Below are 54,875 nucleotides of genomic sequence, written 5' to 3' on the forward strand. Positions count from 1 at the left end.
TCGGGAAGTAGCGGAAGACGGTCGACGGCGACACCTCGGCCCGCTCGGCGATCTGGTCGATCGTGGTGGCGTCGTACCCCTGCTCCCGGACCAGTGAGTACGTCGCCGCGCGGATCGCCTCCCGGGTCTTGATCTTCTTGCGTTCCCGCAGGCTGAGGCGGGGCCGGTCGGCGGGGGAGGTGCTGGGGGTGCGTGCGGCCGTCATGCCGGTCATTGTCAGGCATCCGCGACGGGGGCGGCCACGGCCGGGGCCTCCTCCCGCCCGGTGCGCCGTACGACGGGTGTGTTCGGCGCAACCATGAAATGGGAGTAGCTCTTAAAATATGGGAACTATCAATGGAGGGCTTGCCTCAGATGCTTTCAGGCGTACGAAAACGGCCACGGCTGGTGAGCCGTGGCCGGAGAGGGAGGGCTGAGGGTGTCTACGCGTGCTGGTACGCCACCAGCGAGATGCCGACGTAGTGGACGACGAACGCCGCGAGGGTGAAGGAGTGGAAGACCTCGTGGAAGCCGAACCAGCGCGGGGACGGGTTCGGGCGCTTGATGCCGTAGATCACGCCGCCCGCGCTGTAGAGCAGACCGCCGACGACCACCAGGACCAGGACCGCGATGCCGCCGGTGCGCAGGAAGTCGGGCAGGAAGAACACGGCCGCCCAGCCCATCGCGATGTAGCAGGGCGTGTACAGCCAGCGCGGGGCACCCACCCAGAAGACGCGGAAGACTATGCCGGCCGCGGCGGCGGCCCAGATGCTCCACAGCAGCCACTCGCCCTTGGCTCCGGGCAGGAGCAGCAGGGTCAGCGGGGTGTAGGTGCCCGCGATGATCAGGAAGATGTTGGCGTGGTCCAGGCGGCGCAGCACGCCGTCCATGCGCGGGCTCCAGTTGCCCCGGTGGTACAGCGCGCTGATGCCGAACAGCAGGCAGGCCGTCAGGACGTAGATCCCGCAGGCTATGCGGCCTCTGGTGGAGTCGGCGAGGGCGGTGAGCACGAGGCCCGCGATGAGTACGGCCGGGAACATGCCGAGGTGCAGCCAGCCGCGGAGCTTCGGCTTGACGTGTTGCGGCAGCGAGAGCGCCGGACCGCGGCCGTCGGCCGGCGTGTCCGTGGGCGCGTCAGGGACGGACGCAGTCATGCGGGGCATGGTACCTACGGCACCGTAAGTCGGGTGTCAGCGCGGGTCTTGGTCGATCGAACGCAAAAAGACCTTCAGGTGACACAAACCTGGACGTAAAGGGAACGCAAACAGACCTGGAAGCCGTGGTTTTCGTCACGTCGCTCACTTGTGACGCCCCCTGGACATATGCGCACTCTCGTCGGATGATCAAATGAGTGCAGTCGGCACCGGATGAGCATGCGAAGCATCCGGGTCGCAGCCCCCACGGGGCCACCAGGACAAAATCCCTCACTTAGGAGCAACCGTGGCGCGCGACAACTCGGCTTCCAGCGTTCCCACAAACCACCAGGAACTGATCTCGTGGGTCGACGAGATCGCCGAACTGACCCAGCCGGACAGCGTGGTCTGGTGCGACGGCTCCGAGGCCGAGTACGACCGGTTGTGCGAAGAACTGGTCGCCAAGGGCACCTTCAAGAAGCTCGATCCGATCAAGCGCCCCAACTCCTACTACGCGGCCTCCGACCCCACCGATGTCGCGCGGGTCGAGGACCGCACCTTCATCTGCTCCGAGAAGGAGGAGGACGCCGGCCCGACCAACCACTGGAAGGCCCCCGCCGAGATGCGGGAGATCTTCAGCGGCGAGAAAGGCCTGTTCCGCGGCTCGATGCGGGGCCGCACCATGTACGTCGTCCCGTTCTGCATGGGCCCGCTCGGCTCCCCGCTGTCCGCGATCGGCGTGGAGATCACCGACTCCGCCTACGTCGCCGTCTCGATGCGCACGATGACGCGCATGGGCCAGGCCGTCCTGGACGAACTCGGCGACGACGGTTTCTTCGTCAAGGCCGTCCACTCCCTCGGCGCCCCGCTGGAGCAGGGTCAGGACGACGTTCCGTGGCCGTGCAACTCCACCAAGTACATCTCGCACTTCCCCGAGGACCGCGAGATCTGGTCCTACGGCTCCGGCTACGGCGGCAACGCCCTGCTCGGCAAGAAATGCTACGCGCTGCGTATCGCCTCGGTCATGGCGCGTGACGAGGGCTGGCTGGCCGAGCACATGCTGATCCTCAAGCTCACCCCGCCGCAGGGCGAGTCCAAGTACGTCGCCGCCGCCTTCCCGAGCGCCTGCGGCAAGACGAACCTCGCCATGCTGGAGCCCACGATCTCCGGCTGGACCGTGGAGACCATCGGCGACGACATCGCCTGGATGCGCTTCGGCGAGGACGGCCGCCTGTACGCGATCAACCCCGAGGCCGGCTTCTTCGGCGTCGCGCCCGGCACCGGCGAGCACACCAACGCCAACGCGATGAAGACCCTGTGGGGCAACTCGGTCTTCACCAACGTCGCCCTCACCGACGACGGCGACGTGTGGTGGGAGGGCATGACCCAGGAGACCCCGGCCCACCTCACGGACTGGAAGGGCCGCGACTGGACCCCCGAGTCCGCCGAGCCCGCCGCCCACCCCAACGCCCGCTTCACCACCCCCGCCGCCCAGTGCCCGATCATCGCGCCCGAGTGGGAGGACCCCAAGGGCGTGCCGATCTCGGCGATCCTCTTCGGCGGCCGCCGCGCCTCCGCGGTGCCGCTGGTGACGGAGTCCTTCGACTGGAACCACGGCGTCTTCCTCGGCGCCAACGTGGCCTCCGAGAAGACCGCCGCCGCCGAGGGCAAGGTCGGCGAGCTGCGCCGCGACCCGTTCGCGATGCTGCCGTTCTGCGGCTACAACATGGGCGACTACATGGCCCACTGGATCGACGTGGCCAAGGACAAGGACCAGTCCAAGCTGCCGAAGATCTACTATGTCAACTGGTTCCGCAAGAACGACGAGGGCAAGTTCGTCTGGCCGGGCTTCGGCGAGAACTCCCGTGTCCTGAAGTGGATCGTGGAGCGCCTGGAGGGCAAGGCCGAGGGCGTCGAGACCCCGATCGGCGTGCTGCCGGCCAAGGGCGCGCTGGACACCAAGGGCCTGGAACTGTCCGAGTCCGACCTGGACTTCCTGCTCACGGTCGACAAGGAGATCTGGCGCGAGGAGGCCGCGCTCGTCCCCGAGCACCTCAACACCTTCGGCGACCACACCCCGAAGGAGCTGTGGGACCAGTACCACGCGCTGGTGGAGCGCCTGGGCTGAACAGCCCGTTGAAGACTCCACGGCCGGTCCGGATGCCCTGACCAGCGATCGTCACGACCGGCCGTGGTGACCACCCACCGGGGCCCCGCACAAAGGCGTGCGGGGCCCCGGCTCAGTTGTTGCGCTCCTCCAGATAGCGCGTGTGCGACTCCTGCCTGCGCGCCTCCCGGTCCCAGAGGTCCACCAGCGGGGTGCGCTACCATGCTCGAACTCGCCACCCGCCGCGAGACCTTGGACGTGGTGGCCGACCAGCACGGTCAGCCGACCTGGTCCCGGGCGCTCGCCCGGCAGTTGGCCGCCCTCGGCCGCGCGGCGCTGGCCGGACGGGCACCGGCCGGCATCTACCACGGCACGGCGGCAGGCCGCACCACATGGTGCGGCCTGGCGCGTGAGACCTTCCGGCTCAGCGGTCTCGATCCCGAGCGGATCCGCCCGGTCGGCTCGGACAAGTTCCCGCGTCCGGCCGCCCGTCCGGCCTTCGGCGTCCTCGGCCACGGCAACTGGCTGCGAGCCGGCCTGGAGCCCCTTTCCCCTTGGGACGACCAGCTGACGGCCGCCCTGAAGGGGCCCGAGTTCGCCGCACCGGCCGCCGCGGCGCGCGTCAGCGCCCGGCGCACATGACAGGCGCCCGGCGGAACCTCAGGGTCCGCCGGGCGCCTGCCGGGCGCCAGGCACTCATCGGCTCACGGCGTCCCGGAACTCTTCCGGCACTTGGGAGAGCGACTTCGGATCGGCGGCGACCGCACGACGGAACACAGCCTCGGCCTCGCCCTTGCGGTTGTTCTCCGCCAGGAGCCGACCCAGTTGCAGTTGGGTCATCGCCGCCTTTGGATCGAGGGCAGCGGCACGCCGGAGGAGGTCAATGGCCCGGTCGGGGGCACTCGTTCTCAGCATGTACGCCTCGCTGTAGAGCGCGGACATGAAGTGCGGATCGATTTCCAGCGCCTTGTCGAACTCTGCCCGGGCATTCGCCGTCCGGCCCGACTGCTGATCGACGAGCCCGAGGCCGTACCAGGCCTGTTTGTTCCTGGGGTCCAGTTCCAGAGCTTGCCGGTAGTCCTGGGTGGCCCCGGCGGAATCCTGCTGGACCTGCCGCTGGAGGCCGGACTTCAGCAGCGCATCCACCGACTTCGCGTTCCCGGTCACTGAAGCGGCCTTGGATTCAGACGGCTCGGCCGACGGGGAATGAATCGCCCAGACGGTCACCCCGGTGGCAACCATCGCCGTCGCGGCAAGCCCGGCCCACAATCTCGTACGTTTCACTTGGTCACTTTTCGTGGAAGGTGGCGGACGGATGGAGTTCCCCTGTCTCAGGTAGTCGGCACCGACGTTACGAGGCGCCCCTGACGGTGCTGCCGTACGGCAGGCGCGAGGGGCGTTCAGATCACTCGAATGCCGGGGCGGCCTGGACGAGGAGCTTTCCGCCGCATCGCGGGGCGCCGTCCTTCATCGCGATGAGGTTCGCGACCACGTACGAGATGTCGTTCTGGGAGTGCCACTCGCTCGGGAAGTAGGTGACCAGCCGCGACGACTGGAACCGGGCCTCCAGGTCCGGCACGAAGGTGCGGTACTGGTCGTCCGTGTAGTACCAGAACGAGTTCTCGTTGTAGTAGGCGACGTGCGTGGGGTCCTGGTAGGCGCCGCGGCCGTCGGCGCTGGGCGTCATGGTGAGGAGCATGCCGCCGGGCGCCAGCAGCCGGTACAGCTCGTTGATCAGCGGCACCTTCGCCGGCACGTACTCGAGGAAGTCCACCGCCCGCATCAGGCCGACGGAGCCGTCGGGCAGGTCCAGCTTCCCGGGCAGGGTCGCGACGATGTCGACCCCGTCTCCCGGCCGCTGGTCCACGCCGACGTAGCCCGGCGGTTTGCGGTGGGCCGCGCCGAGGTCCAGCGCGATCAGTCCGCGCCGATAGGTCCATGCGAGGGCGTTGGCCTCGATGTACTTGTCGTACAGGGCGACCGTCTCGCGTTGGATGTGTGCGTTGATCTCCGGGTCGCGCTGGGTGTTCTCGGGGTGGACCCGCTGGAGGTAGAGGCATTTGTTGATGTGGTGGAAGTCGCCGAGGTGGAAGAGGCGGCACATCAGGTCCTGGTCGTCCAGAACCGTGCGCTCGGCGTCGTACCCGCCGGCCTTCTCGTAGCTCTCCTTGCGGAACGCCCGCACGTGGTTGGGTGCGTACCAGATGTAGGCGACGTTGTGCGGCGTCGGCGCGAGGGAGATGACCTGCAGCAGCTTGCGGCCGTCGACTTCCACCTCCTCGTACTGCCAGCCGAACGTCTCGTCGAAACGGCTCTCGTCCCGCCCCCCGTCCTCGGCGATCTGCGCCGTGTTGCTGTAGACGAAGACAACGTCGGGGTTTTCGTCGAACGCCTTGCCGACCTCCGCCAGGCACGACTTCGCCATCAGGTCGTCGTGGTCGAGTTCCACGAGGATCTCGCCGCGCGCCAGTTCACAGGCCTTGCGCTTCGCAGCCCCTACGCCGTTCACGCCGTCCGCGATCTCGACGCGGACGCGGTCGTCGGGCCGCTCCGGCCGCCACCGGGCGCCGTTGTTGAGCAGGACGATCCACTCCCAGTCCGAACAGGTCTGTGCCTGCAGGGTTGCCAGGCACTCATCGTGGAAACGGGGCCGGTGGCTGGGGGTGAAGACGGAGAACCTCGGTGTCGCGGTCGACGTCATCTGTTGCTCCCTGCTTGGCTCGATGTCGGTGGGAGGGTTGAGGAGTCCGGAATCATCGGAATTCCGCTGGCACTTGGGAACGCAGTGAGGGATCGGCGGCGATTGCACGACGGAACTCGTCCGCGGCGTCCTTGGTACGGTGCTGCCGCGCTCGGATTCGTCCGAGGTGCAGATGTGCCGTGCCCGCCTTGGGTTTGCCGGCAATGGCACGCTTCAGGAGTTCACCGGCCTGATGGGGTCGCTCGACTCCAGCAGAAGCGCCTCGTTGAAGAGGGCCGACGTGAACTTCGGGTCGATCTTCAGGGCCTCGGCGTAGTCCGCACCGGCATTGGCCGTCCTGCCGGCCTCGTGCGCCATGACTCCCAGGTTGTACCAGGCGTACTTGTTCTGCGGGTCCAGCTCCAGGACGCGCCGGTAGGTACGGTCGGCCCCCTGGGCGTCGTGATTCTGCTGCTGTGCGATGCCGGCCTGCAACAGGATATCGGCATCCTGCAGGTTCTGGTCCGCTGATGACGGGGCCTTGGAATCCGGGGGCGCTGCCGAGTACGCATGAATGGCCCACGTTGTCACTCCGGTGGCAACTGTCGCCGCAGTGAAGAGCCCCACCAATAACTGCCCACGTTTCACTTTGTCATATCTCGTGGAATAGTGAGGGACGATGGGGTGTCGGAGTCCGAACCACCGGCATTTCCACCGACGTTACGAGGCAGTGGTGGTGCGGCCGCCCTTTGGCGGCCACTTGGGGTGTGCAGTCCACCCGAATGTACGCGTCGCGCGCACGAAGAAATGGCGCCCGGTCCGCGCGTCGCTGCGGGTGCACGCGGACCGGGGCCGTCGAGGGGATCCCGAGGAGGGATCAGTGGGCCGCGCTGAGTTCCTTCGGGTCGGCCAGTGCGGCGGTGTGCGCGTCCATGCGTTCGGCGGACAGGATCGCCGCCGCCGTATCGGCGCGGGAGGCCGCGACGACGAGGGCGCGACCGGCGAGGGTGTGGGCCCGCTCGTGCAGGGCCGCCGGCCGGGCCTCGGGCGCGGTGCCGGTTGCGCGGGCCGGCGTTCGTCCGCTCCGCAGCCGGGCCACCTGCTCGACGAGACGTTCGGCCGCCTGGTCCAGGTCGGCGGAGGGCGCGAGCGCCCGCAGCTCGTCCGTGACGGCGAGCAGGGCCGCGAGGTGGCCGGCGAGCTGGATGTCCAGCTCCTCCTCGCGCGACCGGTGGGGGAAGTCGGAGGCGGCGCCGGCCATCGTGCTGTGGACCGACTTGGTGCGGATCGGTTCGTACATGGGGATGGCCTCCTGTGCGCTGACAGGAAACCATCCTAGCTTGGATTTCGTCTAAAGTTGAGCCGTGTCACGGAATGGAGTCCGTCGGCTACGGCCGGCTGTGCCCGTCGGCTACGGCTGGCCGTATCCGTCCAGGAAGTTCCCGATCCGGGTGACCGCGTCCCGCAGGTCGCCGACCGACGGCAGGGTCACCACCCGGAAGTGGTCCGGCTCGGGCCAGTTGAAGCCCGTGCCCTGGACGACCATGATCTTCTCCTGGCGCAGCAGGTCCAGGACCATCTGCCGGTCGTCCTTGATCTTGAAGACCTGCGGGTCGAGGCGCGGGAAGAGGTACAGCGCGCCCTTGGGGCGGACGCAGCTCACGCCCGGGATCTGCGTCAGCAGCTCGTACGCCGTGTCCACCTGCTCCTTCAGCCGTCCGCCCGGCAGCACCAGGTCCTTGATCGACTGGCGTCCGCTGAGTGCGGCGACCACCCCGTGCTGCCCAGGCATGTTGGCGCACAGCCGCATGTTCGCCAGGATCGTCAGGCCCTCGATGTAGGAGTCGGCGTGGGCGCGGGGGCCGGAGATCGCCATCCAGCCGACCCGGTAGCCGGCCACCCGGTACGCCTTCGACATGCCGTTGAAGGTGAGGGTGAGCAGGTCGGGGGCGATCTTCGCGGTCGGGGTGTGCGTGGCGCCGTCGTAGAGGATCTTGTCGTAGATCTCGTCGGAACAGACCAGCAGGTTGTGCCGGCGGGCGATGTCGGTCAGGCCCTTCAGCATCGCCTCGTCGTACACCGCGCCCGTGGGGTTGTTGGGGTTGATGATGACGATGGCCTTGGTGCGGTCGGTGACCTTGCGCTCGACGTCGGCGAGGTCGGGCATCCAGTCGGACTGCTCGTCGCAGCGGTAGTGCACGGCCGTGCCGCCGGAGAGGGAGACCGCCGCCGTCCACAGCGGGTAGTCCGGGGCCGGTACGAGGACCTCGTCGCCGTCGTCGAGGAGTCCCTGCATCGCCATCACGATCAGCTCGGAGACGCCGTTGCCGATGAAGACGTGTTCTACGTCCGTCTCGATGCCGATGGTCTGGTTGTGCATGACGACGGCCCGGCGGGCGGCCAGCAGGCCCTTGGCGTCGCCGTAGCCGTGGGCCGTCGAGACGTTGCGGAGGATGTCCTCCAGGATCTCCGGCGGGCACTCGAAGCCGAAGGCGGCCGGGTTGCCGGTGTTGAGCTTGAGGATGCGGTGTCCCGCCGCCTCAAGCCGCATGGCCTCCTCGAGAACCGGGCCCCGGATCTCGTAACAGACGTTGGCGAGCTTGGTCGACTGGATCACCTGCATGTCGTGAGCTTACGGCCCGCCCACCCCTCTTGAGTCGTGTTTTCCGCCACGTGAGACACGGCGGTTTGCCCGGATATCGCCGATGGCTGTCTCAGGAGCCACTCGCGTCCCTAGAATGCGGTGCCGCTCCGCCGGGCCGGGCCGGTACGGCGGGGGCGTCAGGGGGTGGGCCCGAGCGGGTGGCTTGTGTGAACGGCGAGGCTGAGTGGGGCGGGGATGCGCGGAGAGACGGGGACGGACGGCAGACGCGGACCGGGTGGGGCCCACCAGGTACCGCCGAACGGGTACGGCACCGAGCCGGGGCAGGCGGCCCCGCCGGACGCCGGTCCCGCGCAGGCGAGCGCGCAGCTGCCGGACGCCGGTCACGCGCCGTCGGTCTCGCCGAACGTGTATCTCCCCAGGGCGGTGTCCGCTCCGGCGTACGACGAGTACGCCGACCCGGCCGCCGCCCACGGCTGGACGAGCGCCTATGACGAGACCCGCGAGCTGCCCCCACTGGCCGAGCCGACCGGGGTCGTCGAGCCGGCCGGGCCGGCCGCGGTGACCGAGTCGCCCGGCCGGTCCCGGCCGGGCGAGGGGCGGGCCGCGCGGCGGCGCGCCGAGCGGCGCACGGGCGGCCGCCGCCGGGTCGTGGCCGTCACCGGGGCGCTGGGAGTGGCCGGCGCGGTCGCGATGATCGCCGCCATGGCGGGCGGCTCGGATTCCCCCGCCTCGGACGGTCCGGCCGGCGGCAAGCCATCCGTCGGCGACTTTGCCACCGCGAGCCCCTCCGCGGACGCCGGTTCCTCGGCCGGGGCCACCCCGACGGCCGCGGACGGCTCGGCGGCGGCGTCCCGCTCGCCCGCGGCCCCGGCCCCGGCCGCGGGCGCGTCCCAGGGGAAGGGGAGCACCGGCCCGGCCACCTCGGCCCCCGCCACGCCCTTGGCGACCTCCGGTGCTTCCGAGCCCACCGCGACCACGGCCGACCCGGCCCCCTCCACCTCCGGCTTCCCCGGCGGCCGGGGCCACGGCCACGGCAACACCAAACGCCCCCACTGACCGGTGGACGCGGCTTCGTGCATGCCCAGGTGCCCGATGTGCTCGCTTCCGACGAGGACCGCGAGGTGTCCCGCAGAGGGAAACCCCTATGACCTGAGCCGCCTTCTTGTTCCCGCACCCCTCATGCGCTGAGTATGTGCATGACAAACGAAAGGGCGACCGGAGAACTCCGGTCGCCCAAGTCGTCAGAGGGGACCCCCACATGAACAAGCCTCTCCTTGCCGCACTCTCCTCCGTGGCCATGGCCGGGCTGGGCGCCACACCCGCGGTCGCCGCGCCGCACACCGCCGTCAAGCCCGCGGTGACCGTCGACTACGCCGGCACCGTCGCGCTCAGCAACTGCTCCGGCTCCGTGATCCGCTTCCCCAATTCCGCCGACAGCGACCCCGCGCTCGTGCTCACCAACGGCCACTGCCTGGAGAGCGGCTTCCCGAACCCCGGCCAGGTCATCACCGGCCAGTCCTCCAGCCGCAGCTTCGGCCTGCTGAACTCCTCCGGCAGCAGGGTCGCCACCCTCCGCGCCAACCAGGTCGTCTACTCGACCATGACGGACACGGACGTCACGATCTACCGGCTGACCACCACGTACGCGCGGATCAAGAGCGCGTACGGGATCAGCCCGCTCACCGTGAACGACACCCACCCCACCGCCGGAACCGCCATCAAGGTCGTCTCCGGGTACTGGAAGCGCACCTACAGCTGCAGCATCGACGGCTTCGTGTACCGGCTGAAGGAGGGCGACTGGACCTGGAAGGACTCGGTCCGCTACACCTCCGCCTGCAACACCATCGGCGGCACCTCGGGCTCCCCGGTGATCGACACCACCACCGGCAAGGTCGTCGCCGTGAACAACACCGGCAACGAGGACGGCGAGACCTGCACGGTGAACAACCCGTGCGAGGTGGACGAGAGCGGCAACGTCACCATCCACCAGGGCATCAACTACGCCGAGGAGACCTACCAGATCCCCGCCTGCTTCACCACGGGCAACAAGCTGGACCTGAGCGCCGCCGGCTGCGTCCTGCCCAAGCCGTAACGGTCACACGGAAGTACGGCGGACGGACCGGCCCGCGAGCACGTCCGTCCGCTTCCCGTCCTCGATGACGAACCTGCCGTCGACCAGGACGTACGGGATACCGGTCGGCAGCGTGCGGGGCTCGGCGAAGGTCGCGCCGGGCGCCACCGTCTCCGGGTCGAACAGCACCAGGTCGGCCCGGTACCCCTCGCGCACCAGCCCCCGGTCCGGCAGCCGCAGCCGGGCCGCGGGCCGGGACGTGAGATGGGCGACGCACTCCTCCAGCGACAGCATCCCCAACTCCCGTACGTAGTGGCCGAGATAGCTCGGGAAGGTGCCGTAGGCGCGCGGATGCGGCTTGTCGCCGCGCAGGATGCCGTCGGAGCCGCCGGTGTGGGTGCGGTGCCGCATGATCGTACGGACGTTGTCCTCGTGTCCGACGTGCTGGAGGATCGTCGTGCCGAGCCGGTCCTCGACCAGCAGTCGGCGGGCCGTGTCCCACGGGGCTTCGCCCCTCAGCTCGGCCGCCTCCCGGACCGTACGGCCCACCAGGTCGCCGAGCGCCGGGTCGGTGACACCGGAGATCTCGATCGTCTCCCACTCCACGGGCACGCCGTGACAGCCGTCCGAGCCGGTCACCTCCAGGCCGTGCCGGATCCGCGCCGCCGTCGCCGGGTCGGTGAGCCGCGCCAGGATCTCCTCCGGGCCGCCCTCGCTCGCCCAGCTCGGCAGGAGCGCGGCCAGGGTGGTGCAGCCGGGGGTGTAGGGATAGGTGTCGAGGGTGATGTCCGCGCCGGCGTCCAGGGCCCGGTCGAGCAGGGCCAGCAGCTCGGGCGCCCGGCCCTCGTTCACGCCGAAGTTCATCGTCGCGTGGGCCAGATGCAGCGGACACCCGGCCTGCCCGGTCAGGGCGACCATCTCGGCATAGGCCTCCAGGGCACCGGCGCCGTAGGAGCGGTGGTGCGGGCAGTAGTAGCCGCCGTACGACGCCACCACCCGGCACAGCTCCGTCAGTTCGGCGTCCGGGGCGTACATGCCGGGCGTGTACGTCAGCCCGGAGGACAGCCCGACCGCGCCCTGCTCCATCCCCTCGGCGACCGACTGCCGCATCCGGCCCAGCTCCTCGGGCGTCGCCGCGCGGTCCTCCCAGCCGACGACGAGCGCGCGGACCGTGCCCTGCGGGACGAGATAGGCGGCGTTGACGGCGATCCCGCGATCCAGTCGGTCCAGGTACTCGCCGACCGACCGCCAGTCGAAGTCGATGTCGTCGCCGTATCCGTTCCACCCGGTGATCGCCCGCCGCACCTCCTGGAGCGAGCGGTCGTCGACCGGCGCGTACGACAGCCCGTCCTGCCCGAGGACCTCCAGCGTGACCCCCTGCGCGGCCTTGGCGCTGTGGTCGGGGTCGCGCAGCAGGGCGAGGTCGGAGTGGGCGTGCATGTCGATGAAGCCGGGGGAGAGGACCAGGCCCTCCGCGTCCAGCTCCCGCATGGCGCGCGGGCGCTGGCAGCCGGCCGCGGCGGCCTCCTTGACGATCGACACGATCCGGCCGCCGTCGATCACCACATCGGCCCGGTACGACGGTTCGCCGCTGCCGTCCACGACGTCGGCGTCCCGGATGACCAGGTCCTCCATGCCAGGCCTCCTGAGATCCTCTAGAAGAACGTGCGGATGTAGTCGACCACCGTCCCGTCGGCCTCGGCCACCGGGATCAGCTGCCACTTGTCGAACGACGTGCACGGGTGCGACAGCCCGAGCCCGATCCAGTCGCCGACCTCGACGTCCACGCCCGGTTCCGTGCGCAGCCAGGCGTGCTGGTCGGACAGGCCGGTCACGGTGATCCCGGCGGCCGGGCGCTCGACACCGTTCCGGCGTACCACCTGGGCGGTGGGCAGGTCCAGGTCGTAGGCCGCGTCGCGCTTGCCCGCGTTGGCGAAGGCCTGCTCCGCGGTCGGCCGGGAGACGACCTGCGCCCACAGCCGGAACGCGGGCTCAAGGGCCCCCTCCTCCGGGACGCGGGTGAACGGGGTGAGCCTGCGGTAGTGCCCGTCGTCGTGCGAGACGTACGCCCCCGAGCGCAGCAGCTTCAGCACAGGGAGGGAGAGCTCGGGGATCTCCTCGAACACCTCGGCCACCGCGTCGAACCAGGCGCTGCCGCCCGCGCTCACCACGATCTCCGCCGCGTCCTTGAGAAGCCCGGCCCCGTCGAGGCCGGCGGCGAGCGCCACCAGCCGCCGCAGATACGCCCGCACCCGCTGCGGGTCGGCCTGCGGCACCTCGCCCTCGTAACCGGCGACGCCCACGAGCCGCAGCGTCCGCGTGCGGGCCACGGCATCGGCGACGGTCCGGGCCTCGGCTTCCGTCCGCACGCCGGTCCGCGCGCCGTCGCCGGCGCCCAGCTCGACCACGACGTCCACGGGCAAGGGGCAGCCCTTGAGCGCGGAGTCCATCAACTCGACGCCGCCCACGGAGTCGACGTAGCAGACGAACCGGAAGTCCGGGTCGGCGGCGAGTTCGGAGGCGATCCACCGCAGCGCCGAGGCGTCGACCAGCTCATTGGCGAGGAACACCCGCTGGATGCCGAACTTTCGGGCGACCCGCACCTGGTGGGGCACCGCCAGCGTGATGCCCCAGGCGCCGTGCTCGATCTGACGGTGGAAGAGCTGCGGGGCCATGGAGGTCTTGCCGTGCGGGGCGAAGGCGAGGCCGTGCCGGGCGGCGTACGTCTCCATGAGCGCGAGGTTGTGTTCCAGGCGCTCGGCGGAAAGCGCGAGCACGGGCGTGGTGAAGCCGTCGGCCTCGGCGAAGAGGTTGCGGCGCTGGGCGGCCAGCTCGCCGACGGTGAGGCCGTCGGCGTCCGGCGGGAGGCCCTTGAAGCGGTGGTCGACGCGTTCCTCGGCCAGCCGGGCGAGCGCTTCGCTGCTGCTCATGGAGCCCCTCTCTGGACTGTTGCACTCTCTGCAACGGTCATTGCACGGATTGCTGAATGGTGTCTAGCATCTCGCCGACACCGGGTCAACGAAACCGTGACCCGGACATCGGACAGGAGTCATCATCAACGACGCTGCTTACGGCGTGAAGGGTGCGGCCATGGAGGCTGTGGACGTGGTCGCGCTCGGCGAGTCCATGGTCACCTTCCTGCCCGCCCGGCCGGGCCGCCTCGCGGACGTGCCCTCCTTCGACCGCGCGATCGGCGGCGCCGAGTCCAACGTGGCCTGCGTACTGGCCGCCGCCGGGCACAGCGCGCGGTGGGTGAGCCGCGTGGGCGCGGACGGGTTCGGGCAGCACCTGGTGGAGCGGATCGCCGGGTACGGCGTCGACGTCTCGTCCGTGTCCCGGGACCCGGCCCGCCCGACCGGCGTCTACTTCCGCACCGCCGGCGACCGGGGAACGGGCGCGCACGAGGTCGCCTACTACCGGGCGGGTTCGGCGGCGTCGGCGATGTCGGTGGCCAACGTGGATCCGGCGGCGGTGCGGGCGGGGCGCGTGCTGCACCTGTCGGGCATCACGGCGGCACTGTCCCAGGAGTGCGGAGCCTTGCTGCGGACGCTGACGGCTGCCCGCCCGGCGCGCCCGTTGCTGTCCTTCGACGTGAACCACCGTCCGGCCCTCTGGCGGAGCCCCGAGGGGCCGCGCGTGCTGCTCGACCTGGCCCGCCGGGCGGACATCGTCTTCGTCGGCGAGGACGAGGCGGAGCAGGCCTGGGGCATCACCGGCGGGCCGGAGGCGATCCGATCGGCGCTTCCGGAGCCGGGGGTGCTGGTGGTGAAGCAGGGCGAGAGGGGCGCGACGGCGTTCGAACGGTGCCGGCCCACCGCGACCCCGGCCACCTTCGAACCCGCCCTCGACGTGGACGTCGTGGCGACCACCGGCGCCGGAGACGCCTTCGCCGCCGGCTTCCTCTCCGGCACCCTCCGCGACCTCCCCCTCGGGACCCGCCTCCGGCTCGGCCACCTCTTCGCCGCCGCGGCCCTCACCGCCCCCGGCGACCTGGCCACACCCCCCGCCCGGGACCACGCCGACCGGCTGACGGCCCTGGATGCCACCGCATGGGGGAGACTTCGACTCGCCCCCGGCTGGACGCAGGCCGAGCGGGCAACGGAGGAGGCGAACACCCCATGAGTCAGACCGTAGACCGCGCCCTGAGCATCCTGCCGCTCCTCGCCGAGGGCCCGGCGGACCTCGGCCAGGTCGCCGACCGCCTGGGCGTGCACAAATCCACGGCCCTCCGCCTCCTGCGCACCCTGCACGAGCACGGCCTGGTCTACCGCCAGTCCGACCAGCGCTACCGCCTCGGCGCCCGCCTCTTCGCCCTCGCCCAGGAGGCGATGGAGAACCTCGACATCCGCGAGATCGCCCACCCCCACCTCGTACGCCTCAACGAGGCCTGCGGGCACACCGTGCACCTCGCCGTGTACGAGGAGGGCGAGGTCCTCTACATCGACAAGGTGGACAGCCGCTACCCGGTCCGCATGTACTCGCGGATCGGCAAGCCCGTCGCCATCACCGTCGCGGCCGTGGCCAAGCTCCTCCTCGCCGACCTGCCCGAACCCGAGCGGCGCGCCCTCGCGGACCGGCTCGAATACCCCCTGTACACGACCCGTTCGACCCCCAACGCCCCCGCGTTCCTGCGGGAGTTGGAGAAGGTCCGCGAACAGGGCTGGGCCACCGACCTCGGTGGCCACGAGGAGTCCATCAACTGCGTCGCCGCCCCCGTCCGCGGCGCCGACGGCCGCGTGGTCGCCGCGATGTCGGTGTCCGCGCCGAACGTGGTCGTCACCGCCGAGGAACTCCTCACCCTGCTCCCGCAGGTCCGCCGTACCGCGGACGCGATCAGCGGCGAGTACTCCGGAAGAACGCCGGTGTCGGACCCTACGAAGGACCCCGCATGACCGAGACGAAGGACCCCACCGTATGACCGACAAGATCGCCCTGACCCCGAAGACCCACACCACCCCGCCCGCCAAGTTCTCCCACGGCGTGAGGAAGGGCAACATCCTGCAGGTCGCCGGCCAGGTCGGCTTTCTGCCCGCCGAGGAGGGCAGGCCCCCGACGCCGGCCGGTCCCACCCTGCGCGAGCAGACCCTCCAGACCCTCGCCAACGTCAGGGCGATCCTCGAAGAGGGCGGCGCGAGCTGGGACGACGTGATGATGATCCGCGTCTACCTCACCGACGTGGACCACTTCGCCGAGATGAACGAGATCTACAACGCGTACTTCGAGGAGCAGGGCCTCACCCAGCCGCCCGCCGCCCGGACCACGGTCTACGTCGGTCTCCCGGCCGGCCTCCTCATCGAGATCGACGCGCTCGCCGTACTCGGCTGAGCATCTGACGGTCCCTCACCACCCGCACGCCCCTTCACGGTGCGGCGGCCCCCACCCCCGGGCCGCCGCACCGCGATCCCCCCTGCCCGAAAGCACAATGCATTTACGAAGAGGACCCCCGAATGTCCTTCCTGCTCGCCGCAACCGCCCCCACCGCCCCACCACCCCACACCGGAGGCCTGCTCCTCCTCATCGACGGCACGCCCGGCCTCCTCACGGTCGCGGCCCTCGGCATAGCCCTCCTGCTGTTCCTGATCATCAAGGTCCGACTGCAGCCCTTCGTGGCCCTCCTGGCCGTCTCCATAGCCGTGGGCCTGCTGGCCGGCCTGTCGGTCACCGAACTCTTCGGCACGGTCCAGCGCTCCGACGCCGTCTCCACCATCGAGTCCGGCATGGGCGGCATCCTCGGCCACGTCGCGATCATCATCGGCCTCGGTACGATGCTCGGCGCGATCCTGGAGGTCAGCGGCGGAGCGGAGGTGCTCGCGGCCCGCCTGCTGGCCCTCTTCGGCGAGCGCCGAGCCCCCCTGGCGATGGGCCTGACGGGCCTGATCTTCGGCATCCCGGTCTTCTTCGACGTGGGCATCTTCGTCCTTGCCCCGCTCGTCTACGCGGCGGCGAAGCGCGGTGGCAAGTCGATCCTGCTCTACTGCCTCCCCCTGCTGGCCGGCCTCTCGATGACCCACGCCTTCCTGCCCCCGCATCCCGGCCCGGTCGCCGCCGCGGGCCTCCTCCACGTCCAGCTCGGCTGGATCATCCTCATGGGCATCGTCTGCGGCATCCCGGCCGTACTGGCCGCCTGGGCGTACTCCGCCTGGATCGGCAAGCGGATCTTCGTCGCCGTACCGCAGGACATGGTCGAGGCGGCGGAGGAGGCGAAGCGGGCGGTCGTGGCCGAACAGCGGGCCCAGGGCGTGGCACCCCAGGAGCGTCCGGTCCCGCTCGCCACGGTCCTGGCCATCATCGGCACACCCCTGATCCTGATCCTCGCGGCCACCTTCTCCTCGATCGCCCTGGATCCGTCCCCCACCCGCTCGGTGCTGGAGTTCTTCGGCAGCCCGTTCGTGGCCCTGACGCTGGCGCTCCTCCTCGCGTACTACTTGCTGGGCCTGCGCCGGGGCTGGTCCCGCAGGTCCCTGGAAACGGTGTCCACTTCCTCGCTGAAGCCGGTCGGCAACATCCTGCTGGTCGTCGGCGCGGGCGGGATCTTCGGCGCCGTACTGAAGGCGAGCGGCGTGGCCCAGGCCCTGTCGGACACCTTCCACGGCGTGGGCCTGCCGGTGATCCTGCTGTCCTACCTGATCTCGCTGGTCCTGAGGGTGGCCCAGGGCTCGGCGACGGTGGCGATCGTGACGACGGCGGGCATCGTGGCGCCCCTGCTCTCCGAGGGCCACCACTCCCAGCCCTTCGTGGCCCTGGTCATCATGGCCATCTCGGCCGGCTCCATCTTCGCCTCGCACGTCAACGACGGCGGCTTCTGGATGGTGGCCAAGTACTTCGGCATCAGCGAACGGGACACGCTGCGCACCTGGACGGTTCTGGAGTCGGTGCTGTCGGTGGCGGGGTTCGCGGTGGCGGCGGTGGTGAGTGTGTTCGCGTGAACGTGACGTGAGTGAAACCGGGGATGGGCGGGCTGACTGGTTCCGGCACAGGGAAGTCGTCCATACTGCCGCCGTGGAGCAGCGCATAGGAGCGAGCAGCAAGCCGTCCGAGGCCGAGCCGTTGAAGGCCGAGCCAGTGATGGGCGCCGGTTTCGACCCGGCGTTCATCCCCGGAATCACGGTCCCGGCACCGGCGAATTCCGACGAACCGGAGCCGCAGGACGCGGAGGTGAAGGCGGAGCCGGCAGAGCCGGAGGACTCCAGGGCGCCGGAGGCGACCGAGGGGACCTCGCAGTCCGGGGACGACGAAGGCGTGGACGAGGACGGTCCGGTCGACGGCCCGGTCGACGGCCCGGTCTTCGAGGCCTCCGACCGCCGGGCGAAGATCGTGGCCGACCGCAAGGGCGTCCGCCTCCGCCTGGACGAGGAGGCCTGCGAGTTCCGCTGGGACGAGATCGCGGCGGTCGAGACGGAGACCCCCCGCTTCGGCAAGCGCTACACGATCACCGTCCACACCCCGGACCGCCGCTGGTACCCGATCGAGATCGAGGCGACGACGAAGTCCCGCTTCAAGGAGTGGGACGAGCAGCTGGACGCGGTGCTGGACGCGTACTTCGAGGACGCCGAGGACTCCTCCGAGTGACCGAAGTGGGTCAGGATCCGGTGGACCAGGTCAGAGAGGCCTGGTGGGAGGAGTCCCCTTCAGGGCGTTGACGAAGGGGACGAAGGCGGCGGCCTGGAAGGTGAGGGTGGCTCGGGCCGGGGTCTTGGAGTCGCGGATGGCTATGTGGGTGCGGCGATTGGCGACTTCCACGCAGGCGTCGCCCTGGCCGCCGCCCGAGAAGGAGGACTTCTGCCAGATGTCGGGGGTCAGCATGCTCACAGCTCCTTCGCCAGCCGGTGAATGAAGTCACGCGAACCACTTGGGTCCAGTGAGACAGCCTCCACCCTACGGAAGAGCGTTCGATAGCGGTTGAGCTGAGCCTCGGCATCGATGTAGACGGGGCCGTTCGGGCCGTCGCGAACAACGGTGTCCAGCTTGGGAACAGGACCTCCCGCATACACCATGGCGCTTCCGGCGCCGCCGAAATCGTCCAGATCGAAGGGGATGACCCGCATGGTGACGTGCTCGGCTTCGGAGAGCTCCAAGAGGCGGTTGAGCTGACCGCGAGCTGCGAGCCGGTCACCGACCCTGATGCGCAGTGCGGCCTCGTGGATCACCGCCTCGTACGGGACTGGGCCCGGGCGCTCGATGATGATCCTGCGCTGCATCCGGTGCTCCACCCACAGGTCCACATCGCTGCTCGGGAACTCGGGGTTCACGTAGGTGAAGAGGCCGCGAGCGTACTCGGCGGTCTGGAGGAGGCCTGGGACGTGCAGGAACTCCACGTCCCATCGGTAGGCGGCGTGGTGCTCCAGCTCGGGAAGGTCCAGGAAAGCCGTGGGCAGGTGGCCTCGGTACTTCTCCCACCAGCCTTGAGTCCGGTCGGATGCGACTGCTACGAGCGCCTCGATCAATCCTGCGTCGTCGCAGGCATAGTTGGCGGCCATACGCCGCAGACGTCGCTCACTCACTCCTGAGGTACCGGCCTCGATCTGACTGATCTGAACGGAGTTCACACCGAGCATCGCGGCCGCCTCACGGGAGCTGAGACCTGCTGCCTCACGAAGCCGGCGCAGTTCCACGGCCAGCCGCATCTGCCGCGCTGTGGGTTCGCGCTTGGCCCTCATCGGCCGCTCCTTTCTCAACGCGCCTGGCTGTGCGACTCGTTCGGGGCCAGATTACGGGATCGGCTTGCTCGCCCTTAATTCTAAGGTCTACCGTCGGTCACGTAGCGCACACACAGCGGAAGCGCACCGCTCCGTCCTGCCATGGCGGCTGCGGCAATGCCACCGCGCGCGAACTCCCCACTCACCGACTGGAGTCGATGACGCATGCCCGAAAACGAGACCTGGGACTACACGCTCTACATCCCGAACGACCTCAGAGCCGTGACCGTCTGCCGTCGCACCCTGCGCCTGATCCTGACCCTGCACGGTCTGATCGGCCTGGTGGACACGGCGGAGCTGCTGGCGGCAGAGCTGGTCTCGAACTCCGTACGCCACACGAAGGGACCGGCCGCGCTCAGGGTCCGCCGAACCCCGCAGGGCACGGTGTGGATCGGGGCGTGGGACAGCGACCCCGCGCCACCGGATCCGCCGCGCCCACTGGAGCAGGTGGCGGAGCTGGAGGACGGACGCGGGCTGGGCCTGGTGAAGGCGTGTGCGGAGTACTGGGGGTGGCAGCCGACGGCAAGGTTCGGAGACCGGGGCAAGTACGTGTGGTGTGAGTTGGGGGCCGCGTGACGGGTAGGTGAGGTCACGCGCGCGGGATGTCCCGGGCGGCCGCCTCCAGTTCGGTGATGGTGCCCGACATGATCGTCCGTACGTGCTCGGTGATGCTCCGCCGGCCAGTCCCACCAGGCCACCGCCAGAAGGCGGGCGATGTCCTGGTCGTCGTAGCGGGTGCGGATGAGGCGGGCCGGGTTGCCGCCGACGATGCCGTAGTCGGGGACGTCGCCGGCGACCACCGCGCCGGTGGCGATGATCGCGCCGTGTCCGATCCGTACGCCGGGCATCACCGTGGTGCCGTGGCCGAACCAGACGTCGTTGCCGACGACGGTGTCCCCGCGGGCGGTGGTTGGCGCCGTTCATGATGAACCGCACCCCCGTGCCCAGCGCGCAGAACTTGCCGATGACCAGCTTCTCCGGCCCGTAGTGGTAGAGCACGTTGCGCGTCTCGAACGCGGTCGGGTCGTCCGGGTCGTCGTAGAGGACCGTCGGGGCGAGGACGCCCGGGTCGCCGAGGGCCCGGGCGTCGCCGCCAGGCGGAACTCGCGTCACGGCAGCGCGTGCACATGCGCCCCCACCGCGTTCGACCAGGCGTTCCCCGCCGACGCGTCCCAGTTCGTCGACCAGGTCATCGCGCCCCGCAGGTCGGGGTAGGTCCTGGACGGCTTGAAGGTGCCGCAGTTGGTGCCGGCCGTCAGGCAGTCCAGGGCGTTGTCGACCACCGTGGGGGACACATAACCGCTGCCCGCCGCGCTGGTCGAGGCCGGGAGGCCGAGGCCCACCTGGGACGGGGCGAGCCCGCCCTGGAGTTGGATGCAGGCGAGGGCGGTGAGGAAGTCCACCGAGCCCTGGCTGTAGACCTTGCCGTCGCAGCCCAGCATGGAACCGCTGTTGTAGTACTGCATGTTGACGACCGTGAGAATGTCCTTCACGTTCAGGGCCGTCTGGAAGTAGGCGTTCGACGTCGACTGCATGTCGATCGTCTGCGGGGCCATCGTGATGACCAGCGACGAGCCGGCCTTCGCGGACAGGGCGCGGAGCGCCTGGGTCATGTACGTCGCGTCGAGGCCGTTCTCCAGGTCGATGTCCACGCCGTCGAAGCCGTACGTCTGCATGAGGGAGTAGACGGAGTTCGCGAAGTTCGTCGCCGACGTGGAGTCGCTGATCGACACCGTGCCGTTCTGGCCGCCGATCGAGATGACGACCTTCTTGCCGGCCGCCTGCTTGGCTTTGATGTCCGCCTTGAACTGGTCCACCGTGTAGCCGCCCAGGCCGGACGAGTCCAGGTTGAAGGTCACGGCACCCGGCGTGGACGTCGCGTCCGCGAAGGCCACCGCGATGATGTCGTACGAGGACGGGACGTCCGACAGCTTCTGGACCGTCGCGCCGTTGTTGAAGTTCTGCCAGTAGCCGGTCACCGCGTGCTTGGGCAGGGAGCCACCGCCGCTGCCGCCGGAGGCCGTCGTGCCCGTCACCGACGCCGACTTGGCCGACTCGCCCGCCGCGTTCGTCGCCGTCACCTGGAAGGTGTACGACGTGGCGGCGGCCAGTCCGGTCACGGTCGCCGACGTTCCCGTCACCGCCGTCACCTTCGTGCCGTCGCGGTAGACGCTGTAGCCCGTCGCGCCCGAGACCGGGGACCAGGACAGCGAGACGGAGGAGGATGTCGTACCGGAGACCGTCACGCCGGTGGGAGCCGCCGGGACCGTCGGGGCCGGGTCGCCGCCTCCGCCGCCGTCGGGGCCGTAGACCGAGACGTCGTCGGCGTAGTAGGCCGCCTGGCCGTACCAGCCGTGCGGTAGACCGTGACCGAGGTCGTCGACGCGCCGGTGGTGAAGGTCGTGGACAGCTGTTTCCAGGCCGACGTGTCCGGCGTCCATGTGGACACGTCCGTCGTGCCCGTGCCCGTCACGCCCAGGAAGGAGTAGCCGCCCTGGACCCATGCGCTGAGCGTGTACGTCGAGTCGGGCTTGACCGCGACCGTCTGGGTGCACTGGGCGTCGTCCTGGCCCACCGGGGTCGCCTTCAGCGCGGAGGAGCCGGAGTGCACCGGGGAGGAGACGGTGGTGCCGCTGCCGGCCGTGCACGTCCAGTCGGTCAGGCCCGACTCGAAGCCGGCGTTCTTGACGTTGTTCACGTCCGCCGCGGAGGCCGGGCCCGCGGCCGCGGTGAGGCCCGCCACGGAGAGGGCGAGGGCCGTGGCGGCGGACCACAGGGTGATTCGCCGTCCGCGGGGTCTGGGTATGCCTGGTGCATGGTCCACTGGGGCCTCCGGTGGGGAAGTGGGGTCGGAGAAGAGGGAGCCTCGGCGAAGAGGGGGACGGAGAGATGCGGTCGCCGCCGTCGGGCATACAAGTTGGTCCAGACCAATCGGGGTGTCAAGAGGTCCAGGCCGGATCGGCTTCCGGATCGAAGCTCAAGCTGTCCGGATTTGGCGGGAGTTGTGACCAGAGAGTTCCACGCGGGCTTCACAAACGCTGTTCTCCGGTCATACGGCCGTGGATACAGTGCTCACATAGTCACGCAGTGAAGTCGTCCCGGCGTACGGGAGTTACCTCCGTGGGTCGGCGGATGTGAAGAGCGGGGAGCTGCGCGTGCCAACTGCCATTGCCGTGACCAGTGCCGACCTGGCACTGCCGGCGCAGGACGAACGGACCATGCCGGCCGTCGTGCTCGGCGGCCTCGACCAGCGGCCCCTGGAGCACGCGCTCACCGAACTCCACACCCTGACCGAGCAGTACGGATATGTGGTCGTCGTCTGCTCGGCGGCCACCCCCGAGCCCGTCGTACGACGGCTGCACACCCTGCGCTCACTGCTGGAGAGCGATCGCATCGCCCTCTTCCGGCCGGAGCTGCCCCCGCTCGGCATCGCCGTGCTCGCCCGGCAGCTCCGGCAGCTCGCCTCCTGCGATCTGAGCCCGGGCGTGCTCGCCTCCGCCGGCCGGCTGCTCACCCACTACATCCACGCCGGGGCCGTGCTCGGCTCGGTCGCCAAGCTGGACCGGGTGCCGGTCGGGCTGAAGGCGCACGCCAAGTCCTGGGTGCCCGGCAGCCAGTTCGCCGTGCTCGCGCATCCCGAGCCCCAGCTCGTGCGCATCGGGCCCGGGGCCACGCTCAAGGGGCCCGAGTTCAACACCTGGATGCTCGTCGCCAAGGGACAGACGCAGGGTGACTGGGTCGCCGGGCTCGCGGGGCAGTGGAGCGTGCACGGGCTGCGTGAGGTCCCGCTGCCAGCCGAGTCCCCGGTGTGGTGGGGGACCGGCCGCATGACCGAGTTCTGCAGCTACCTCGCCGATCTGGCCGTTCTCTACCAACTGGTCACCTCGGTACGGCAGACCGCCTGTCACTGGTGCGGACTGGACGTCATCGGCGACCGCTGTGTCTTCTGCTCCGCCACCCCGCCCACCCACGAACCCGCCGCGCCCCGCGCCCTGGAACAGCGCACGCCCGCCTGACCCGCCCCGTACGTCCCCAGTCCGCTCGACCGATTCCCCCAATGAGGTTGCACGGTTCATGAACTCCCGTCAGCGCCGCGGCGTGATACTCCTGATCCTGTCGGTCCTGTGCGCTCTCGGCGCGTTCGCCGGCGTGCTCTCCGTCGTCCACGACGTCGATTCCAAGGTCGGACCGGAGGTCACCGCCTACCGGGTGCGGTCCGATGTGAAGCCGTACACCACCCTGGGCGCGGATCAGTTCGAGAAGATCGAGATGCCCAAGCGGTGGCTGTCGGACAACGCGGTCACGGATCTGCGGCAGATCCAGGGCAAGATCGCGGTCACCACCCTGCGCAAGGGCTCCCTGCTCCAGACCGACATGGTCGTCGACCAGCCCGCCCTCCAGCCCGGACAGCAGGAGGTCGCCATCATGATCGACGCGGCGACCGGCGTGGCGGGGAAGATCACCCCCGGATCGCACGTCAACGTGTACGCCACCTTCTCCGGAAAGAAGGAAGGCGACCCGGACCAGTCGAAGATCATCGTCACCGACGCCCGGGTCCTCGACGTCGGCCAGATCACCGCCCTCGACCCGGACCAGAGCAAGAACCAGCAGCAGCCCAGCGAGGCCGTCCCCATCACCTTCGCGCTGTCCACCCTCGACGCCCAGCGCATCACCTACGCCGAGTCCTTCGCCCAGCGCGTCCGGCTCGCGCTGGTGGCGCCCGGCAGCGAGACCAGCGTCCCGGACAAGGACCGCACCTACGAACTCGCGACGGACAAGTGAGAGGCGGCCCGCATGCCTACCAGGATCCTCCCGGCGGGAGCCGACCCGGACGCCGTACGCTCCCTGACCACCCTGCTCAGCCAGCTCCCCGACGCCGAACCGCAGCCGCCGGTCGGTGACTCCACCCAGCTCGTCGACACCCTCGCCCGGCTCGCCGCCGAGTCCGTGGACGAACTCCCGGAAGTCGTCGTCGTGCACGAGCGGATCGGCCCGGTACCGGCCCTGGAGCTGATCCGCGAGGTCGCGCTCCGCTTCCCCGCCGTCGGCGTCATCCTCGTCACCACCGATGCCGGCCCCGGTCTGTTCTCCGCCGCCATGGACTCCGGCGCCCGCGGCCTGGTCGCGCTCCCGCTGTCGTACGAGGAACTCGCCAGCCGGGTCCAGGCCGTCGCCCAGTGGTCGACCGGGGTACGGCGCCATCTCGGCCACGGCGCCTCCGATGCGCTCGGCGGGGTCGGCGGCACGGTCGTCACGGTCAGCGGCGCGAAGGGGGGAGCCGGGGCGACGCTGGCGGCCATTCAGCTCGCCCTCGCCGCGCAGGCCTCCGGGCGGGCGACGGCTCTGGTCGACCTGGATCTGCAGACCGGGGACATCGCCTCCTACCTGGACATCCAGTTCCGACGGTCCGTGGTCGACCTCGCCGCCATCACCGACATCTCGCCCCGCGTCCTCGCCGACGCGGTCTTCCGCCACGACACCGGGCTCGCCCTGCTCCTCGCGCCCGGCGAGGGCGAACGCGGCGAGGAGGTCACCGACCGCGCCGCCCGTCAGATCGTCAGCGCCCTGCGCTCCCGCTACGAGGTGGTCGTCGTCGACTGCGGCGCCCAGTTGAGCGGGGCCGGTGCTGCGGTGGTGGAGATGGCCGACATCGCGCTGCTGGTCACCACCCCGGACGTCATCGCCGTCCGCGCCGCCAAGCGGACCGTACGGATGTGGGACCGGCTGCAGATCCGCAAGGCCGAGGAGACGACGGTGGTCGTCAACCGGCACACGCGCAGTACGGAGATCCAGCCCGCGCTCGTGCAGCGGATCACCGGAACCGCGCTGGCGCGTACGGCGATTCCCGCCAACTTCAAGGAACTTCAGGCCGTTGTGGATGCCGGCCGGGTCCATGAGCTCGACAGCAGGAGCACGGTGAAGCAGGCGCTGTGGGGGCTCGCGGGGGAGCTGGGGCTGGTGCGGGCGGCCGAGGGAGCCGCGGGCCATCGGGGGAGCGGGCGTGGTCCGGGCGGGTTCCGGCGGCGGAAGGAGTGAGTGCTCCATGAGGAGGCCGGGTGGGGATCGGGGGCAGGTCAGTATCGAGTTCCTGGGGATGACGCCGCTGATCGTCCTGACGTTGGTGCTCGTGTGGCAGGCCGTGCTGGTGGGGTACGCCTTCACACTCGCGGGGAATGCTGCGGACGAGGGGGTGCGGGCGGGGACGGCGGCGCCTCGGGGGGAGCGGTACGGGGTGTGCCGACAGGCGGCGCTGAAGCATCTGTCGGGGGCGTGGCGAGGGGGAGCGAGCGTGGACGAGTGCGGGGGGACCGGCTATGTGACCGCGAAGGTCGGCATCAAAGTCCCCGTCCTCTTCCCCGGTTCCATCGACTTCCCCGTCACGGTGTACGGCCACGCCGGCGCCGTCGAGGAGGTGAAGCACTGAGATGCCGCACCGCCGTGGACGCGACCGGGGCCAGGTCGCCATCGAGTACCTCGGGTTCGTTCCCGTACTGCTGCTCGTCGGGCTGGCCGGCATCCAGATCGGCGCCGTCGCCTACGCCGCCGAGCAGGCCGGTACGGCGGCCCGGGCGGGGGCGCGGGCGGCGTCCCTCCAGCAGTCGTACGCACAAGCATGCGCGGACGCCGTGAGCAGTGGGATCTCCGTGACCTGCGCACCCGGCCCCGGAGGCGCCGGCTCCGTGACCGTCATCGCCAAGGTGAGGATCCCGAAGGTCATCTGGGACTTCGGCTATGCCACCAAGTCCGCCACCATGCCGCTCGACCACTAAGCGAGGAGGTGCCGGCAAATGAGCCTGCGCGCACGCATCAGCACTCCGGAGGAGCACGGCAGCCGGGGCGAGGACGAGCATCTGGTCGCCTCCTACCGGGCCAAGCTGCTGGAGGAGATCGACCTCGCGGAGATGAGTTCGCTCGCGGCGGCCGAGCGCCGGGCGCGCCTTGAGCGGGTGCTCGGGCACATCATCAGCCGTGAGGGCCCGGTGCTGTCGACGGTCGAGCGCTCGCAGCTGATCCGCCGGGTGGTGGACGAGGCGCTGGGCCTCGGCATTCTGGAGCCCCTCCTCGAAGACGCGTCGATCACCGAGATCATGGTGAACGGCCCCGACGCGATCTTCGTCGAACGAGGCGGCCGCGTCGAGCAGTTGCCCCTGCGGTTCGCCTCCGCCGACCAGCTGATGCAGACCATCGAGCGGATCGTGTCCACCGTCAACCGGCGGGTGGACGAGTCGAACCCGATGGTGGACGCCCGTCTGCCCTCCGGCGAGCGCGTCAACGTGATCATCCCGCCCCTGTCGCTGACCGGCCCGATCCTCACCATCCGCCGCTTCCCGCGCTCCTTCACCCTCCAGGAGCTGATCTCCTTCGGCTCGCTGGACGAGCACATGCTGTATCTGCTGGCCGGGCTGGTGCAGGCGAAGTTCAACATCATCGTCTCCGGCGCCACGGGTACGGGAAAGACGACCCTGCTGAACGCGCTGTCGGGCCTGATCCCGTCCCACGAGCGCATCATCACCATCGAGGACTCCGCCGAACTCCAGCTCCAGCAGACCCATGTGGTCCGGCTGGAGTCGCGGCCGCCGAACGTCGAGGGCCAGGGCCAGGTCACCATCCGCGACCTGGTCCGCAACTCCCTCCGGATGCGCCCGGACCGGATCGTGGTCGGTGAGGTCCGCGGCGGCGAGTCCCTCGACATGCTCCAGGCGATGTCGACGGGCCACGACGGATCGCTGGCGACCGTGCACGCGAACAGCGCGGAGGACGCGCTCACCCGGCTGCAGACCCTCGCCTCCATGTCCGACGTCGAGGTCCCCTTCGTAGCCCTGCACGACCAGATCAACAGCGCGGTCGACGTCATCGTCCAGCTCACCCGGTTCGCCGACGGCGCCCGCCGGATCACCGAGATCGCGCTGCTCGACAGCCACGGCGGGGAGCCGTACCGGATCGCGACCGTGGCCCGGTTCGACGCCCAGCCCATGACCCCCGACGGGCGCGTGTACGGCAGCTTCCAGTACTTCCCCCTGCCCCGCCGTACCGCCGACCGCCTCTACATGGCGAGCCAGCCCGTCCCGCAGGCCTTCGGAGTCGCCCACTCCGTGGACCAGCTCGCCACCCGAGAAGCCAGGTAGGCCACCCATGGAACTCCACACCCTCGTCCAGCTCACCACCGGAGTGACGCTGCTGACCTGCGTCCTGGCGGTGGCCGGCGTACACACCTACGCCTCGGGCCGGGCCCAGCGCGCGGCCCTCGTGGACCGGCTCACCCACACCGGCCCGGTCCTCGCGACCGGCCGCAGGCGCCGCTTCCGCGACCTGGACCGGCGACTGCGCCGCACCCGCCTCGGCCGCTGGCTGGAGCTGCGCCTGACGGCGACCGGCCTGGACGTCACCCCGGGCGAGTTCTTCGTCCACATGCTCGCCACCGTCGCCGCTCTCTGGCTGATCGGCCAGGCCACCCTGGCCCCCTTCTTCGGTCCCCTCGCCGGCCTCCTCGGCATCTGGGCGGCGGTGCAGTTCCTCAACTGGCAGCGGCAGAAACGCATCGAGCGCTTCATCAACCAACTCCCGGAACTCGCCCGAATCCTGGCCAACGCCACCCAGGCGGGTCTCGCCCTGCGCACCGCGATCGGCATGGCGGCGGAGGAGCTGGAGGCCCCGGCGGGCGAGGAACTGGCCAAGGTCTCCGACCAGTTGGCCATCGGCCAGTCCCTCGACGACGCGCTCGGCGAACTGGCCGACCGGCTGCCGTCCCGGGAGCTGGTCGTCCTCGTCACGACCCTGGTCCTGTCCAACCGGGCGGGCGGCCAGGTGGTGTCCGCCCTGCGGAACCTCACCGAGACCCTGGAGGAACGCAAGGAGACCCGGCGTGAGATCCGCACCCAGCTCTCCCAGGTGACCATGACGTCGTACGCCGTCCCCGTCCTCGGCGTCGGCGCGCTGTTCTTGATGAACGGCGTGAAGGACGGCGCGCTGGCCCGCATGACCGGCTCACCGGTCGGCCAGGCCTGCGTGCTGATCGCCTTCGCGATGTACGCCGTCGGATTCGTCCTCATCCGGCGCCTGAGCCGGATCGACGTGTGAGGGGAGGGTCGGCCCGATGGTGGGATTCCTGCTCGCCCTGCTGATGGGGCTCGGCGTCTGGGGCGCCTTCGTCGGCCTCCGGATGTACCGCGCGGACGCGAAACTCCCCGGCGACCTGGCGGTGGCCCTGGAGGTCGGCGCCACCCGCACCGGCGCGGTGGGCTCGGTCATCGACCGGATGGGCATGCGCTACGCCCCCGCCGTGCTGCGCCTGATGGGCCCGCGCCTGGTGGCCAAGTACCGCCGCAAGATCGACCTCGCGGGCAACCCCGGCGGCCTGACCATCGACCGCTACGCGGCCCGCCGCGCGGTGTACGGCGCGCTGGGCGGGGTCGGCTGTCTGGTGTTCCTGCTGCGCGGGCAGTGGTTCGTGGCCGTACTGCTGCTGCTCTTCGGCGCCTTCTGGACGGAGGTGGGCATCTGGTCGGCGATCCGGGTCCGCAGGGACGTCATCGAGCGCACGCTGCCGGACTTCCTGGACGTGCTGGCCGTGGTGGTCAGCGCGGGGCTGGGCTTCCGCCAGGCTCTCGACCGGGTGGCGACGAGGTACGAGGGCCCCTGGGCGGACGAACTGCGCATCACCCTCCGCCAGATGGACCTCGGCATGAGCCGCCGCCAAGCCTTCGCGGAGCTGCGGAGGAGGAACGACTCGGAACAGGTGGCGATGTTCGTGACGGCACTGCAGCAGGGGGAGGAACTGGGCGCCCCCATCGTGGACACGCTGGTCTCCCTGGCCAAGGACATGCGCCGCACCGACGCGCAGAACGCCCGCCGCAAGGCCGCCCGCGCGGTGCCCAAGGCCACGCTGATGATCACCACGTTCATGGTCCCGGCCACGATGCTGCTGCTGGGCGCCGGCCTGATCCTCGGCTCCGGCGTGGACTTCGGCTCGCTCACGGGGAAGTGAGGCGGGCGTGACGGTGGCGGGGCTGATGGGGCGCGGGGGAGGAGTGTTCTCCGGGGCCGGCGGCCGGGTGCGCGCGGTCATGGGCTGGTTCGTACGCCGCTGGCGGGCGACTGCCCATGCGGATTCCGCCAGGGCCGAACCCTCGGAGAAGATCCAGATCCGTGCGCTGCAGGCCATGTGCCGGCAGGTCTTCGGCTTCCGCCTGGCCATGATCGCCCTGGCCGCGCCCGCCGCGCTGCTCCACGCGGCCCCCGGCCTGGGCGCCCGCCTGGTCGGCGCGGCCGTGGTGGTCACCTTCATGGTGTCGTACGTCCTCTTCCGCGACTGGGAACGCTTCGGCCCGCTCCTCCTGCGCCACCCCAGCCTCCTCGCCGCCGACACCCTCTTCGGCTCGTTCCTCCTGATCTCGGCGGGCCCGGACACCACCCTCGCCTACGTCAGCGTCTGCACCCCGCTGCTGGCCGGCCTGGTCTACAGCTGGCGCGGCGCGGCGTGCTTCGCCTCCCTCCAGTCCCTGATCCTGCTGCTGGTCCACGCCACGCTGAAGGCCGACCGCCACGCCCCGGTGGCCGAGGCCCTCCTGCTCCCCGGCCTGTGCGTGATCTCCGGCGCCATGGGCTCGACCCTGCGCAACCTGATGCTCCGCTTCGGCGCCGCGACCCACGCCCTGACGACGGTCCATGCGCGCCTCGCGGCGGCGGAGGCGGTGAGCGCGGAACGCGCCCGGCTGGCCCGCGAGATGCACGACTCCGTGGCCAAGACCCTGTACGGCGTGGCCCTCGCGGCGGACGGCCTGGCCGCGACCGCCTCCGCCGACGCACCCGACCCCGGCCGCATCCGGCAACAGGCGGACCTGGTGTCCCGCTCGGCCCGCAGGGCGGCGGCGGAGTCGCGGGAACTGCTGACGGACCTGCGCCGACAGCAGCCGGGTCCGCTGGGGGAGACCGAGACGGCGGTGTGGCACGAACTGACCTCCGTGGCCCGGAGCTTCACGACCCGCACGGGCCTGCGGGTGACCTGCCGCTGGCCGAACGACCCCGCCGGCGCTCCGGACCTGCCCACCCTGCCCGCCCCCTTGTCCCGTCACCTTCTCTCCATCGCCACGGAGGCGCTGGAGAACGCGTACCGCCACGCTTCCGCGACCCAGGTGGAGGTGGCAGCGGCGGTGCACGGCAGCCTGCTGCGCCTCACGATCCACGACGACGGCCGGGGCCTGCCGCCCGGCACCACACTCGACCGGCTCCGCGAGTCCGGCCACTTCGGGCTGCTCGGCATGGTGGAGCGGGCCGCGCAGATGGGCGCGAGGATCCGCATCGGCAGGGGCGACCACGAACGGGGCACGGAGGTGCGGGTGGAGCTTCCCGTGTCGTTCCTGCCCTCCGTGTCCTTTACGCCCTCCGTGCCGTCCATGAACGGCTCCGACCCCGCATCCCGGGAAGCCTGAGAGGAGGCGGCATCATGCAGCACAGTCCCCCTTGGCCGAAGGAGGCCGCACCGGCTGCACCTCCCCTGCGCCTGCTGGTGGCCGACGACAACCCCGTGGTCCGGGCGGGTTTGACGGCCCTGCTGTCCGGCCGCGAGGACACCACGGTGGTGGCGGAGGCGACGGACGGCCGGGAGGCGTACGAGGCGGCTGTACGGCACCGCCCGGACGTCATCCTCCTCGACGTCCGCATGCCCGGAGTCGACGGAATCTCGGCATTGCCGCACCTGGTACGGGTGGCGCCGGTCATGATGCTCACCTACAGCCATGAGACGGAGACCGTGCGGGAGGCGTTGCGGCTGGGGGCGGGGGGATACCTGGTGCACGGCGAGTTCACGACGGAGCAGTTGGTGCGGGCGGTGCGGGACGTCCGGGAGGGGCGGCCGCATGTGACTCCCGGGGCGGCGAAGGCGTTGCTGACGGAGTTGCGGGCCAGTGCACCTGCACAGGCGGAACCTCAAGTCCCGCAATATTTGCGGAAAACTGCGCCCCAAGTTCTTTCGCAACTGCAATCCTCCATGGGACAGTCATTCCGTTCACATTTCCGGCTGAGCACGAGGGAGGCGGAGATCATGGACCTCATCGCGTCCGGCATGACCAACCAGCAGATCGCCGCCGCGTGCTTCATCTCCGAGAAGACGGTCAAGAACCACATCAACCGCATCTTCGCCAAGCTCCAGACCACCACCCGGTCCCAGGCGACCGCGAAGTGGTTGGGGGTGGCTTGAGGTGGGAGCGTGGGGGAGCGGACGGCGGGGGGAATGGGTCCGGGGTTGGGTCCTGGGGCCCTCTCAAGAGGGCTGGGTCCCGGCGTACGTTTCCCGGATCGGAGGCGAACCCGGAGGGGACCACCATGAGCAACTGGTTCAACACCACCGTCGCGTACCTGCAGGCCCGGGTTGCTCGCAGCGACAAGGGGCAGACCGCGGTGGAGTATCTGGGCATCATCGCGGTGGTGGTGGCCATCGTGTTGGCGATCACGGGTACGAGCATCGGTCAGACGATCTTCGACGCGATCAGGAACAAGATCGCCCAGGTCACCGGCGGCTGATTTCTCCACGCCGCGACGCGGGGCAGGCCTTCCCCATCTACATCACGGTGGTGGCAGGCCTGCTCTTTCTTGCGTTGGCCTACCTCGCGGTCGGCCAGGCGTCGGTGAATCGCAGCGGTGCCCAGACAGCTGCGGATGCGGCAGCACTTGCGGCGGCCCAGAACGCGAGGGAGCAGCTCACGGCCCAGTGGGTGCGCGTACTGGCCGATCCCAACAAATGGCAGGACATCTTCGACGGCAGGGTGACGTTCGACGTCGCCCCGTGCTTGCGGGCCGATCAACTCGCCGGGCAGAACCATGCCTCGTTGACGGGCTGCTCTCCGCAAGGGCTGCTGAAGTATCGGGTCGACGTGCAGACCAACAAGTCCGTCGGCAGGTCCGTGGTGCCCGGGTCGGAGAACTACAAGTCGAGGGCTTCCGCCACCGCCGAGATCCAGCCCCTCTGCACCTTCAAGCTCCCCGACAAGGGTGCGGACGGCGCCGCCCTGCCCGAACTCACCTGCAGGGACAAGGTCTGGCATCTGAAGCCGGACGACACAACGGGGCTGCCGAAGCCCCAAGACCTCTTCGACGTCCATCTGGCCGACTGACGAGCGAACGATCAATGACGAAGGAAGCGGAGCGATGAGCATTCGGTTCACTGCGAAGGCCCGCAGGGGGATGGTCGCATTGACCGTTGCGGCTGGTCTGGCTGTCGGTGTGGCCGGCTGCGGCGGAGGCACCGGCGACGACAAGAAGCCGCACAGTTCCGCGTCCGCTTCCCAGGGTGCCAACTCCGGCCCGAGCGCCCAGGAGGGGCAGTCGGACCAACCTCTGGCCGAACTGAAGGGTTCGGATGGCCTGCTTCTCCAGATCACCTCCGTGCAACGTGATTCTGGTGGCTTCGTCACGGTGAACGGCACCCTGAAGAACGACGGGGCCGGTGATCTGCTCATCCCGTCCGTCCTTAGCGGCAATGAAACCGAGATCACCAAGAACGGCCCGTCCTTGGGTGGAGCCACCCTTGTCGACTCCAAGGGCAAGAAGCGCTACTACGTACTGCGCGACACAGAGGGCCGCCCGCTCACCACAACCGGACTCGGCACGCTCAAGGCGGGTCAGTCACTGCAGGTCTTCATGCAGTTCCCCTCCCCGCCCACGAACACCACCGAGGTGACCCTCCAACTGCCCACCCTCTCCTCCGCCACCATCAAGATCTCCGGGTGAGGCCAAAGTGACCACCCCCCGTCTCGCCGCCACCCTCACCGCCGTCGCCCTCCTCCTCACCGCCACCCCCTCCTACGCCGACGACACGGACCCCAGTCAGCCCCCCGACACCGCGCCCTCCGCCGCCGCCCCGGTGAAGATCGACCCCACCGACCCCGACCTCAAGCTTCCCGAGGGCGCCACGCTCGCCGCGCCCAAGGTGTTGGACATCAAGTCGGTCGTAGAGGACCAGAGCGGGGACGAGCGGCGTGAGGACACCAACGCCGACGTCACCTTCGCGCTCCAGGCCGAAGTCCTCTTCAGCAAGGACAGCGCCAGGCTCAGCGGAGAGGCCAAGGCGCGGATCGCCACCATCGCCGACGAGATCAAGAAGCAGAACGCGACCCGGGTCCGCGTCTTCGGGTTCACCGACAACCTCGGCTCGTCCGCCCACGGCGACATCCTGTCCAGGCAGCGCGCCAACGCCGTACAGGCAGTCCTGAGCCAGGACCTGAACGACCCGAACATCACCTTCGAGGTCCGCGGCTACGGCGAGCAGTATCCGATCGCCGACAACTCGACGGAGGAGGGCCGGCGGAAGAACCGACGTGTCGAGGTGTCCTTTCCGCGCTCGGAGAGCTGACCGCACCCGCATTCCGAAGGGTGGACCTCAACCGCTGACCATGTGGATATCGGCAGGGTCCGATTTTCCGCGGAACCCTAGGATCTGCCGCCCACCTCGTACTCGAACCAGATCCGATGGGTGCCGTCCGCATCGATCCGCAGACCGCCGGCCCCTCGGATCCCGGCGAGCGCACCCGTCCCGCTCCCCGGCACGATCACGAAAAACTCGGCCTCTCTGCCCTCTCCGAGGGTCGTCGCCGAGTGGGCGAAGTTGAAGCTGCCGCTTCTCCCGCCGAGGCTCCCCTCGAAGGACTCCATGGCGACATACGTGCCGGTCCCACTGGACTGGTCGTACGCCGCGGTGAACAGCGTCTGCGACACCCCGGCGACCTCACCCTCGTACCGCTTCCGCATCGTGGCCACCCCGACCGGCACCGCCGTCTCGACCACCGGCTCCGGCAGTCGCACCTCCGCCGGAGTGAACTCCTCGACCTTGAACGTCCCTGAAGCTCTCATGCCGCGATGCTAGGACGTGCCACTGACAACAGCCCTCAACCCGGGCCGTTCGCCCCACCGGCATCGCCGACACCGCCATCGCGAACACCGTCTGCGTCGCCCCCGGCCTCCACCCGCACCCGCACCCCCGCCCGCAGCCCCCACCCCGCCATCACCCCCGCCTCCGCCTCCAGTACGTGCCGTGCCCGCAGCCGGGGCAGGCCCAGGCGGCCCGGGGGCATGGTGCGGACGGCGAGGACGGTCAGGCGGCGGTCCAGGTAGGCGACGTCGATCGGGATGCGCATGCCGAAGGTGTGGACCCCGCTCGCCGGTGACAGCAGCATCGCCCCGGCGATGGACTCCCGGCCCAGCAGGCCCTTCGTCCGGGCCCGGTAGGAGGCCGAGATCTCCAGCGGAAGCACCAGCGGGTCCTCCGTTCCCTCACCCCGTGGCACGATCACCCTCCCGACCCCGTCCCGCCAGCGTCTCCCCATCCCCATCCCCGTCCCCTCCAACTCTCCGCCGGGCACAACCACTTGTCACCCCACGTCCTCCCCACTAGGAAGAGGTCCATGACTGGACTCGGTGTCGTCTTCCGCCCTCAGCTTCCGCCCGAGCGGCTGCGGGCGGTGGCCCGTGCGGCGGACGAAGCAGGCCTTGAGGAACTGTGGTTGTGGGAGGACTGTTTCCGGGAGGGCGGCATGACGACCGCCGCCGCGGCGCTCGCCTGGACCGAGCGGGTGCGGGTCGGTGTCGGGCTGCTGCCCGTGCCCCTCAGGAACGTGGCAATCACCGCGATGGAGGCCGCTTCCTTGCACCGGATGTTCCCGGGGCGGGCCACCATCGTCGTCGGACACGGGGTGCAGGACTGGATGGGGCAGGTCGGTGCCCGTGCCGCCTCCCCGCTCACCCTCCTCGGCGAGCATCTCGACGCCCTGCGCGCCCTGCTCGGTGGTGAACGGCTCACCGTGCGGGGCCGGTACGTCTCCCTCGACGACGTCGCCCTCGACTGGCCGCCGGAGCAACCGGTGCCCGTCTTCACCGGCGCCACCGGCCCGCGTACCCTCCGCCTTTCCGGCGCCAAGTCCGACGGCACCCTCCTCACCGCCGCCACCTCCCCGGACGGCGTACGCCAGGCCCGGCAGCTCATCGAGGAGGGGCAGAAGGAGGCGGGGCGCGGCGAGCAGCACCCGGTCGTCGTCTATCTCCTCGCCGCCACGGGGGCCGACGCCGCCACCCGGCTGCGGGCCGAACTCGCCGACGAGGGGCTTGAGTCGGTGCCGGGCGTCGGGGTCGCTGGGGACGCGGCGGCCGTGGCCGCGGCGGTACGGCGGCTCGCCGAGGCCGGTGCCGACACCGTCGTGCTCCAGCCGACCGGGGACGAGCCCGACCCGGAGGGGTTCGTGCGGTTCGCCGCCGAGGAGGTACGGCCCCTGGTGGCCTGACGCGACAGGGGGGCGTTGTCAGTGGCGGCTGCCACACTGCCCGACATGACCGACGAGCGCGACGAGCGCGACGAAGTGAGCCTTCGGGGCGTCACGGACGACGACCTGTTCGCCTTCCTCTCCTATGAGCACGACCCGGAGGCCGTCCGGCGGTCGAGATTCACGCCCCGGCCGCGGGACGCCTTCCTGCGGCACTGGCGAGAGCGTGTTCTCGGCGATCCGGACTGCCTCGTGCGGACGGTCACCGTGGGCGGTGCGGCCGCCGGGCACGTCGTTTCCTGGACGGAGGGCGAGCGGCGGTTCGTCGGCTACTGGCTCGGGCGGCCGTACTGGGGCGGCGGCGTCGGCACCCGCGCCCTCGGCCTCTTCCTGGAGCTGGAGCGCGTACGGCCCCTGTACGCCGACCCCTTCGGCGGCAACACCGCCTCCGTCCGGCTGCTGGAGAGACACGGCTTCGAGCGGGCCGGCACGATCCGGCACGGCGACGACGAGCACATCCTCCTCGTGCTCGGGGGGCCGGGGGCGGCCCCGTGACCTCGATCCCCCTCCTCTGGCGCCTTCCCTTCGAGTTGGCCTGGGAGGCGCTGCGGGCCGGCAGCCGACCCATCGGTGCCGCGCTGTACGACCCGGAGGGCAATGCCGTCGCGGCCGGGAGGCCACCGCTGTGCAGCGGCGCGCTGATCCACGCCCAGGTCCCGCACGTCGTCTACGCCACCGCCGACGCTCCGCCGGCGCGGAGTGGAGCGCGTCCCGGAGGTCGGCGGCACGACAGCCGCCCGCTGGGCCACCCGCGAGGGTCCGCCGGACGGCCCGCTCCACCTGCTGGCCCGTTTCGGCGCCCTGCTCATGACGCTGTGGGGGCTGGTGCACACGCACGACCTGGTGCCCTAGGGACCCGCCGCCCGAGCGGCCCGCCGTCACCTGGACGCCGACCTGCTCGACGCGGCCACGGCCCAGGCGGCGTACGGGGCGATGTACGGCACGGTCAGCCGGCGCCGGTGACCGGCGGATGGTCCCCGGTGGCGCCGTCGATCAGCTCCCGCAGGATGTCCATGTGGCCGGCGTGCCGTGCGGTCTCCTCCACCATGTGGACCAGGGTCCAGCGCAGGGTCACGGTGATGTCCCGCCAGGCCGGGCTGCCCTGGGCGTCCAGTGGCAGCTCGTTGATCACGGCGTCGGCGGCGGCGCGGGCGCGGCCGTAGAAGGCGACGATCCGCTCGGTCGTCTCCTCGGGGGTGACCCGCATGTCGTCATGGGGGTCGAACCACAAAGGCTCGGCCTCGCCGCCGAACGTGTCCACGAACCAGCCGTACTCGACGCAGGCCAGATGTTTCACCAGGCCCAGCAGGTTGGTGCCGGACGGTGTCAGCGGCCGGCGCAGCTGCTCGTCGTCGAGGCCGTCCAGCTTCCACAGCACGGCGTTCCGGTGCCGGTCCAGGCTCGCGTGCAGCGTCTGCTTCTCTCCGGCGGAGTAGGTCGTCATGCGGGAGGTCGTCATACGGGCGGAAATTAGCAGGCCCCCTCGGGCAGTGCCCTGCGATCATGGACGGCATGTCCGTGAACCACTCCTTCGAACACCTCGTGGCCGAGGGCGCCGCCGTGCCCACCGACGGCTGGGACTTCTCCTGGTTCGAGGGGCGGGCCAGTGAGGAGCGGCCCTCGTGGGGGTACGCCGTGTCGGCGGGGGAGCGGCTGGCCCGGGCGGAGGCCGTGCTGGACATCCAGACCGGTGGCGGTGAGGTCCTGGACTTCGCGCTGGGCAGGGCCGAGCCCGCCCGGCCGGTGCTGGCCGCCGCGACGGAGGGCTGGCCGCCGAATGTGGCCAGGGCCGCCGCGCTGCTTCGACCGCGCGGGGTGGTGGTCGTCGCCGCCCCGGACGACGCGCCGCTGCCGTTCGCCGACGAGACCTTCGACCTGGTGCTCAGCCGGCATCCGGTGCGGCCGTACTGGGACGAGATCGCCCGGGTGCTACGGCCGGGGGGCACGTACTTCGCCCAGCATGTCGGTCCGGCCAGCGTCTTCGAGCTGGTGGAGTACTTCCTCGGGCCGCTGCCCGAGGAGGCGCGCTCGGGCCGGGACCCCGAGCGGGAGCGGGCCGATGCCGAGTCGGCGGGCCTGGCGGTGGCCGGGCTGCGGGCGGAGCGGCTGCGGATGGAGTTCCACGACATCGCCGCCGTCGTCCACTTCCTGCGCAAGGTGGTGTGGATGGTCCCGGGCTTCACGGTGGAGGCCTACGAACCCCAACTCCGCGCACTGCACGAGCGGATCGAGAGGGAGGGGCCGTTCGTGGCGCACAGCACCCGGCACCTCTTCGACGTCCGCAAACCCGGCTGATTCACCCGCAGTTTGCCAACGGTTTCCACATCGTTATGCAGTGCGGTTCACATCGGCCTCATCTGTCACATAAGTTCAGACCAAGGTAATTCGCGTCGGCAAACCCCGCGCGGGTGGCACCGTGCAGTGGAGGGGGCTGCGCGGCGCTGTGAGCCCGAGCGCGCTCCCCGGGTCGCCGTACCGGAACCGTCAAGTCGCCGTTCGCCGGTCGGGTAGCCCATCGGGGGGACCCCGGCGCAACTCGCCGACATCTCCGCAAGATGGCGTAAACCGTCCGGATTCCTTCTGAATCCTTTCGCATCTGACCGTCATCCCTGGGAATCCACTGTGAACCGGCCACGTGACACCTCTGAATCCAGCCTTCCGTGCCCACCACGGCGTCGCCGGATGATTTCGGAGAGTAGTTGTGTCCCGCCGATGCACCCACCATCCCTTACGAAGGGTTATGGTGGAAACCCCCCCTCGGGCCGGTCCGTCCCCCCCCACGGACCGGCCCGTTTTTCGTTCCGTCCATCGGCAGCCCTTTCGGCGGGGGCTCCGGGAACCGCTCGGGGCCGGCTCGGCGTCCCCACCAAGGGGCGCGGGAACCGGGCGATCACCCCACGCGGCCGCACTCGACGGCGCATCCGCAGGACCCCGACCCCACTCCTCAAACCCCCGGCCGGCACGAAGCCGCCAGCGGGGTAGGCTCAAACACCCCCGCACCCCGAACCCGCCGCCACACCCCCGGAGGGCCACGTGAACCTGCGCGAAAACCTGCGCAGCCTGCTCGTCAGGCTCTACGCACGCCGGGTGGAGGGCCACCTGGACCATGCTCAGGTGCCCAAGCACATCGGCGTCATCATGGACGGCAACCGCCGCTGGGCGAAGGCGTCCGGTTCCACCACCGTCCACGGCCACCGGGCCGGTGCGGACAAGATCGAGGAGTTCCTCGGCTGGTGCACCGAGACCGATGTCGAGGTCGTCACCCTGTGGCTGCTGTCCACGGACAACTTCGACCGGCCGCAGGAGGAACTCGTCCCGCTGCTCGGCATCATCGAGGACGTCGTCCGCACGCTCGCCGCCGACGGCCGCTGGCGCGTGCACCATGTCGGCACCATGGACCTGCTGCCGGGCGGCATGCAGCGCACCCTGAAGGAGGCCGAGGAGGCCACCGCCCACATCGACGGCATACTCGTCAACGTGGCCATCGGCTACGGCGGCCGGCAGGAGATCGCCGACGCCGTGCGCTCCATGCTGCTCGACGCCCACGACAAGGGCATGCCGATGGAGGACCTCGCCGAGTCCGTCGACATCGACATGATCGGCCGTCACCTCTACACGGGCGCCCAGCCCGACCCGGACCTAGTGATCCGCACCAGCGGCGAACAGCGGCTGTCCGGATTCATGCTGTGGCAGTCCGCGCACTCCGAGTACTACTTCTGCGAGGTCTTCTGGCCCGCCTTCCGCAAGGTCGACTTCCTGCGCGCCCTGCGTGACTACGCCGCACGTCACCGCCGTTACGGCGGCTGAGACCCGACCGACGCCCCGCCGGCCGCCAAGGCAGCGGGGCGTTCGCACACCCGGATTCTTGCGGACGTAACGATGAGTTCACCGGTACGCCGGTGGCCGCTTTTGCATGGCAGTGCATGTTCGAGGGCATAAGCCAAACAGGTCGACACCCGAACCACGGGTGTCGGATCTCAGCGGGCGGCACGGGGCCGTCCGCCCGGGAGGCCCTTTGCACCAGCCCGATCGTGCGGTCACAGCACGGACGAAGAGGCGGAGGGCCGGCTGTCGGCCCGTGCAGGGCGGCCGACGACCGGCCCAGCTCGATCTCGTCGCTCCCCGACCTCATCCGAGGGGGTACGTCCTTCCGTGGTGACCAGCACAAAGCGCCACAAGCCAGACCGGCGCACCTATGTTCTCGACACCAGCGTCCTGCTGGCCGACCCGAACGCCCTGACCCGCTTCGACGAGCACGAGGTCGTGCTCCCCATCGTGGTGGTCACGGAACTGGAGGCCAAGCGGCACCATCCGGAACTCGGCTACTTCGCCCGCCAGGCCCTGCGCCTGCTGGACGACTACCGGGTGAAGAACGGTCGCCTCGACGCCCCCATCCCGATCGGGGAGCTGGGCGGGACCGTCCGTGTCGAGCTCAACCACTCGGACCCCAGCGTGCTGCCCACCGGCTACCGCCTGGGGGACAACGACTCCCGCATCCTCGCGGTGGCCCGCAATCTGCAGGCCGAGGGGTACGACGTCACCGTCGTCTCGAAGGACCTGCCCCTGCGGATCAAGGCGTCCTCGGTCGGTCTGCTCGCCGAGGAGTACCGCGCCGAGCTCGCCATCACGGAGAACTCCGGCTGGACCGGAATGTCCGAACTGACGCTCTCCGGCGAGCAGGTGGACATCCTCTTCGAGGAAGGGCATCTGTACGTCCCCGAGGCCGCCGAGCTGCCCGTGCACACCGGCCTGACCATCCACTCCGAGCGCGGCAAGGCGCTCGGCCGGATCACCGCCGAGGGCAACGTCCGCCTGGTGCGCGGCGACCGGGAGGCGTTCGGCATCAAGGGCCGCAGCGCCGAGCAGCGCATCGCGCTCGACCTGCTGCTCGACCCGGACGTCGGGATCGTCTCGATGGGTGGCCGGGCCGGCACCGGCAAGTCGGCGCTGGCGCTGTGCGCGGGCCTGGAGGCGGTCCTGGAGCGTCGCCAGCACCAGAAGGTGATGGTGTTCCGGCCGCTGTACGCGGTCGGCGGGCAGGAGTTGGGCTATCTGCCGGGCACCGAGGCGGAGAAGATGAGCCCGTGGGCGCAGGCCGTCTTCGACACGCTGTCGGCGGTCACCAGCCGCGAGGTCATCGAGGAGGTCACCGCGCGCGGGATGCTGGAGGTCCTCCCGCTCACCCACATCCGCGGCCGCTCCCTGCACGACGCGTTCGTGATCGTGGACGAGGCACAGTCCCTCGAACGGAATGTGCTTCTCACTGTTCTGTCCCGAATCGGCGCGAATTCACGGGTCGTTCTCACCCATGACGTGGCACAAAGGGACAATCTGCGGGTCGGTCGCTACGACGGTGTCGTCGCCGTCGTGGAGAAGCTGAAGGGGCATCCGCTCTTCGCGCACGTCACGCTGACCCGGTCCGAGAGGTCCCAGATTGCCGCACTTGTGACCGAAATGCTGGAGGACGGTCACATCTGATTCGACCCGCACGGCAGTTGGCGCCGTCCGGCAAAGGCCAAGAGCCTAGCCGGGCGGCGCCTTGGTGTGCGGAACTTTCCGGAAATCCCCAGGGCCAAACGGGATGTGAGCTTTCACACTCAACTCAGAATTGCCACCCGGCGTCCGGTTACGGCAGAGTCTCAGTCCTGTCAGGCCCCGCATACGACACACCTGTACCCCCAGCGGTACGGCACCACAGCAGCACCACCAACTCCATAGAGCTCGTCGTATGCCGCCCGAGCACCTCGCGGCACTCCCCGGAGGGGGAGTTGCCCACCGGGCCCGCGCCTCCCGTGACCCCGCAGTTGGGAGGCCAGTGCCAGGGGCACGATTGCGTCCGCCAGGGTCACCGAAGCGGGCGATGCTGGAAGGAAACCGTGTGAGCCGGATTTCGGTCCGGGGATTCGCAGTGGCTTCGGCCACCGCGGTCACCGCCGTCGGAAGCGTCGTCGGAGTTGCCTCGGGCAGCGTCGCGCAGAACAACAACGACGCCGAGGCGACGGCAGCCGACACCACGCTCCTCGCGGACATACCCGCGGGTCAGCAGGCCCAGGTCCAGTCCGCTTCCCTGACGCAGCAGGCGGACGCCCAGGCCATCGCCGCCGACGCGAGCGCCAAGAAGGACGCCGAGGAGGCGGCCCGCAAGGCTGCCGCCGAGACCGCGATCGCCAAGAAGGCGGCGGCCGAGCAGGCGGCCAAGGAGGCCAAGGCGCGCGCCGAGGCGAAGGCCGCAGCCAGCCGTGACAGCGCCCGCGACTCCTCCAGCTTCCCCGTCCAGAGCAGCTACACCGTCGCGCAGATCCAGGCGATGGCACGGCAGATGGTGGCGGGCGACCAGTTCCAGTGCTTCAGCAACATCGTGGACCACGAGTCCAGCTGGAACTACCAGGCCACGAACGCCTCCTCCGGCGCCTACGGTCTCTTCCAGGCTCTGCCCGCCGGCAAGTACGCCTCGGCCGGCGCCGACTGGCAGACCAACCCCGCCACCCAGATCAAGTGGGGCCTCAACTACATGGACAGCCGGTACGGCAGCCCCTGCCAGGCCTGGTCGTTCTGGGCGGCCAACCACTGGTACTAGGCCCGTCGGTCACCGCCGGTCGCACTCAACCTCGCGCAGCCCCTCCCCGTCCTTAGGGGAGGGGCTTTCGCCCTGTACGGTCGTACCCGGATGCCTCCAGGGGGAGGAGAGGTGGCGAGCACGCGGGGACGCGGGGGAAGAGGACGGATCATGTCGCGAGTGCCAGGGTGGCTCGGCAGGCTCGGTGCCGGTCTCACCGAGATGGGCGAGCGCCTGGACGAGCGCCGTGCGGAGGTGGAGCGCGAGCACGCCCCGGAGCCGCCGGACCCCTCGGACACCCCGTTGCCTCCGCCGCAGCCCGCCGCCGAGGCCGTCGTACCGCCCGCCCGCCGGCCCGTACCCGCACCCGCGGCCGGCCACCGCCCCGACCCCGCCGAGGCCGTGCCCTGGGGTGTGCGGGTCGCGGCCGAGGCCGGCTGGCGCGTGCTGGTCCTCGCCGGCACCGTCTGGGTGCTGATCCAGGTCATCAGCGCGGTCCAGCTGGTGGTGTTCGCCTTTGTCATCGCGCTGCTCGTCACCGCGCTGTTGCAGCCGACGGTGGCCCGGCTCACCCGCCGCGGAGTGCCGCGCGGACCGGCCACCGCGCTCACCGCGATCAGCGGGTTCGTGGTCATAGGGCTGATGGGCTGGTTCGTGACCTGGCAGGTCATGGAGAACATCGACACGCTCTCCAGCCAGATCCAGTCCGGCATCGACGACCTGCGCAACTGGCTGCTGAAGAGCCCCTTCCACGTCACCGACAAGCAGATCAATCAGATCGCCAAGAACCTCCGCGAGGCGATCGGCGCCAACACCGACCAGATAACGTCCGCCGGCCTGGAGGGCGTCCAGGTCATCGTCGACTTCCTCACCGGCCTCCTGCTGGTGTTCTTCTCGACGCTGTTCCTGCTCTACGACGGCAGGCGCATCTGGGAGTGGTTCCTGAAGCTGGTGCCCGCCGCGGCCCGCCCGGGCGTGGCCGGCGCCGGCCCGCGCGCCTGGCGCACCCTGACCGCCTACGTCCGGGGCACGGTCCTGGTCGCCCTCATCGACGCCACCTTCATCGGCATCGGCATCTACTTCCTCAACGTGCCGATGGCCGTCCCGCTGGCCGTCTTCATCTTCCTGTTCTCGTTCATCCCGCTCGTCGGCGCGGTCGCCTCCGGCGCCCTCGCGGTGATCGTGGCGCTGGTCACCCAGGGCGTCTTCACGGCCGTCATGACCCTGGTGGTCGTCCTCGCGGTCCAGCAGATCGAGGGCCACGTCCTGCAGCCGTTCATCCTGGGCCGTGCGGTCCGCGTCCATCCGCTGGCCGTCGTCCTCGCGGTCGCCGCCGGCGGCATGGTGGCCGGCATCGGCGGCGCGGTGGTGGCCGTACCGCTGGTGGCGGTGACGAACACGGTGGTCGGGTATCTGCGGCAGTATTCGGAGGAACTCCAGCGGCAGAAGGCCGCCGCGGACGAGTCCGTCGCTCGGAACGCGGAAGACCCCGCCCACCAAGGGTGAGCGGGGCCTTCGCGGAACCGCCTACTCGGCCAGCACGGCCTCTGCGTCGAGGGTGACGCCCACGGCCTGAATCACCGATGCGATCTTGAACGCCTCCTGGACGACCTCGCGCTCCACGCCCGCCTTGCGCAGCACCTGCTCGTGCGAGTCCAGGCACATGCCGCAGCCGTTGATCGCGGACACCGCGAACGACCACAGCTCGAAGTCGACCTTCTCCACGCCCGGGTTGCCGATGACGTTCATCCGCAGACCGGCGCGCAGGGTGCCGTACTCGTGATCGGACAGCAGGTGGCGGGTCCGGTAGAAGACGTTGTTCATCGCCATGACGGCGGCGGCCGACTTGGCGGCCGTGTACGCCTCCGGCGAGAGGTTCGCCTTCGCCTCCGGCTCCAGCTCACGCAGCACGATCGGGGAACGGGAGGCGATGGCGGTCGCCAGCACCGTGCCCCACAGCTGCTGCGCGGGCAGGTCGGAGTTGCCGATGACCGAGCCCAGGTTGAGCTTCAGGTCCTTGGCGTAGTCCGGGACGCGGGACTTCAGCGAGTCGAGCGACATGGGTCACTCACCGGCCAGCAGCGCGACCGGGTCCAGGGTGTCCTCACCCTTGGTCCAGTTGCACGGGCACAGCTCGTCGGTCTGCAGGGCGTCCAGGACCCGCAGGACCTCCTTGGGGTTACGGCCCACGGAACCGGCGGTGACCATGGTGAACTGGATCTCGCGGTTCGGGTCGACGATGAAGACGGCGCGCTGCGCGAAGCCGTCCTCGCCTTCGATGCCCAGGTCGCGCATCAGCTCGTGCTTGGAGTCGGCCATCATCGGGAACGGCAGGTCGGTCAGGTCCGGGTGGTCCTTGCGCCAGGCGTGGTGGACGAACTCGGAGTCACCGGAGAAGCCGAGGATCTGCGCGTCGCGGTCGGCGAACTCGTCGTTCAGCTTCCCGAACGCGGCGATCTCGGTCGGGCAGACGAAGGTGAAGTCCTTCGGCCATGCGAAGACGACCAGCCACTTGCCCTCGTAGGACTTGTGGTGGATCTGCTCGAACTCCTTGCCCTTCTCCAGCGAGACGCAGGCGGTCAGTTCGAACTCGGGGAACTTGTCACCGACAGTGAGCACACGCTCTCCTTGCAGCGAGGAACACCCCTTTTGAGGGCGTTTCCCATGGGTTGGACTTTGTCGATGTTGGCACAGGGTGCATTGATTAGTGAAATAGCTACACTCGGTCATGTTGATCGGAGGTAGTTATCAGTGACCATGAGTAACGGCAAGCGGAGGCAGCCGAGCCTCGCACAGCTGCGTGCATTCGCCGCTGTCGCCGAGTATCTGCACTTCCGGGACGCGGCGGCCGCCATCGGGATGAGCCAGCCCGCTCTGTCCGGCGCGGTCTCGGCACTGGAGGAGACCCTCGGGGTGACCCTCCTCGAGCGTACGACGCGCAAGGTGCTGCTCTCGCCCGCCGGCGAGCGGCTGGCCGTACGCGCGAAGGCGGTGCTGGACGCGGTCGGGGCACTGCTTGAGGAGGCCGAGGCGGTCCGGGCGCCCTTCACGGGCGCCCTGCGCCTCGGAGTGATCCCCACGGTCGCGCCGTACCTGCTGCCGACCGTGCTGCGGCTGGTCCACGAGCGCTATCCGCACCTCGACCTCCAGGTGCACGAGGAGCAGACCGCCAACCTGATCGACGGCCTGGGCTCCGGCCGTCTCGACCTGCTGTTGCTCGCGGTGCCGCTCGGCGTGCCCGGAGTCGTCGAACTCCCGCTCTTCGACGAGGACTTCGTGCTGGTCACCCCGCTGGACCACTGGCTCGGTGGCCGCGAGGGCATCCCGCGCGAGGCACTGAGGGAGCTGAACCTGCTGCTCCTGGACGAGGGCCACTGCCTGCGCGACCAGGCCCTCGACATCTGCCGGGAGGCGGGCCGCGAGGACGCCCCGGTCACGACCACGGCCGCCGGCCTGTCCACCCTGGTCCAGCTGGTCGCCGGCGGCCTCGGCTGCACCCTGCTCCCGCGCACCGCCCTGAAGCTGGAGACCACCCGCAGCAGCCAGCTCCTCACCGGCTACTTCGCCGAGCCGGCACCGAGCCGTCGGGTCGCCTTCGCCATGCGCGCGGGCGCGGCCCGGTCCGCCGAGTACGAGGAGCTGGCGGCGGCCCTGCGCGGGGCGCTGCGCTCGCTCCCGGTGCGGGTGCTCGACCGGGACGCCTGAGCCCGCCGATCGATCAAATGAGTGTCGAACAAAGCGATGTGATCGGCTCGAAACTCCAACTTCCGTCAGTCCGGGTCAGGTCGGAAACCTTCGGCTGAAATATGCCGATCGACTGATACACATACCCCCTCGGTGCGACACGTCAGGCGTCTGTACGAAATGCCAAGGGGAGCGATGGATCACGGCGGGCTCGCGCACGCGCTGACCGCGTGCGGGCGTGACGGATTCACGGGGGAACTGCGGGTGCCGGGCAGCCCCGGCGGCGCCTTCCATCTGCGGGACGGACTCGTCGTGGCGGCCGAGAGCCCCGGCGCCCCCGGCGCCGAGGCGCTGCTGCTGCGCTCCGAGCGCATCGACGGCGAGCAATGGGCGGAGCTGGTGCGTGAGTCCGGGGCGCGCTGGCCGGCCGCCGGGCTGATCGCGCACGGCTACGCGGGGGCCGCCCAGCTCCGGGTGGTGTGCCTGCTGGCGCTGCGGGACGCGGCCTTCGCCGTCGTCGCCGGCCGGGTGGACGCCTGTGCACGCATCACCGGCACCGAGCCGCACGCCCCGGTCGCCCCCGGCGAGCGGCCCGCCCGGCTGCTGGAGGACGCGGTGCGCAAGGTGGCCGCCGTGGACGCGCTGCCGCACCCCGTGCGCCTCGACCGGGAACGGCCCCTGCCCATGGCCGCGCCGCAGGACGCCGGCACCCCGCTGCAACGGGAGCTGCTCGCGCACGCCGACGGCCGCCGTACCGCCCGCGACCTGGCCTTCCGCACCGGCCGCGGGGTCTACACGGTCACCGTGGAGGTCGCGCGGATGCTGAGCGAGGGGCTGCTGGAGTGCCCCGGCCCGCTCGCCCGGACCCCGCTCCTGGTGGCGCCCGAGGCTCCGGTCGTACGGCATCGCGAGAAGTCCCCGCCGGAGCCGGCGCCGACCGCCCCCGCCGAACTGCCGCGCCGTGCGCCCGGCGCCAGCGGCATCACCGAAGTCCTCGTCCCGCCGGTGAGCGGGACGGGCTGGAAAGGGTTCTTCCGGCTGCGCCACGGAACCGCTGGCTGACAGCGGTCCGTCGACGGCTCGCAGCGGTCGAACCGGCAAGGAAACAAGGGAGTTGAGCACATGGACCACGAAGCCCTGGCGCGGGAGATGCGCGGACTGCGCGAACAGGTGACCGGGATCACCGACACCGCCCTGGCGGCGGCCGACGGCATGCTGATCGCGGCCGACACCGCGGAGTCGATCGACCCGGAGGGGCTCGCCGCGCTCGCGGCGGCGGGCCTGGGCCTGGCGCGCCGCACCACCGCCGCCACGGCGCGCGGCGCGCTGCGGCAGACGGTGACGTACGGCAGCCACGGCTGCGTCGCCTTCTACGCCGTCGGGGACACCGCCCTGATGGTGGTCCTCGGCGACGAGGGGATGGACGTGAGCCGCCTGCACCGGGCGACCCACCCGGCCCTCGACCGCATCGGATCGATCCTCACCGAGAAGACGCCAGAGGGGGTGTGAGGGATGGCGACGAAACGCATGACGGGCTTCTCCGACCAGGTGATGAGCCTGGTCAAGTCGCTGCGCGCCGAGACGCCCGACTGCGTCGCGGCCGGTGTGGTCGACATGGCCACCGGAATGCTGCTGTCCTACGAGACCGTCGACAACCACCCGCCGGAGGTGCTGGACCTGCTGGCGGGTGCGACCCTCGACCTGTTCCAGGGGCGTACGGTCGTCATGATCGAGGACGTCTTCAAGGAGCGCCGTGGCGTCAGCGACGACAACCACTTCTTCCAGGAGATCCTCGTCAACAGCGATAACCTCACCCACCTGTTCCTGCGGATGAACGACCAGCAGGACGTCGTCGCCGTCGTCGTCTGCCGTAAGTCGGTGAACGTCGGCATGCTGTTCGCCCAGGCGCGGAGGGTGGTGCGGGAGCACAGCCTGTGAGGAACGGCCGTGGGCCCCCGGGAGGGAGGGGCCCACGGCCGACCGCGCCCGGACCTCGCGCCGCTACTCCGTCCGCAGCCCCTCCGGCCGCATCATCCGCAGCAGCGGCGGCAGGCTCAGCAGCGTGACCGTGACGACCACGGCCGCGCCGACGCCGGTCATCGCCAGCACGCTCGGCCAGTCCACGCTCACCGTCGAACCCACCATCTTCAGCAGCACCCCGCCCAGCGTCAGCCCCACGGCCGAGGCGAGCAGCAGGCCCAGGGCGATGGGGATCGCCGTCTGCCACAGCACCGACATGCTCAGGGTGCGCCGCCGGGTGCCGAAGGCGACCAGCGACGACAGCAGCTTGCGCCGCTCGCGCAACTGCTCCAGCTGGGACACCAGCAGGCTCGCCCCGATCAGCGCCAGCACACAGACGGCGCCGACGAACGTTCCGGTGCGGATGGAGGTGAACTTGTCCGACTGCTCGGTGGCCGACCACACCATCGCGTCCGCGAGCGGGTCGATCCGGGCCGCCGTGTTGCGCACGTACTCGTGCACGTCCGGCACGGACTCGTCGAGCCGGAGGTACACCCCTCCGCTCAGGGCGCCGCTCATCGGGCCGGACAGCGCGGCCGGTGTCATCAGCACCCCGCTGTCCTTGGTGCCGTTCGGCCCGGTGATCGCGCGGACCTGCTTCATACCGTGCGGCACGGTCCAGACGACGTCCGGTCCGCCGCCCAGGCCGTCACTCGTGTTGACGTGGAGCGTGCGGCCCGGCCGGACGTACTGGTCCACTTCGGAGTCCTCGTTCCCGCCCTTCGCGACGAAGACGTCCCCGTCGTGGCAGGAGGTCAGCGCGGCCACCTTGCGCAGGGAGGCGCAGGTGCCGACGGTGAGGCCCACCGTGTTGTCCGGCCCGTGACCGGGGGTCCAGGGCCGGTCCGCCAGCTCGGTGCTGCCTAGTGCGGTGGCCTCGCGTACGCCCTTGGTCGCCGCGAACTTCCCGGCGACCGGCACGAAAGGGACGCCCCGCGACAGGTTGACCTGCATCTGAATGCTGTCGGTGTCCTTGCCGGTGGACTTGGTGTAGTCGCCCTGCACGCCCGCGAACAGCATCTGCAGCGCGATCGCCCCGGCCACCGCGACCGCGATGCCGTTCACCATGCGGGCCGCCGAGCCGCTGCTCAACTGCAGCCGCCGCACCGCCAGTTGCCAGGCGACGCCGCCCAGGCCCAGCCGGGCCACGACCGCCTCGACGACCCAGGGCAGCAGCGCGGTCACGCCGACCAGCAGCAGCAGGACGCCGCCGATCACCAGGTACTCGTTGAAGGTGCCGTTGTTCCGACCCTGGCCGATCATCGGGGCGAGGCAGGCCAGTCCGCCCAGCGGCAGCAGCAGCCGCCACCACAGCCGGCGGCGCGCGGGCCTGGCCGTACGGACCACGCCCAGCGGTTCGATGACCACCCCGCGCAGCGCGAACAGCGTGACCAGGACCGCCGCCGCCGGAACGGCGACCGCGACCAGGGCGGCCAGCGCCGGGGAGGGGTTGAGATAGCTGGGGAACACGCTGATGTCCATGATCTCGACCGAGGCCGCGAGCTGCCGGCCGAGCAGGAAGAAGCCGGTGCCGAAGACCAGCCCGACCAGCGATCCGGCGAGCGCCTCGCCCGCCGCGATCCGCCGGGTCATCCGGCTGTCGGAACCCACCAGCCGCAGCGCGGCCAGCCTGCGGTCGCGTCGCTCGCCGCCGAACCGTACGGCGGCGGCGATGAACACGGCGACCGGCATCAGCAGCACCACGAACACGACCAGCACCAGCAGGATCAGCACCGGGTCGGTCTTGCTCGCCGGTGATGCCTGCGGCGGCCCGAAGCGGGTGATCCGGGCCGTCCGCCAGCCGTTGATGCGCGACGCCAGGTCCTTCGCACCGGCGTAGTAGGCGAGTTCGTGCGAGCCGATGAGCCCGCTCTCGCCGATCGTCCCGACGATCCGGTACGGCAGCCGCTCGCGCAGCAGCGTGCCGTCGGCGGAGCCGAGCAGTCTCTTCAGCGCGGGGGAGACGACCATGTCGCCCGCCGCCGGGTACCTCGCCAGGCCCGGCGCGATCGGTGCGCGCGGCCCCTCCGGCTCCACCAGCCGGCCGCGGACGTCCTTGCCGCGGTACGTCGTGTCGGCGTCGGAGATCACCAGGGTGTTCGCGGCCTTCGGGCGGTGCGGCCCGTAGGTGTAGTCGAGCCGGGCCGCGTCGCGGTCGTGCCGTACCGCAAGCGCGCTCGGGATCGCGGTCGTCAGCAGCAGCAACGCCACGCCGAGACCGACGCCGACCGCCGTCAGCAGCATCCGGATCCAGCCCTCGCGCCCGCCGGTGAGGGCGAACCGGACCCCCATGCCGAGGTCCCTGGACCACTTGGGATTGAAAGGGGCGGCGCGAAGCGCCTCCGGCAGGGCGGTGGTGGGCGACGGCCGGGCATTCATATGGCGCGCTCCATGTCGCGGGACTTGCCGTCGCGTACGACGATCTCGCGGTCGGAGTAGGCGGCCACCCGGGGCTCGTGCGTGACCAGCACGACGGCCGCGTTGGTGGTGCGGGCCGCGTCGGTCAGCAACTCCATCACGCGCTCGCCGTTGAGGGAGTCCAGCGCGCCGGTCGGCTCGTCGGCGAACACCACCCGGGGACCGGTGACCAGCGCCCGCGCCACCGCGACGCGCTGCCCCTGGCCGCCGGAGACCTCGCCGGGCCGCTTGGCCTTGAGGTCGTCCACCTCAAGGCGTTCCATCCAGGCGAGCGCGGCCTTCTCGGCCTGCTTGCGGGAGGTGCCGCTCAGCCTCAGCGGCAGCGCCACGTTCTCCACACAGGTCAGCTCGGGCACCAGCTGGCCGAACTGGAAGACGAAGCCGAACTCGGACCGCCGCAGCGCGCTGCGTTCGGCGTCGCTCATGCCGGCCAGTTCGCGGCCGTTGTAGACGATGGAACCGGAGTCGGGCGGCACGATGCCGGCGAGGCAGTGCAGCAGGGTCGACTTGCCGGAGCCGGAGGGGCCCATGACGGCGACGACCTCGCCGGGGTGGATGGAGAACTCGGCGCCGTCGAGCGCGACCGTGGGGCCGTAGGCCTTGCGCAGGTCCTCGGCGGTGAGCAGGGAGCCGGCGGGAGCGGTCACTTGGCCACCTCCGCACGGAGCTTGCCGAGGCGCGCGGCGGTCAGCTCCAGCCAGCGCAGGTCGGCCTCCAGGTGGAACAGCGCGTGGTCGCAGATCAGCTGGTCCGCGAGGTCGCCCTTGCGCTTGCGGTCGGTGAGGATCCGCATGCTGCGCAGGTGCTCGGCGCGCTGGGTGTCGAGGATGACGGCGGCGTCGCGGTGGGTGAGGAGGGCGAGGACGACCTTGGTGTACAGGGTCGACTGCAGATACTCCTCCGGCTTCTCCGGGGTGCCGAGCCAGCGCTCGACGTCCGTGATGCCGGCGTCGGTGATGGCGTACCGCTTGCGCTCGGGGCCGCCGCCGGCCTCGATCCCGTCGACCTCCACGAGGCCGTGTTTCAGCAGCCGGGACATCGTGGAGTAGACCTGGCCGTAGTGCAGCGGCCGGTCGTGACCGAACTTCTCGTCGAAGGTCCGCTTCAGGTCGTAGCCGTGTCGCGGACCGGACTCCAGGAGTCCCAGGAGAGTGTGACCGATGGACATGTCAAGCACTATACACATGGTGTATACGCCGCATGTATACGCGCAGTGTGGAGATCATGGCGCGCTGTACGGCCACGCAGGTGGGAGCCGATTGTCACGGTTCCGAAACAGCGGGCCTGCGCCGTGGGCCATCGGCCCGGCGCTGATGCCGTGGTCACTTTTGCGTGCGGGAAGCAACCCCATGACCGCCAGATCCGTCGGTTCCCTTGGAGCAGGTGCTGATTGTCACGTCCGTAAAAGAGCGGATCGGACGTCCTTTGTCATATAGACGGGTGTTAGCTTTCGGAGCTGACCCCGAGGTGGAACCAGAGACGGAAGCGGAGCGAAGGAACCCATGGGACGAGCGGAAGAGAGACGAGCGCGACAGCGCGGTGGCCACCGCGCGGCGCCCAGGCGCCGCCGCTCCGGTCCCACGGCGGGTGCACCGGCCGGCGCCAAGCCGCCCAAGGGCCGCATACGCCGGCTCTTCACCTGGAAGAAGATCCTCGGCACGTTCTTCGGGACGTGCCTGCTCGCGATCGCGGCCTTCATCGGGCTGTACATGTACGTCGACATCCCTGTGGGCAACGCCGACGCCCAGCTGCAGAGCAACATCTACAAGTACAGCGACGGCACGATGCTCGCCCGCACCGGCCAGCTCAACCGGGAGAGCGTCGACCTCTCCGAAGTCCCCAAGGACGTCCAGCGCACCTTCGTCGCGGCCGAGAACAAGACCTTCTACCACGACGCCGGCGTCGACGTGCGGGGCACCGCCCGCGGTGTGCTCAACACCCTCATGGGGCGCGGCACCCAGGGCGGTTCCACGATCACCCAGCAGTACGTCAAGAACTACTACCTGGACCAGAACCAGACCGTCTCGCGCAAGCTGAAGGAACTGGTCATCTCCCTGAAGCTGGACCGCCAGAAGTCCAAGGACTACATCCTCGCGGGCTACATCAACACCAGCTACTACGGCCGCGGCGCCTACGGCATCCAGGCCGCGGCACAGGCGTACTACCACAAGGACGCCAAGAACCTCACGGTCCAGGAGGGCGCCTACCTCGCGGCGCTGCTCCAGGCGCCGAACCAGTACGACTGGGCCATCGCGAGCGACACCGGCAAGAGGCTGGCCGTGGCCCGCTGGAACTACGTCCTGGACAACATGGTCAAGCAGCACTGGCTGGACGCGGGCAAGCGCCAGTCCATGCAGTTCCCGAAGCCGAAGGCGCCCAAGGCGGCGCCCGGTATGAAGGGACAGACCGGCTATCTGGTGGACGCGGCCAACGCGGCGCTGGAGAAGCAGCTGGTCGCCCAGGGCAGGGCCAACTCCCTCGGTGACGCCGAGGCGTTGGTGAAGAAGGGCGGCTGGACCATCACGCTCAACATCGACCCGAAGAAACAGCGCGAGCTGGAGCAGTCCGTCAAGGAGCAGCTGACCGGCAAGCTGGATCCGAAGAAGCGCTCCGTCGACGGCAACGTCCAGCCCGGTGCCGTGTCCGTCGACCCGAAGACGGGCAAGGTCCTCGCCATGTACGGCGGTGAGGACTACTTCAAGCACTTCACCAACAACGCGACCCGCCGCGACTACCAGCCCGCCTCCACCTTCAAGCCGGTGATCCTGGCCGCCGCTCTGGCCGAGGGCGCCCAGACGCAGGACGGCCAGCCCATCACGGCGAACACGATCTACGACGGCACCAGCGGCCGCCAGGTCGTGGACCACGGCAGCAAGGTCGGCTTCGGCCCGCCGAACGAGGACCACCACAACTACGGGCCCATCACCGTCCAGACGGCGATGAACCAGTCTGTCAACTCCGTCTTCGCGCAGATGGGCGTCGACGTGGGCATGAAAACGGTGATGGCCACCGCCGCCAAGCTCGGCATGGACACCAAGGGCATGGATCCGGTCCCCGCACAGACGCTGGGCTCCATGGGCGCGAGCCCGCTGGAGATGGCCGGCATCTACGCGACCTTCGACAACCACGGCAAGAAGGTCACCCCGGCGATCATCAAGTCGGCCGACCACAAGGACAACAGCATCACCCTGCCGGATCCGATCGGCGACCAGGTGATCCCCCGCGAGGCCGCCGACACGGTCACCTCCGTGCTCACCGGCGTGGTCGACGACGGTACGGCCAGTCAGTCGGTGGCGGGCAATTCGGCGCGCAACGGCCAGCAGGTCGCCGGCAAGACGGGTACGTCCGACAACAACAAGTCGGCCTGGTTCACCGGCTACACGCCGGGCCTGGTCACCTCGGTCGGCCTGTTCGGCGAGGACTCCAGGACCCACGCGCAGGTTCCGCTGACGGGCGCGACGGGTCTGCTCGACCCCACCACCGGCCTCCCCGCCCGCATCAACGGCGGCAACTACCCGGCGAAGGTCTGGGCCGCCTACACCTTCGAGGCGATGGGCGATGTCAGCACGTTCGACCTGAACACCACCCAGGGCGCGGCCGTCCAGCCGCCGCAGACGTCCTCCCCGTCGCCGAGCCGGTCGTCCTCTCCGTCGCCGAGCCGGTCGTCCTCTCCGTCGCCGAGCCACTCGGCGTCGTCGCCGCCGCCGAGTCACTCGGCGTCGTCGCCGCCACCGAGCCAGTCGTCCTCGCCGCCGCCGACCACGTCGTCGTCGCCGCCGCCGTCCGGACCCTCGGACGGCGCCACCCCGCAGAACCCGCTCGACGCCGGCGGACAGTAGGGGCAACCCACGCGAAGGGCGCCCGGCATCAGCCGGGCGCCCTTCGCACAGGTAGCGGGCCTCTCAGCCCCGGTTCAGCTCGAACCACACCACCTTGCCGGTGCTCAGCCGGGTCGCGCCCCAGCGCCGGGCCAGCTTGTTGACCAGGTACAGGCCGCGCCCGCCCTCGTCCGTGGCCCGGGCCTGCCGCAGCCGCGGCAACTGCGGCACGTCGTCGCCGACCTCGCAGCGCAGCACGTCCGTGCGCAGCAGCCGCAGCGTCACCGGCCGCGACGCGTACCGTACGGCGTTCGTCACGACCTCGCTGACCAGCAGCTCCACCGAGTCCGTCAGGTCCTCCAGGTCCCAGCGGGCGAGCGCGCGCCGGGCCAGCCGGCGGGCCTGGCCGGGGGCCGTCTCCTCCGGCTCCAGCTTCCAATACGCCACATCGCTCGGCGCGATCCCGTCGAAGCGGGCCGCGAGCAGCGCGATGTCGTCGTCCCGGTCGCCCGGCCCGAGCATGTCGAGGACCTCGTCGCACAGCGCTTCCAGCGGCGGCGGATGGTCCGGGCCGGTCAACTGGGCGGTCGCGGCGAGCTTTTCCCGCAACTGTTCTATGCCGGTCCACACGTCCCGCAGCCGGGACTCCACCAGCCCGTCGGTGTAGAGGAGCAGCGTGGCCCCGGCGGGCGCGTCCAGCTCCACGGCCTCGAAGTCGACCCCGCCGACGCCGATCGGCGCGCCCGGCGGCACCCGCAGCACCTCGGCCCGGCCGCCCAGGTGCAGCAGCACGGGCGGCGGA

General features: G+C 70.3%; 57 protein-coding genes and 2 pseudogenes (2 of these 59 only partly in view). 37 read left to right on the plus strand and 22 right to left on the minus strand.

Features of this window, described 5'->3' with window-relative positions:
- Window positions 1-214, minus strand: partial view of a TetR/AcrR family transcriptional regulator gene (locus tag ACFYOH_RS02305; protein WP_388620178.1) — the beginning only. It extends 431 nt beyond the left edge of the window; only the first 214 of its 645 coding nucleotides appear in the window; its start codon is at window positions 212-214; the stop codon falls past the left edge of the window.
- Between the two features lie 208 nt (window positions 215-422).
- The gene (locus ACFYOH_RS02310) at window positions 423-1,133 is read right to left on the minus strand and encodes a hemolysin III family protein (RefSeq protein WP_388620181.1); all 711 of its coding nucleotides are present in this window, start codon (window positions 1,131-1,133) and stop codon (window positions 423-425) included.
- 286 nt (window positions 1,134-1,419) lie between these two features.
- On the opposite strand from ACFYOH_RS02310, the gene ACFYOH_RS02315 reads away from it, so the two are divergent.
- Window positions 1,420-3,240, plus strand: a complete 1,821-nt coding sequence (locus ACFYOH_RS02315; protein WP_388620184.1) for a phosphoenolpyruvate carboxykinase (GTP) — start codon at window positions 1,420-1,422, stop codon at window positions 3,238-3,240.
- A 201-nt stretch (window positions 3,241-3,441) separates the two neighbouring features.
- The gene (locus ACFYOH_RS02320; protein WP_388620187.1) at window positions 3,442-3,861 is read left to right on the plus strand and encodes a sugar nucleotide-binding protein; all 420 of its coding nucleotides are present in this window, start codon (window positions 3,442-3,444) and stop codon (window positions 3,859-3,861) included.
- Window positions 3,862-3,915: 54 nt separating this feature from the next.
- On the opposite strand, the gene ACFYOH_RS02325 is transcribed toward ACFYOH_RS02320, so the two are convergent.
- From ACFYOH_RS02325 to ACFYOH_RS02345, 5 genes are all read right to left on the minus strand, one after another.
- The gene (locus tag ACFYOH_RS02325; RefSeq protein ID WP_388620190.1) at window positions 3,916-4,503 is read right to left on the minus strand and encodes a tetratricopeptide repeat protein; all 588 of its coding nucleotides are present in this window, start codon (window positions 4,501-4,503) and stop codon (window positions 3,916-3,918) included.
- 121 nt (window positions 4,504-4,624) lie between these two features.
- Window positions 4,625-5,920: a glycosyltransferase gene (locus ACFYOH_RS02330; RefSeq protein ID WP_388620192.1), complete on the minus strand. Its 1,296-nt coding sequence runs from the start codon at window positions 5,918-5,920 to the stop codon at window positions 4,625-4,627.
- A gap of 213 nt (window positions 5,921-6,133) precedes the next feature.
- Window positions 6,134-6,394: a tetratricopeptide repeat protein gene (locus ACFYOH_RS02335; protein ID WP_388620194.1), complete on the minus strand. Its 261-nt coding sequence runs from the start codon at window positions 6,392-6,394 to the stop codon at window positions 6,134-6,136.
- Between the two features lie 382 nt (window positions 6,395-6,776).
- Window positions 6,777-7,199, minus strand: a complete 423-nt coding sequence (locus ACFYOH_RS02340; RefSeq protein WP_388620197.1) for a hypothetical protein — start codon at window positions 7,197-7,199, stop codon at window positions 6,777-6,779.
- 111 nt (window positions 7,200-7,310) lie between these two features.
- Window positions 7,311-8,522 carry a pyridoxal phosphate-dependent aminotransferase gene (locus tag ACFYOH_RS02345; protein WP_388620199.1) on the minus strand — a complete coding sequence of 404 codons (1,212 nt, stop codon included), beginning with the start codon at window positions 8,520-8,522 and terminating at the stop codon, window positions 7,311-7,313.
- A 216-nt stretch (window positions 8,523-8,738) separates the two neighbouring features.
- Between ACFYOH_RS02345 and ACFYOH_RS02350 the strand changes: the two genes are divergently transcribed.
- The gene (locus ACFYOH_RS02350) at window positions 8,739-9,560 is read left to right on the plus strand and encodes a hypothetical protein (protein ID WP_388620202.1); all 822 of its coding nucleotides are present in this window, start codon (window positions 8,739-8,741) and stop codon (window positions 9,558-9,560) included.
- Between the two features lie 202 nt (window positions 9,561-9,762).
- Window positions 9,763-10,596 carry a trypsin-like serine peptidase gene (locus ACFYOH_RS02355; RefSeq protein WP_388620203.1) on the plus strand — a complete coding sequence of 278 codons (834 nt, stop codon included), beginning with the start codon at window positions 9,763-9,765 and terminating at the stop codon, window positions 10,594-10,596.
- Window positions 10,597-10,599: 3 nt separating this feature from the next.
- On the opposite strand, the gene ACFYOH_RS02360 is transcribed toward ACFYOH_RS02355, so the two are convergent.
- Both ACFYOH_RS02360 and ACFYOH_RS02365 read right to left on the minus strand, forming a co-directional pair.
- Window positions 10,600-12,210 carry an amidohydrolase family protein gene (locus ACFYOH_RS02360; RefSeq protein WP_388620205.1) on the minus strand — a complete coding sequence of 537 codons (1,611 nt, stop codon included), beginning with the start codon at window positions 12,208-12,210 and terminating at the stop codon, window positions 10,600-10,602.
- A gap of 20 nt (window positions 12,211-12,230) precedes the next feature.
- Window positions 12,231-13,505 (minus strand): amino acid deaminase, encoded by a 1,275-nt coding sequence (locus ACFYOH_RS02365; RefSeq protein WP_388620207.1) that lies wholly within the window; start codon window positions 13,503-13,505, stop codon window positions 12,231-12,233.
- Between the two features lie 160 nt (window positions 13,506-13,665).
- Between ACFYOH_RS02365 and ACFYOH_RS02370 the strand changes: the two genes are divergently transcribed.
- The 5 genes from ACFYOH_RS02370 to ACFYOH_RS02390 all read left to right on the plus strand — a co-directional run bounded on the left by ACFYOH_RS02370 (window position 13,666) and on the right by ACFYOH_RS02390 (window position 18,144).
- Window positions 13,666-14,697 carry a sugar kinase gene (locus ACFYOH_RS02370; RefSeq protein WP_388620209.1) on the plus strand — a complete coding sequence of 344 codons (1,032 nt, stop codon included), beginning with the start codon at window positions 13,666-13,668 and terminating at the stop codon, window positions 14,695-14,697.
- Window positions 14,694-15,467, plus strand: coding sequence for an IclR family transcriptional regulator (locus ACFYOH_RS02375; RefSeq protein ID WP_388620212.1), 774 nt, complete (start codon window positions 14,694-14,696; stop codon window positions 15,465-15,467). Before ACFYOH_RS02370 ends, ACFYOH_RS02375 begins: the two co-directional genes overlap by 4 nt.
- Before the next feature lie 22 nt (window positions 15,468-15,489).
- Complete coding sequence (locus ACFYOH_RS02380) at window positions 15,490-15,900, plus strand: RidA family protein (protein WP_388620216.1); 411 nt, start codon at window positions 15,490-15,492, stop codon at window positions 15,898-15,900.
- A gap of 122 nt (window positions 15,901-16,022) precedes the next feature.
- Entirely contained in the window at window positions 16,023-17,501 is a 1,479-nt protein-coding gene (locus ACFYOH_RS02385) for a GntP family permease (RefSeq protein ID WP_388620218.1), read from the plus strand.
- Window positions 17,502-17,574: 73 nt separating this feature from the next.
- Entirely contained in the window at window positions 17,575-18,144 is a 570-nt protein-coding gene (locus tag ACFYOH_RS02390) for a hypothetical protein (protein WP_388620221.1), read from the plus strand.
- Between the two features lie 30 nt (window positions 18,145-18,174).
- Here the strand turns inward: ACFYOH_RS02390 and ACFYOH_RS02395 are convergent, their stop codons facing one another.
- Together ACFYOH_RS02395 and ACFYOH_RS02400 are read right to left on the minus strand one after the other, a co-directional pair.
- Entirely contained in the window at window positions 18,175-18,378 is a 204-nt protein-coding gene (locus ACFYOH_RS02395; protein ID WP_388620223.1) for a DUF397 domain-containing protein, read from the minus strand.
- Window positions 18,379-18,380: 2 nt separating this feature from the next.
- The gene (locus tag ACFYOH_RS02400) at window positions 18,381-19,232 is read right to left on the minus strand and encodes a helix-turn-helix transcriptional regulator (protein ID WP_388620226.1); all 852 of its coding nucleotides are present in this window, start codon (window positions 19,230-19,232) and stop codon (window positions 18,381-18,383) included.
- Between the two features lie 204 nt (window positions 19,233-19,436).
- Between ACFYOH_RS02400 and ACFYOH_RS02405 the strand changes: the two genes are divergently transcribed.
- Window positions 19,437-19,847, plus strand: a complete 411-nt coding sequence (locus ACFYOH_RS02405; RefSeq protein ID WP_388620228.1) for an ATP-binding protein — start codon at window positions 19,437-19,439, stop codon at window positions 19,845-19,847.
- A gap of 13 nt (window positions 19,848-19,860) precedes the next feature.
- Here ACFYOH_RS02405 and ACFYOH_RS02410 read toward each other — a convergent pair.
- Together ACFYOH_RS02410 and ACFYOH_RS02415 are read right to left on the minus strand one after the other, a co-directional pair.
- Window positions 19,861-20,384 (minus strand): annotated as a pseudogene (locus ACFYOH_RS02410) (CatB-related O-acetyltransferase).
- A pseudogene (locus ACFYOH_RS02415) lies at window positions 20,381-22,095 on the minus strand (chitinase). Before ACFYOH_RS02415 ends, ACFYOH_RS02410 begins: the two co-directional pseudogenes overlap by 4 nt.
- Window positions 22,096-22,405: 310 nt before the next feature.
- Here ACFYOH_RS02415 and ACFYOH_RS02420 point away from each other — a divergent pair.
- The 14 genes from ACFYOH_RS02420 (at window position 22,406) to ACFYOH_RS02485 (ending at window position 33,618) form a co-directional block, all read left to right on the plus strand.
- Window positions 22,406-23,287, plus strand: coding sequence for a hypothetical protein (locus tag ACFYOH_RS02420; protein ID WP_388620231.1), 882 nt, complete (start codon window positions 22,406-22,408; stop codon window positions 23,285-23,287).
- A 58-nt stretch (window positions 23,288-23,345) separates the two neighbouring features.
- The gene (gene cpaB / locus ACFYOH_RS02425; protein ID WP_388620232.1) at window positions 23,346-24,053 is read left to right on the plus strand and encodes a Flp pilus assembly protein CpaB; all 708 of its coding nucleotides are present in this window, start codon (window positions 23,346-23,348) and stop codon (window positions 24,051-24,053) included.
- Window positions 24,054-24,065: 12 nt separating this feature from the next.
- The gene (locus tag ACFYOH_RS02430) at window positions 24,066-25,307 is read left to right on the plus strand and encodes a CpaE family protein (RefSeq protein WP_388620235.1); all 1,242 of its coding nucleotides are present in this window, start codon (window positions 24,066-24,068) and stop codon (window positions 25,305-25,307) included.
- 7 nt (window positions 25,308-25,314) lie between these two features.
- Complete coding sequence (locus tag ACFYOH_RS02435; RefSeq protein ID WP_388620237.1) at window positions 25,315-25,695, plus strand: TadE family protein; 381 nt, start codon at window positions 25,315-25,317, stop codon at window positions 25,693-25,695.
- Between the two features lies 1 nt (window position 25,696).
- The gene (locus ACFYOH_RS02440) at window positions 25,697-26,041 is read left to right on the plus strand and encodes a TadE/TadG family type IV pilus assembly protein (RefSeq protein ID WP_388620239.1); all 345 of its coding nucleotides are present in this window, start codon (window positions 25,697-25,699) and stop codon (window positions 26,039-26,041) included.
- Window positions 26,042-26,059: 18 nt separating this feature from the next.
- Window positions 26,060-27,397: a CpaF family protein gene (locus ACFYOH_RS02445; RefSeq protein WP_388620242.1), complete on the plus strand. Its 1,338-nt coding sequence runs from the start codon at window positions 26,060-26,062 to the stop codon at window positions 27,395-27,397.
- A 7-nt stretch (window positions 27,398-27,404) separates the two neighbouring features.
- Window positions 27,405-28,349 (plus strand): type II secretion system F family protein, encoded by a 945-nt coding sequence (locus ACFYOH_RS02450; protein WP_388620245.1) that lies wholly within the window; start codon window positions 27,405-27,407, stop codon window positions 28,347-28,349.
- 19 nt (window positions 28,350-28,368) lie between these two features.
- Window positions 28,369-29,256, plus strand: a complete 888-nt coding sequence (locus tag ACFYOH_RS02455) for a DUF5936 domain-containing protein (RefSeq protein ID WP_388621042.1) — start codon at window positions 28,369-28,371, stop codon at window positions 29,254-29,256.
- Between the two features lie 79 nt (window positions 29,257-29,335).
- Window positions 29,336-30,700 carry a sensor histidine kinase gene (locus ACFYOH_RS02460; protein ID WP_388621043.1) on the plus strand — a complete coding sequence of 455 codons (1,365 nt, stop codon included), beginning with the start codon at window positions 29,336-29,338 and terminating at the stop codon, window positions 30,698-30,700.
- A gap of 14 nt (window positions 30,701-30,714) precedes the next feature.
- Window positions 30,715-31,467 (plus strand): response regulator, encoded by a 753-nt coding sequence (locus tag ACFYOH_RS02465; RefSeq protein WP_388620248.1) that lies wholly within the window; start codon window positions 30,715-30,717, stop codon window positions 31,465-31,467.
- A gap of 125 nt (window positions 31,468-31,592) precedes the next feature.
- Window positions 31,593-31,790 carry a Flp family type IVb pilin gene (locus ACFYOH_RS02470; RefSeq protein ID WP_388620251.1) on the plus strand — a complete coding sequence of 66 codons (198 nt, stop codon included), beginning with the start codon at window positions 31,593-31,595 and terminating at the stop codon, window positions 31,788-31,790.
- On the plus strand, window positions 31,790-32,380 hold the full coding sequence (locus ACFYOH_RS02475; RefSeq protein ID WP_388621045.1) for a pilus assembly protein TadG-related protein: 591 nt from the start codon (window positions 31,790-31,792) through the stop codon (window positions 32,378-32,380). The genes ACFYOH_RS02470 and ACFYOH_RS02475 overlap by 1 nt, the downstream gene beginning before the upstream one ends.
- A 34-nt stretch (window positions 32,381-32,414) precedes the next feature.
- A complete protein-coding gene (locus tag ACFYOH_RS02480; protein ID WP_388620254.1) occupies window positions 32,415-32,996 on the plus strand; it encodes a hypothetical protein in 582 nt (193 codons plus the stop codon).
- Window positions 32,997-33,003: 7 nt separating this feature from the next.
- The gene (locus tag ACFYOH_RS02485; RefSeq protein ID WP_388620256.1) at window positions 33,004-33,618 is read left to right on the plus strand and encodes an OmpA family protein; all 615 of its coding nucleotides are present in this window, start codon (window positions 33,004-33,006) and stop codon (window positions 33,616-33,618) included.
- A 77-nt stretch (window positions 33,619-33,695) separates the two neighbouring features.
- Here ACFYOH_RS02485 and ACFYOH_RS02490 read toward each other — a convergent pair whose 3' ends face one another.
- A complete protein-coding gene (locus ACFYOH_RS02490) occupies window positions 33,696-34,115 on the minus strand; it encodes a DUF3224 domain-containing protein (RefSeq protein ID WP_388620259.1) in 420 nt (139 codons plus the stop codon).
- Between the two features lie 35 nt (window positions 34,116-34,150).
- Entirely contained in the window at window positions 34,151-34,588 is a 438-nt protein-coding gene (locus ACFYOH_RS02495; protein ID WP_388621047.1) for a DUF192 domain-containing protein, read from the minus strand.
- A 42-nt stretch (window positions 34,589-34,630) separates the two neighbouring features.
- Between ACFYOH_RS02495 and ACFYOH_RS02500 the strand changes: the two genes are divergently transcribed.
- From ACFYOH_RS02500 to ACFYOH_RS02510, 3 genes are all read left to right on the plus strand, one after another.
- Window positions 34,631-35,539: an LLM class flavin-dependent oxidoreductase gene (locus ACFYOH_RS02500; protein ID WP_388620262.1), complete on the plus strand. Its 909-nt coding sequence runs from the start codon at window positions 34,631-34,633 to the stop codon at window positions 35,537-35,539.
- 45 nt (window positions 35,540-35,584) lie between these two features.
- Window positions 35,585-36,073, plus strand: coding sequence for a GNAT family N-acetyltransferase (locus ACFYOH_RS02505; RefSeq protein WP_388620265.1), 489 nt, complete (start codon window positions 35,585-35,587; stop codon window positions 36,071-36,073).
- Window positions 36,074-36,277: 204 nt separating this feature from the next.
- The gene (locus ACFYOH_RS02510) at window positions 36,278-36,430 is read left to right on the plus strand and encodes a hypothetical protein (protein WP_388620268.1); all 153 of its coding nucleotides are present in this window, start codon (window positions 36,278-36,280) and stop codon (window positions 36,428-36,430) included.
- Window positions 36,431-36,524: 94 nt separating this feature from the next.
- Here the strand turns inward: ACFYOH_RS02510 and ACFYOH_RS02515 are convergent, their stop codons facing one another.
- Window positions 36,525-37,022: a DinB family protein gene (locus tag ACFYOH_RS02515; protein ID WP_388620271.1), complete on the minus strand. Its 498-nt coding sequence runs from the start codon at window positions 37,020-37,022 to the stop codon at window positions 36,525-36,527.
- 68 nt (window positions 37,023-37,090) lie between these two features.
- Between ACFYOH_RS02515 and ACFYOH_RS02520 the strand changes: the two genes are divergently transcribed.
- The 5 genes from ACFYOH_RS02520 (at window position 37,091) to ACFYOH_RS02540 (ending at window position 43,640) form a co-directional block, all read left to right on the plus strand.
- Window positions 37,091-37,873, plus strand: coding sequence for a class I SAM-dependent methyltransferase (locus ACFYOH_RS02520; protein ID WP_388620273.1), 783 nt, complete (start codon window positions 37,091-37,093; stop codon window positions 37,871-37,873).
- A 738-nt stretch (window positions 37,874-38,611) separates the two neighbouring features.
- On the plus strand, window positions 38,612-39,385 hold the full coding sequence (locus ACFYOH_RS02525; protein WP_388620275.1) for an isoprenyl transferase: 774 nt from the start codon (window positions 38,612-38,614) through the stop codon (window positions 39,383-39,385).
- Between the two features lie 345 nt (window positions 39,386-39,730).
- Window positions 39,731-41,056 carry a PhoH family protein gene (locus ACFYOH_RS02530; protein ID WP_351799110.1) on the plus strand — a complete coding sequence of 442 codons (1,326 nt, stop codon included), beginning with the start codon at window positions 39,731-39,733 and terminating at the stop codon, window positions 41,054-41,056.
- A 400-nt stretch (window positions 41,057-41,456) separates the two neighbouring features.
- Window positions 41,457-42,155, plus strand: coding sequence for a lytic transglycosylase domain-containing protein (locus tag ACFYOH_RS02535; RefSeq protein WP_388620278.1), 699 nt, complete (start codon window positions 41,457-41,459; stop codon window positions 42,153-42,155).
- A 150-nt stretch (window positions 42,156-42,305) separates the two neighbouring features.
- The gene (locus ACFYOH_RS02540) at window positions 42,306-43,640 is read left to right on the plus strand and encodes an AI-2E family transporter (protein WP_388620281.1); all 1,335 of its coding nucleotides are present in this window, start codon (window positions 42,306-42,308) and stop codon (window positions 43,638-43,640) included.
- Window positions 43,641-43,661: 21 nt separating this feature from the next.
- On the opposite strand, the gene ACFYOH_RS02545 is transcribed toward ACFYOH_RS02540, so the two are convergent.
- Entirely contained in the window at window positions 43,662-44,195 is a 534-nt protein-coding gene (locus tag ACFYOH_RS02545) for an alkyl hydroperoxide reductase (protein WP_388620284.1), read from the minus strand.
- Window positions 44,196-44,198: 3 nt separating this feature from the next.
- A complete protein-coding gene (locus ACFYOH_RS02550; protein WP_055704786.1) occupies window positions 44,199-44,753 on the minus strand; it encodes a peroxiredoxin in 555 nt (184 codons plus the stop codon).
- Between the two features lie 138 nt (window positions 44,754-44,891).
- Between ACFYOH_RS02550 and ACFYOH_RS02555 the strand changes: the two genes are divergently transcribed.
- From ACFYOH_RS02555 to ACFYOH_RS02570, 4 genes are all read left to right on the plus strand, one after another.
- Window positions 44,892-45,839, plus strand: coding sequence for a LysR substrate-binding domain-containing protein (locus ACFYOH_RS02555; protein WP_388621049.1), 948 nt, complete (start codon window positions 44,892-44,894; stop codon window positions 45,837-45,839).
- Between the two features lie 174 nt (window positions 45,840-46,013).
- The gene (locus tag ACFYOH_RS02560) at window positions 46,014-46,880 is read left to right on the plus strand and encodes a MarR family transcriptional regulator (protein WP_388620287.1); all 867 of its coding nucleotides are present in this window, start codon (window positions 46,014-46,016) and stop codon (window positions 46,878-46,880) included.
- A 60-nt stretch (window positions 46,881-46,940) separates the two neighbouring features.
- Window positions 46,941-47,327 carry a roadblock/LC7 domain-containing protein gene (locus tag ACFYOH_RS02565; RefSeq protein ID WP_388620290.1) on the plus strand — a complete coding sequence of 129 codons (387 nt, stop codon included), beginning with the start codon at window positions 46,941-46,943 and terminating at the stop codon, window positions 47,325-47,327.
- A 3-nt stretch (window positions 47,328-47,330) separates the two neighbouring features.
- Window positions 47,331-47,756 (plus strand): hypothetical protein, encoded by a 426-nt coding sequence (locus ACFYOH_RS02570; RefSeq protein WP_388620293.1) that lies wholly within the window; start codon window positions 47,331-47,333, stop codon window positions 47,754-47,756.
- Window positions 47,757-47,819: 63 nt separating this feature from the next.
- On the opposite strand, the gene ACFYOH_RS02575 is transcribed toward ACFYOH_RS02570, so the two are convergent.
- From ACFYOH_RS02575 to ACFYOH_RS02585, 3 genes are all read right to left on the minus strand, one after another.
- Entirely contained in the window at window positions 47,820-50,129 is a 2,310-nt protein-coding gene (locus tag ACFYOH_RS02575) for an ABC transporter permease (protein ID WP_388621051.1), read from the minus strand.
- Between the two features lie 83 nt (window positions 50,130-50,212).
- Entirely contained in the window at window positions 50,213-50,902 is a 690-nt protein-coding gene (locus ACFYOH_RS02580) for an ABC transporter ATP-binding protein (RefSeq protein ID WP_388620295.1), read from the minus strand.
- Window positions 50,899-51,423, minus strand: a complete 525-nt coding sequence (locus ACFYOH_RS02585) for a PadR family transcriptional regulator (RefSeq protein ID WP_388620298.1) — start codon at window positions 51,421-51,423, stop codon at window positions 50,899-50,901. Before ACFYOH_RS02585 ends, ACFYOH_RS02580 begins: the two co-directional genes overlap by 4 nt.
- Window positions 51,424-51,757: 334 nt before the next feature.
- On the opposite strand from ACFYOH_RS02585, the gene ACFYOH_RS02590 reads away from it, so the two are divergent.
- Window positions 51,758-54,094, plus strand: a complete 2,337-nt coding sequence (locus ACFYOH_RS02590) for a transglycosylase domain-containing protein (RefSeq protein WP_388620300.1) — start codon at window positions 51,758-51,760, stop codon at window positions 54,092-54,094.
- Between the two features lie 63 nt (window positions 54,095-54,157).
- Here ACFYOH_RS02590 and ACFYOH_RS02595 read toward each other — a convergent pair whose 3' ends face one another.
- On the minus strand, window positions 54,158-54,875 hold the final stretch of the coding sequence (locus ACFYOH_RS02595; RefSeq protein WP_388620303.1) for a SpoIIE family protein phosphatase. It continues 1,433 nt past the right edge of the window; 718 of the gene's 2,151 nt are visible here — the last part of the coding sequence; its start codon lies beyond the right edge, outside the window — the gene reads right to left on this strand; the stop codon is at window positions 54,158-54,160.

The organism is Streptomyces sp. NPDC007856, from assembly GCF_042868225.1.
In the GTDB taxonomy this organism is placed as follows: Bacteria; Actinomycetota; Actinomycetes; order Streptomycetales; family Streptomycetaceae; genus Streptomyces.

What these genes read in the sequence shown, in the direction of transcription:
- ACFYOH_RS02470 (WP_388620251.1), top strand. Translation starts at nt 31,593, where the DNA reads ATGAGCAACTGGTTCAACACCACCGTCGCGTACCTGCAGGCCCGGGTT.
- ACFYOH_RS02515 (WP_388620271.1), bottom strand. Translation starts at nt 37,022, where the DNA reads ATGACGACCTACTCCGCCGGAGAGAAGCAGACGCTGCACGCGAGCCTG.
- ACFYOH_RS02520 (WP_388620273.1), top strand. Translation starts at nt 37,091, where the DNA reads ATGTCCGTGAACCACTCCTTCGAACACCTCGTGGCCGAGGGCGCCGCC.
- ACFYOH_RS02480 (WP_388620254.1), top strand. Translation starts at nt 32,415, where the DNA reads ATGAGCATTCGGTTCACTGCGAAGGCCCGCAGGGGGATGGTCGCATTG.
- ACFYOH_RS02465 (WP_388620248.1), top strand. Translation starts at nt 30,715, where the DNA reads ATGCAGCACAGTCCCCCTTGGCCGAAGGAGGCCGCACCGGCTGCACCT.
- ACFYOH_RS02575 (WP_388621051.1), bottom strand. Translation starts at nt 50,129, where the DNA reads ATGGGGGTCCGGTTCGCCCTCACCGGCGGGCGCGAGGGCTGGATCCGG.
- ACFYOH_RS02365 (WP_388620207.1), bottom strand. Translation starts at nt 13,505, where the DNA reads ATGAGCAGCAGCGAAGCGCTCGCCCGGCTGGCCGAGGAACGCGTCGAC.
- ACFYOH_RS02445 (WP_388620242.1), top strand. Translation starts at nt 26,060, where the DNA reads ATGAGCCTGCGCGCACGCATCAGCACTCCGGAGGAGCACGGCAGCCGG.
- ACFYOH_RS02330 (WP_388620192.1), bottom strand. Translation starts at nt 5,920, where the DNA reads ATGACGTCGACCGCGACACCGAGGTTCTCCGTCTTCACCCCCAGCCAC.
- ACFYOH_RS02380 (WP_388620216.1), top strand. Translation starts at nt 15,490, where the DNA reads ATGACCGACAAGATCGCCCTGACCCCGAAGACCCACACCACCCCGCCC.
- ACFYOH_RS02460 (WP_388621043.1), top strand. Translation starts at nt 29,336, where the DNA reads ATGGGCTGGTTCGTACGCCGCTGGCGGGCGACTGCCCATGCGGATTCC.
- ACFYOH_RS02440 (WP_388620239.1), top strand. Translation starts at nt 25,697, where the DNA reads ATGCCGCACCGCCGTGGACGCGACCGGGGCCAGGTCGCCATCGAGTAC.
- ACFYOH_RS02505 (WP_388620265.1), top strand. Translation starts at nt 35,585, where the DNA reads ATGACCGACGAGCGCGACGAGCGCGACGAAGTGAGCCTTCGGGGCGTC.
- ACFYOH_RS02560 (WP_388620287.1), top strand. Translation starts at nt 46,014, where the DNA reads ATGGATCACGGCGGGCTCGCGCACGCGCTGACCGCGTGCGGGCGTGAC.
- ACFYOH_RS02490 (WP_388620259.1), bottom strand. Translation starts at nt 34,115, where the DNA reads ATGAGAGCTTCAGGGACGTTCAAGGTCGAGGAGTTCACTCCGGCGGAG.
- ACFYOH_RS02375 (WP_388620212.1), top strand. Translation starts at nt 14,694, where the DNA reads ATGAGTCAGACCGTAGACCGCGCCCTGAGCATCCTGCCGCTCCTCGCC.
- ACFYOH_RS02320 (WP_388620187.1), top strand. Translation starts at nt 3,442, where the DNA reads ATGCTCGAACTCGCCACCCGCCGCGAGACCTTGGACGTGGTGGCCGAC.
- ACFYOH_RS02450 (WP_388620245.1), top strand. Translation starts at nt 27,405, where the DNA reads ATGGAACTCCACACCCTCGTCCAGCTCACCACCGGAGTGACGCTGCTG.
- ACFYOH_RS02385 (WP_388620218.1), top strand. Translation starts at nt 16,023, where the DNA reads ATGTCCTTCCTGCTCGCCGCAACCGCCCCCACCGCCCCACCACCCCAC.
- ACFYOH_RS02545 (WP_388620284.1), bottom strand. Translation starts at nt 44,195, where the DNA reads ATGTCGCTCGACTCGCTGAAGTCCCGCGTCCCGGACTACGCCAAGGAC.
- ACFYOH_RS02400 (WP_388620226.1), bottom strand. Translation starts at nt 19,232, where the DNA reads ATGAGGGCCAAGCGCGAACCCACAGCGCGGCAGATGCGGCTGGCCGTG.
- ACFYOH_RS02585 (WP_388620298.1), bottom strand. Translation starts at nt 51,423, where the DNA reads ATGTCCATCGGTCACACTCTCCTGGGACTCCTGGAGTCCGGTCCGCGA.
- ACFYOH_RS02495 (WP_388621047.1), bottom strand. Translation starts at nt 34,588, where the DNA reads ATGGGGAGACGCTGGCGGGACGGGGTCGGGAGGGTGATCGTGCCACGG.
- ACFYOH_RS02590 (WP_388620300.1), top strand. Translation starts at nt 51,758, where the DNA reads ATGGGACGAGCGGAAGAGAGACGAGCGCGACAGCGCGGTGGCCACCGC.
- ACFYOH_RS02360 (WP_388620205.1), bottom strand. Translation starts at nt 12,210, where the DNA reads ATGGAGGACCTGGTCATCCGGGACGCCGACGTCGTGGACGGCAGCGGC.
- ACFYOH_RS02555 (WP_388621049.1), top strand. Translation starts at nt 44,892, where the DNA reads ATGAGTAACGGCAAGCGGAGGCAGCCGAGCCTCGCACAGCTGCGTGCA.
- ACFYOH_RS02540 (WP_388620281.1), top strand. Translation starts at nt 42,306, where the DNA reads ATGTCGCGAGTGCCAGGGTGGCTCGGCAGGCTCGGTGCCGGTCTCACC.
- ACFYOH_RS02405 (WP_388620228.1), top strand. Translation starts at nt 19,437, where the DNA reads ATGCCCGAAAACGAGACCTGGGACTACACGCTCTACATCCCGAACGAC.
- ACFYOH_RS02350 (WP_388620202.1), top strand. Translation starts at nt 8,739, where the DNA reads ATGCGCGGAGAGACGGGGACGGACGGCAGACGCGGACCGGGTGGGGCC.
- ACFYOH_RS02355 (WP_388620203.1), top strand. Translation starts at nt 9,763, where the DNA reads ATGAACAAGCCTCTCCTTGCCGCACTCTCCTCCGTGGCCATGGCCGGG.
- ACFYOH_RS02340 (WP_388620197.1), bottom strand. Translation starts at nt 7,199, where the DNA reads ATGTACGAACCGATCCGCACCAAGTCGGTCCACAGCACGATGGCCGGC.
- ACFYOH_RS02370 (WP_388620209.1), top strand. Translation starts at nt 13,666, where the DNA reads ATGGAGGCTGTGGACGTGGTCGCGCTCGGCGAGTCCATGGTCACCTTC.
- ACFYOH_RS02570 (WP_388620293.1), top strand. Translation starts at nt 47,331, where the DNA reads ATGGCGACGAAACGCATGACGGGCTTCTCCGACCAGGTGATGAGCCTG.
- ACFYOH_RS02430 (WP_388620235.1), top strand. Translation starts at nt 24,066, where the DNA reads ATGCCTACCAGGATCCTCCCGGCGGGAGCCGACCCGGACGCCGTACGC.
- ACFYOH_RS02565 (WP_388620290.1), top strand. Translation starts at nt 46,941, where the DNA reads ATGGACCACGAAGCCCTGGCGCGGGAGATGCGCGGACTGCGCGAACAG.
- ACFYOH_RS02345 (WP_388620199.1), bottom strand. Translation starts at nt 8,522, where the DNA reads ATGCAGGTGATCCAGTCGACCAAGCTCGCCAACGTCTGTTACGAGATC.
- ACFYOH_RS02395 (WP_388620223.1), bottom strand. Translation starts at nt 18,378, where the DNA reads ATGCTGACCCCCGACATCTGGCAGAAGTCCTCCTTCTCGGGCGGCGGC.
- ACFYOH_RS02310 (WP_388620181.1), bottom strand. Translation starts at nt 1,133, where the DNA reads ATGACTGCGTCCGTCCCTGACGCGCCCACGGACACGCCGGCCGACGGC.
- ACFYOH_RS02435 (WP_388620237.1), top strand. Translation starts at nt 25,315, where the DNA reads ATGAGGAGGCCGGGTGGGGATCGGGGGCAGGTCAGTATCGAGTTCCTG.
- cpaB (WP_388620232.1), top strand. Translation starts at nt 23,346, where the DNA reads ATGAACTCCCGTCAGCGCCGCGGCGTGATACTCCTGATCCTGTCGGTC.